This window comes from Flavobacterium sp. (genome assembly GCF_044339515.1).
GTDB lineage: Bacteria > Bacteroidota > Bacteroidia > Flavobacteriales > Flavobacteriaceae > Flavobacterium.
In genome coordinates this window covers 1-57113 of the sequence record NZ_JBIIVK010000002.1, presented here as the reverse complement: position 1 = coordinate 57113, position 57113 = coordinate 1, and the positions used below count along the sequence as shown (strand labels likewise).

The 57113-nt window shown below is 34.1% G+C and carries 64 protein-coding genes and 1 tRNA gene; 33 read left to right on the top strand and 32 right to left on the bottom strand.

The window, feature by feature from the left end; genetic code table 11:
• The first annotated feature begins 213 nt into the window (after window positions 1–213).
• The 6 genes from ACIQ0M_RS00930 to ACIQ0M_RS00905 are packed head-to-tail and all read left to right on the top strand — an operon-like array spanning window position 214 to window position 6480.
• Window positions 214–534 carry a DapH/DapD/GlmU-related protein gene (locus ACIQ0M_RS00930; RefSeq protein ID WP_396148788.1) on the top strand — a complete coding sequence of 107 codons (321 nt, stop codon included), beginning with the start codon at window positions 214–216 and terminating at the stop codon, window positions 532–534.
• A gap of 6 nt (window positions 535–540) precedes the next feature.
• Window positions 541–1572 (top strand): glycosyltransferase, encoded by a 1032-nt coding sequence (locus tag ACIQ0M_RS00925; RefSeq protein WP_396148786.1) that lies wholly within the window; start codon window positions 541–543, stop codon window positions 1570–1572.
• Window positions 1551–2690 (top strand): glycosyltransferase family 4 protein, encoded by a 1140-nt coding sequence (locus tag ACIQ0M_RS00920; protein WP_396148784.1) that lies wholly within the window; start codon window positions 1551–1553, stop codon window positions 2688–2690. The genes ACIQ0M_RS00925 and ACIQ0M_RS00920 overlap by 22 nt, the downstream gene beginning before the upstream one ends.
• A 12-nt stretch (window positions 2691–2702) precedes the next feature.
• Window positions 2703–4043: an O-antigen ligase family protein gene (locus ACIQ0M_RS00915; protein ID WP_396148782.1), complete on the top strand. Its 1341-nt coding sequence runs from the start codon at window positions 2703–2705 to the stop codon at window positions 4041–4043.
• Window positions 4018–5028 (top strand): glycosyltransferase family 4 protein, encoded by a 1011-nt coding sequence (locus ACIQ0M_RS00910; protein ID WP_396148780.1) that lies wholly within the window; start codon window positions 4018–4020, stop codon window positions 5026–5028. Before ACIQ0M_RS00915 ends, ACIQ0M_RS00910 begins: the two co-directional genes overlap by 26 nt.
• A 57-nt stretch (window positions 5029–5085) precedes the next feature.
• Entirely contained in the window at window positions 5086–6480 is a 1395-nt protein-coding gene (locus ACIQ0M_RS00905) for an exopolysaccharide biosynthesis polyprenyl glycosylphosphotransferase (protein ID WP_396148778.1), read from the top strand.
• On the opposite strand, the gene ACIQ0M_RS00900 is transcribed toward ACIQ0M_RS00905, so the two are convergent.
• Window positions 6481–7593: a DUF4105 domain-containing protein gene (locus ACIQ0M_RS00900; RefSeq protein ID WP_396148775.1), complete on the bottom strand. Its 1113-nt coding sequence runs from the start codon at window positions 7591–7593 to the stop codon at window positions 6481–6483.
• Between the two features lie 5 nt (window positions 7594–7598).
• Window positions 7599–8624, bottom strand: coding sequence for a PorV/PorQ family protein (locus ACIQ0M_RS00895; protein WP_396148891.1), 1026 nt, complete (start codon window positions 8622–8624; stop codon window positions 7599–7601).
• Window positions 8625–8847: 223 nt separating this feature from the next.
• Between ACIQ0M_RS00895 and ACIQ0M_RS00890 the strand changes: the two genes are divergently transcribed.
• Together ACIQ0M_RS00890 and ACIQ0M_RS00885 are read left to right on the top strand one after the other, a co-directional pair.
• Window positions 8848–9579, top strand: a complete 732-nt coding sequence (locus ACIQ0M_RS00890; protein ID WP_396148773.1) for a CDP-alcohol phosphatidyltransferase family protein — start codon at window positions 8848–8850, stop codon at window positions 9577–9579.
• 21 nt (window positions 9580–9600) lie between these two features.
• Window positions 9601–10458: a glycoside hydrolase family 25 protein gene (locus ACIQ0M_RS00885; RefSeq protein ID WP_396148771.1), complete on the top strand. Its 858-nt coding sequence runs from the start codon at window positions 9601–9603 to the stop codon at window positions 10456–10458.
• A 3-nt stretch (window positions 10459–10461) separates the two neighbouring features.
• On the opposite strand, the gene lptB is transcribed toward ACIQ0M_RS00885, so the two are convergent.
• The 4 genes from lptB to ACIQ0M_RS00865 form a co-directional block, all read right to left on the bottom strand.
• Window positions 10462–11202, bottom strand: coding sequence for an LPS export ABC transporter ATP-binding protein (gene lptB, locus ACIQ0M_RS00880; protein WP_396148769.1), 741 nt, complete (start codon window positions 11200–11202; stop codon window positions 10462–10464).
• 102 nt (window positions 11203–11304) lie between these two features.
• Window positions 11305–11652, bottom strand: a complete 348-nt coding sequence (locus tag ACIQ0M_RS00875) for a carboxymuconolactone decarboxylase family protein (RefSeq protein WP_396148767.1) — start codon at window positions 11650–11652, stop codon at window positions 11305–11307.
• 5 nt (window positions 11653–11657) lie between these two features.
• Window positions 11658–12482 (bottom strand): twin-arginine translocase subunit TatC, encoded by an 825-nt coding sequence (gene tatC, locus ACIQ0M_RS00870; protein ID WP_396148766.1) that lies wholly within the window; start codon window positions 12480–12482, stop codon window positions 11658–11660.
• The gene (locus tag ACIQ0M_RS00865; RefSeq protein WP_396148764.1) at window positions 12482–13447 is read right to left on the bottom strand and encodes an SIS domain-containing protein; all 966 of its coding nucleotides are present in this window, start codon (window positions 13445–13447) and stop codon (window positions 12482–12484) included. The genes tatC and ACIQ0M_RS00865 overlap by 1 nt, the downstream gene beginning before the upstream one ends.
• Window positions 13448–13533: 86 nt before the next feature.
• Between ACIQ0M_RS00865 and recQ the strand changes: the two genes are divergently transcribed.
• Window positions 13534–15729 (top strand): DNA helicase RecQ, encoded by a 2196-nt coding sequence (recQ, locus tag ACIQ0M_RS00860; RefSeq protein ID WP_396148762.1) that lies wholly within the window; start codon window positions 13534–13536, stop codon window positions 15727–15729.
• A 49-nt stretch (window positions 15730–15778) separates the two neighbouring features.
• Here recQ and ACIQ0M_RS00855 read toward each other — a convergent pair whose 3' ends face one another.
• The gene (locus ACIQ0M_RS00855; protein ID WP_396148760.1) at window positions 15779–16021 is read right to left on the bottom strand and encodes a hypothetical protein; all 243 of its coding nucleotides are present in this window, start codon (window positions 16019–16021) and stop codon (window positions 15779–15781) included.
• Between the two features lie 28 nt (window positions 16022–16049).
• Between ACIQ0M_RS00855 and ACIQ0M_RS00850 the strand changes: the two genes are divergently transcribed.
• The 10 genes from ACIQ0M_RS00850 to ACIQ0M_RS00805 all read left to right on the top strand — a co-directional run bounded on the left by ACIQ0M_RS00850 (window position 16050) and on the right by ACIQ0M_RS00805 (window position 23421).
• Entirely contained in the window at window positions 16050–17114 is a 1065-nt protein-coding gene (locus ACIQ0M_RS00850; protein ID WP_396148758.1) for a DUF2891 domain-containing protein, read from the top strand.
• A 25-nt stretch (window positions 17115–17139) separates the two neighbouring features.
• Window positions 17140–17703: a hypothetical protein gene (locus ACIQ0M_RS00845; RefSeq protein WP_396148756.1), complete on the top strand. Its 564-nt coding sequence runs from the start codon at window positions 17140–17142 to the stop codon at window positions 17701–17703.
• Window positions 17667–18677 (top strand): T9SS type A sorting domain-containing protein, encoded by a 1011-nt coding sequence (locus ACIQ0M_RS00840; RefSeq protein ID WP_396148754.1) that lies wholly within the window; start codon window positions 17667–17669, stop codon window positions 18675–18677. The genes ACIQ0M_RS00845 and ACIQ0M_RS00840 overlap by 37 nt, the downstream gene beginning before the upstream one ends.
• A gap of 96 nt (window positions 18678–18773) precedes the next feature.
• Window positions 18774–20336: an NAD(P)/FAD-dependent oxidoreductase gene (locus ACIQ0M_RS00835; protein WP_396148752.1), complete on the top strand. Its 1563-nt coding sequence runs from the start codon at window positions 18774–18776 to the stop codon at window positions 20334–20336.
• Between the two features lie 93 nt (window positions 20337–20429).
• Window positions 20430–20957, top strand: coding sequence for an isopentenyl-diphosphate Delta-isomerase (gene idi, locus ACIQ0M_RS00830; RefSeq protein ID WP_396148889.1), 528 nt, complete (start codon window positions 20430–20432; stop codon window positions 20955–20957).
• A 38-nt stretch (window positions 20958–20995) separates the two neighbouring features.
• Entirely contained in the window at window positions 20996–21406 is a 411-nt protein-coding gene (locus ACIQ0M_RS00825; protein WP_396148750.1) for a 6-pyruvoyl trahydropterin synthase family protein, read from the top strand.
• A gap of 1 nt (window position 21407) precedes the next feature.
• Entirely contained in the window at window positions 21408–21860 is a 453-nt protein-coding gene (locus tag ACIQ0M_RS00820) for a peroxiredoxin (protein ID WP_396148748.1), read from the top strand.
• A 106-nt stretch (window positions 21861–21966) separates the two neighbouring features.
• Window positions 21967–22932: a type I phosphomannose isomerase catalytic subunit gene (locus ACIQ0M_RS00815; RefSeq protein WP_396148887.1), complete on the top strand. Its 966-nt coding sequence runs from the start codon at window positions 21967–21969 to the stop codon at window positions 22930–22932.
• A 69-nt stretch (window positions 22933–23001) separates the two neighbouring features.
• Entirely contained in the window at window positions 23002–23268 is a 267-nt protein-coding gene (locus ACIQ0M_RS00810) for a hypothetical protein (protein WP_396148746.1), read from the top strand.
• A gap of 79 nt (window positions 23269–23347) precedes the next feature.
• Window positions 23348–23421: transfer RNA gene (locus tag ACIQ0M_RS00805), tRNA-Thr, on the top strand.
• Between the two features lie 28 nt (window positions 23422–23449).
• Here ACIQ0M_RS00805 and ACIQ0M_RS00800 read toward each other — a convergent pair.
• Window positions 23450–23659 (bottom strand): hypothetical protein, encoded by a 210-nt coding sequence (locus tag ACIQ0M_RS00800; protein WP_396148744.1) that lies wholly within the window; start codon window positions 23657–23659, stop codon window positions 23450–23452.
• A 73-nt stretch (window positions 23660–23732) separates the two neighbouring features.
• Here ACIQ0M_RS00800 and ACIQ0M_RS00795 point away from each other — a divergent pair, with 73 nt between their 5' ends.
• The 4 genes from ACIQ0M_RS00795 (at window position 23733) to ACIQ0M_RS00780 (ending at window position 27134) form a co-directional block, all read left to right on the top strand.
• Window positions 23733–24068 carry a hypothetical protein gene (locus ACIQ0M_RS00795; RefSeq protein WP_396148886.1) on the top strand — a complete coding sequence of 112 codons (336 nt, stop codon included), beginning with the start codon at window positions 23733–23735 and terminating at the stop codon, window positions 24066–24068.
• 108 nt (window positions 24069–24176) lie between these two features.
• A complete protein-coding gene (locus ACIQ0M_RS00790; protein WP_396148742.1) occupies window positions 24177–25001 on the top strand; it encodes an MbnP family protein in 825 nt (274 codons plus the stop codon).
• Window positions 25002–25110: 109 nt separating this feature from the next.
• Window positions 25111–26178 (top strand): cytochrome-c peroxidase, encoded by a 1068-nt coding sequence (locus ACIQ0M_RS00785; protein ID WP_396148740.1) that lies wholly within the window; start codon window positions 25111–25113, stop codon window positions 26176–26178.
• 5 nt (window positions 26179–26183) lie between these two features.
• A complete protein-coding gene (locus tag ACIQ0M_RS00780; protein ID WP_396148738.1) occupies window positions 26184–27134 on the top strand; it encodes a transporter in 951 nt (316 codons plus the stop codon).
• Window positions 27135–27344: 210 nt separating this feature from the next.
• Here ACIQ0M_RS00780 and ACIQ0M_RS00775 read toward each other — a convergent pair whose 3' ends face one another.
• The 11 genes from ACIQ0M_RS00775 to ACIQ0M_RS00725 all read right to left on the bottom strand — a co-directional run bounded on the left by ACIQ0M_RS00775 (window position 27345) and on the right by ACIQ0M_RS00725 (window position 37294).
• Complete coding sequence (locus tag ACIQ0M_RS00775) at window positions 27345–28064, bottom strand: DUF4369 domain-containing protein (protein WP_396148736.1); 720 nt, start codon at window positions 28062–28064, stop codon at window positions 27345–27347.
• Window positions 28065–28093: 29 nt separating this feature from the next.
• On the bottom strand, window positions 28094–29398 hold the full coding sequence (locus ACIQ0M_RS00770; RefSeq protein WP_396148734.1) for a DUF819 domain-containing protein: 1305 nt from the start codon (window positions 29396–29398) through the stop codon (window positions 28094–28096).
• 137 nt (window positions 29399–29535) lie between these two features.
• Window positions 29536–31395 carry a peptidase M61 gene (locus ACIQ0M_RS00765; RefSeq protein WP_396148732.1) on the bottom strand — a complete coding sequence of 620 codons (1860 nt, stop codon included), beginning with the start codon at window positions 31393–31395 and terminating at the stop codon, window positions 29536–29538.
• 105 nt (window positions 31396–31500) lie between these two features.
• Complete coding sequence (locus ACIQ0M_RS00760) at window positions 31501–32895, bottom strand: alpha/beta hydrolase family protein (protein ID WP_396148730.1); 1395 nt, start codon at window positions 32893–32895, stop codon at window positions 31501–31503.
• 66 nt (window positions 32896–32961) lie between these two features.
• Entirely contained in the window at window positions 32962–33246 is a 285-nt protein-coding gene (locus ACIQ0M_RS00755) for a TIGR03643 family protein (protein ID WP_396148728.1), read from the bottom strand.
• A gap of 74 nt (window positions 33247–33320) precedes the next feature.
• On the bottom strand, window positions 33321–33596 hold the full coding sequence (locus tag ACIQ0M_RS00750) for a TIGR03643 family protein (RefSeq protein WP_396148726.1): 276 nt from the start codon (window positions 33594–33596) through the stop codon (window positions 33321–33323).
• Window positions 33597–33699: 103 nt separating this feature from the next.
• Window positions 33700–34524 (bottom strand): sterol desaturase family protein, encoded by an 825-nt coding sequence (locus tag ACIQ0M_RS00745; protein WP_396148724.1) that lies wholly within the window; start codon window positions 34522–34524, stop codon window positions 33700–33702.
• 38 nt (window positions 34525–34562) lie between these two features.
• Window positions 34563–35165, bottom strand: a complete 603-nt coding sequence (locus tag ACIQ0M_RS00740; protein WP_396148722.1) for an alpha-ketoglutarate-dependent dioxygenase AlkB family protein — start codon at window positions 35163–35165, stop codon at window positions 34563–34565.
• A 66-nt stretch (window positions 35166–35231) separates the two neighbouring features.
• Window positions 35232–35939, bottom strand: a complete 708-nt coding sequence (aqpZ, locus tag ACIQ0M_RS00735) for an aquaporin Z (protein WP_396148720.1) — start codon at window positions 35937–35939, stop codon at window positions 35232–35234.
• Between the two features lie 18 nt (window positions 35940–35957).
• Window positions 35958–36287 carry a DoxX family protein gene (locus tag ACIQ0M_RS00730; protein WP_396148718.1) on the bottom strand — a complete coding sequence of 110 codons (330 nt, stop codon included), beginning with the start codon at window positions 36285–36287 and terminating at the stop codon, window positions 35958–35960.
• A gap of 110 nt (window positions 36288–36397) precedes the next feature.
• Complete coding sequence (locus ACIQ0M_RS00725; RefSeq protein ID WP_396148716.1) at window positions 36398–37294, bottom strand: EamA family transporter; 897 nt, start codon at window positions 37292–37294, stop codon at window positions 36398–36400.
• A 250-nt stretch (window positions 37295–37544) separates the two neighbouring features.
• Here ACIQ0M_RS00725 and ACIQ0M_RS00720 point away from each other — a divergent pair, with 250 nt between their 5' ends.
• A complete protein-coding gene (locus tag ACIQ0M_RS00720) occupies window positions 37545–38138 on the top strand; it encodes a murein L,D-transpeptidase catalytic domain-containing protein (protein ID WP_396148714.1) in 594 nt (197 codons plus the stop codon).
• Between the two features lie 2 nt (window positions 38139–38140).
• Here the strand turns inward: ACIQ0M_RS00720 and ACIQ0M_RS00715 are convergent, their stop codons facing one another.
• Window positions 38141–39055 carry a LysR family transcriptional regulator gene (locus ACIQ0M_RS00715; protein ID WP_396148712.1) on the bottom strand — a complete coding sequence of 305 codons (915 nt, stop codon included), beginning with the start codon at window positions 39053–39055 and terminating at the stop codon, window positions 38141–38143.
• A gap of 289 nt (window positions 39056–39344) precedes the next feature.
• Here ACIQ0M_RS00715 and ACIQ0M_RS00710 point away from each other — a divergent pair, with 289 nt between their 5' ends.
• From ACIQ0M_RS00710 to ACIQ0M_RS00690, 5 genes are all read left to right on the top strand, one after another.
• Window positions 39345–39647: a hypothetical protein gene (locus ACIQ0M_RS00710; RefSeq protein ID WP_396148710.1), complete on the top strand. Its 303-nt coding sequence runs from the start codon at window positions 39345–39347 to the stop codon at window positions 39645–39647.
• The gene (locus ACIQ0M_RS00705) at window positions 39634–40476 is read left to right on the top strand and encodes a DUF6671 family protein (RefSeq protein ID WP_396148709.1); all 843 of its coding nucleotides are present in this window, start codon (window positions 39634–39636) and stop codon (window positions 40474–40476) included. The genes ACIQ0M_RS00710 and ACIQ0M_RS00705 overlap by 14 nt, the downstream gene beginning before the upstream one ends.
• Window positions 40427–41470, top strand: coding sequence for an L-threonylcarbamoyladenylate synthase (locus ACIQ0M_RS00700; RefSeq protein WP_396148707.1), 1044 nt, complete (start codon window positions 40427–40429; stop codon window positions 41468–41470). Before ACIQ0M_RS00705 ends, ACIQ0M_RS00700 begins: the two co-directional genes overlap by 50 nt.
• Window positions 41470–42432 carry a sodium-dependent bicarbonate transport family permease gene (locus ACIQ0M_RS00695; RefSeq protein ID WP_396148705.1) on the top strand — a complete coding sequence of 321 codons (963 nt, stop codon included), beginning with the start codon at window positions 41470–41472 and terminating at the stop codon, window positions 42430–42432. The genes ACIQ0M_RS00700 and ACIQ0M_RS00695 overlap by 1 nt, the downstream gene beginning before the upstream one ends.
• An 88-nt stretch (window positions 42433–42520) precedes the next feature.
• Entirely contained in the window at window positions 42521–43183 is a 663-nt protein-coding gene (locus ACIQ0M_RS00690; RefSeq protein ID WP_396148703.1) for a hypothetical protein, read from the top strand.
• 139 nt (window positions 43184–43322) lie between these two features.
• Here ACIQ0M_RS00690 and ACIQ0M_RS00685 read toward each other — a convergent pair whose 3' ends face one another.
• The 4 genes from ACIQ0M_RS00685 to htpG all read right to left on the bottom strand — a co-directional run bounded on the left by ACIQ0M_RS00685 (window position 43323) and on the right by htpG (window position 46996).
• Complete coding sequence (locus ACIQ0M_RS00685) at window positions 43323–43718, bottom strand: DUF2721 domain-containing protein (RefSeq protein WP_396148701.1); 396 nt, start codon at window positions 43716–43718, stop codon at window positions 43323–43325.
• Between the two features lie 121 nt (window positions 43719–43839).
• Complete coding sequence (locus tag ACIQ0M_RS00680; RefSeq protein ID WP_396148699.1) at window positions 43840–44286, bottom strand: hypothetical protein; 447 nt, start codon at window positions 44284–44286, stop codon at window positions 43840–43842.
• 90 nt (window positions 44287–44376) lie between these two features.
• Entirely contained in the window at window positions 44377–44958 is a 582-nt protein-coding gene (locus tag ACIQ0M_RS00675) for a hypothetical protein (RefSeq protein WP_396148697.1), read from the bottom strand.
• Between the two features lie 151 nt (window positions 44959–45109).
• Window positions 45110–46996 carry a molecular chaperone HtpG gene (gene htpG / locus ACIQ0M_RS00670; RefSeq protein ID WP_396148695.1) on the bottom strand — a complete coding sequence of 629 codons (1887 nt, stop codon included), beginning with the start codon at window positions 46994–46996 and terminating at the stop codon, window positions 45110–45112.
• A gap of 173 nt (window positions 46997–47169) precedes the next feature.
• On the opposite strand from htpG, the gene ACIQ0M_RS00665 reads away from it, so the two are divergent.
• From ACIQ0M_RS00665 to ACIQ0M_RS00650, 4 genes are all read left to right on the top strand, one after another.
• Entirely contained in the window at window positions 47170–47640 is a 471-nt protein-coding gene (locus tag ACIQ0M_RS00665) for a hypothetical protein (RefSeq protein WP_396148693.1), read from the top strand.
• Between the two features lie 18 nt (window positions 47641–47658).
• Entirely contained in the window at window positions 47659–48354 is a 696-nt protein-coding gene (locus ACIQ0M_RS00660) for an OmpA family protein (RefSeq protein ID WP_396148691.1), read from the top strand.
• Window positions 48355–48491: 137 nt separating this feature from the next.
• Window positions 48492–49163 carry a TetR family transcriptional regulator C-terminal domain-containing protein gene (locus tag ACIQ0M_RS00655; RefSeq protein WP_396148689.1) on the top strand — a complete coding sequence of 224 codons (672 nt, stop codon included), beginning with the start codon at window positions 48492–48494 and terminating at the stop codon, window positions 49161–49163.
• A gap of 109 nt (window positions 49164–49272) precedes the next feature.
• Window positions 49273–50586 carry an ABC1 kinase family protein gene (locus tag ACIQ0M_RS00650; RefSeq protein ID WP_396148687.1) on the top strand — a complete coding sequence of 438 codons (1314 nt, stop codon included), beginning with the start codon at window positions 49273–49275 and terminating at the stop codon, window positions 50584–50586.
• 26 nt (window positions 50587–50612) lie between these two features.
• Here the strand turns inward: ACIQ0M_RS00650 and ACIQ0M_RS00645 are convergent, their stop codons facing one another.
• The 8 genes from ACIQ0M_RS00645 to ACIQ0M_RS00610 all read right to left on the bottom strand — a co-directional run.
• The gene (locus tag ACIQ0M_RS00645; protein ID WP_396148685.1) at window positions 50613–50810 is read right to left on the bottom strand and encodes a hypothetical protein; all 198 of its coding nucleotides are present in this window, start codon (window positions 50808–50810) and stop codon (window positions 50613–50615) included.
• 40 nt (window positions 50811–50850) lie between these two features.
• Window positions 50851–51660 (bottom strand): alpha/beta hydrolase, encoded by an 810-nt coding sequence (locus ACIQ0M_RS00640; protein ID WP_396148683.1) that lies wholly within the window; start codon window positions 51658–51660, stop codon window positions 50851–50853.
• Between the two features lie 33 nt (window positions 51661–51693).
• Window positions 51694–52152, bottom strand: coding sequence for a DUF1569 domain-containing protein (locus tag ACIQ0M_RS00635; protein ID WP_396148681.1), 459 nt, complete (start codon window positions 52150–52152; stop codon window positions 51694–51696).
• A 59-nt stretch (window positions 52153–52211) separates the two neighbouring features.
• Window positions 52212–52583 carry a VOC family protein gene (locus ACIQ0M_RS00630; RefSeq protein ID WP_396148679.1) on the bottom strand — a complete coding sequence of 124 codons (372 nt, stop codon included), beginning with the start codon at window positions 52581–52583 and terminating at the stop codon, window positions 52212–52214.
• Between the two features lie 47 nt (window positions 52584–52630).
• Window positions 52631–53257, bottom strand: a complete 627-nt coding sequence (locus ACIQ0M_RS00625) for a class I SAM-dependent methyltransferase (RefSeq protein ID WP_396148677.1) — start codon at window positions 53255–53257, stop codon at window positions 52631–52633.
• Window positions 53258–53341: 84 nt separating this feature from the next.
• Window positions 53342–53734, bottom strand: coding sequence for a hypothetical protein (locus tag ACIQ0M_RS00620; protein WP_396148675.1), 393 nt, complete (start codon window positions 53732–53734; stop codon window positions 53342–53344).
• Between the two features lie 406 nt (window positions 53735–54140).
• The gene (locus ACIQ0M_RS00615) at window positions 54141–56681 is read right to left on the bottom strand and encodes a beta strand repeat-containing protein (RefSeq protein ID WP_396148673.1); all 2541 of its coding nucleotides are present in this window, start codon (window positions 56679–56681) and stop codon (window positions 54141–54143) included.
• 136 nt (window positions 56682–56817) lie between these two features.
• Window positions 56818–57113: T9SS type A sorting domain-containing protein (locus tag ACIQ0M_RS00610; RefSeq protein WP_396148671.1), on the bottom strand; the 296-nt coding region annotated here is incomplete at its 5' end.

Genomic DNA, 57113 nt, shown 5'->3' with positions numbered 1-57113 from the left:
ATGTTTAATCAATTTAATTTTTTTTTTTCAGACTGTAAAAGAATGCTTGGTAAAAACAAGGCAAGAATCATTATTTTATGGATGTCTAGAACTTTTGTCGGATGTTTCGTCTATAGGTTTGAGAGGGCGTTGTTTTTATTTTTTGGGAATAAATATAAATATATCAGAATAGTATTTTATCCTTTCATTAACTTATTACAAGTGTATACAAATATGGATATACATTATAGAGCTGATATAAAAGGAGGTCTACTAATTCTACATCCTGCAATGGGCATCGTGATTTCAGGAAAAGTAACTATAGGTAAGAATCTTACGCTCGTTGGCGGGAATGTAATAGGTTTTAGCACCGGAATTAATAATCCATTTATAATTGGAAATAATTGTAGTTTAGGAGCAAATGCTGTTATAATTGGGCCAATTATATTGGAAGATGAAATAAAAATAGGTGCCTCGGCATGTGTAATTAAAAACTGCATAAACAAAGGTGTAACCTTAGTTGGTGTTCCGGCAAAAGAAATTAATAAAGCTTAAAAGTAAATGAAAATAATTCAAGTGATAGATCAACTTAATGTTGGGGGGGGAGAAAAGGTTTTTGTTGATATGTGTAATATTTTGAATAAAAATAATATAGAAGTTTCCGCTATGTTTTTACTTGAAGCAGGCGTATTAAGAACTCAATTAGATTCCAACATTCCTTATTTTGAAGTAAAGCGTATTAAAAAATGGAGTTTAAAAAAAATTCAATATTGCAGCTTAATTCTTAATAAATTTGACATTATTCATTGTCATTTCAGACATGTTTACAGATACATTTCTTTGGTAAATTTATTGTTTCCCATAAAAGGGAAGATAATTTTTCATGATCATTATGGTCTAATTGAAAAAGATACAAAAGTTCCTTTTCTTTTTTCAACGTTATTCAAGCCAAACTATTACATTGGCGTAAGTAAGACCCTAACATATTGGGCTGAAAAAAAATTGAAAGTACATAAAGATAGAATTTTTAAGCTTGAAAATATTATTATAAAAACTGAAACTATTGAGTTGTCTGATAAGAAGTTTGATTTCATATTAGTGTCAAACATTAAACCAATTAAAAATAATATTTTTGCTGTAAAATTAGCAAAGAAACTAAACAAGTCTTTATTACTTGTTGGTCAGAATCAAAATGATAACTATTTTAATGAACTCAGTAATTTAGCTAACGAAAGTAACGTTGTTGTTGAAACTAATATTACAAATGCTCAAATTATTCTACAAACTGCCCATTTTGGGCTTCATACCTCTCTGTCGGAGACTGGACCATTAGTGTTAATTGAATACATTGCACACAAACTTCCATTTTTAGCATTTGAAACCGGTGAGGTTTCTATTACTTTAAAAAAATATTTTCCAGATTTTTTTATAAATTCATTTGAAATAGATGAGTGGGAGGAAAGAATAAGTCTAATACAAAGTAAACAATATCAAGATGATCTTTTTGATAAAGTTTTTGAAATGGAATTCGGAGAAAAAAAATATTTTAGTGATTTAATAGAAATTTATTTATGCGTCAACAAAAAAAATTAACAATTGTCTCTGATACTGCAATGTTTAGAAATGATAATGAGTCTTTCGCTTTTGGTCCCGTTGTGCGAGAGTTGGAATACATTGAAGATCTTTTTGATGAGATTACATGGATTGGATTTGATAGAAGTGACAAAGTTGGAGATTTATCGTTACAAAAAATAAAGTCACAAAAAATAAAAATAATAACTTTAAAAAATGTTGGTGGTAGTGGTTTATTAAGTTTATGCAATATAATTCTTCAGTATCCAAAGATGTATTGGATAATTACAAGGCAAATTAGTAAATCAAACATAATACATACTCGAGCACCATCTCATCCGGCTTTAATTGCTATAGTATACTCCTTTTTTAACAAAAAAAATAAAATATGGTGGAATAAATATGCGGGTGATTGGGGGCAAATAAACACATCTATTTCCTATGGGTTTCAAAGGAAAATCTTAAAGTTAGCTAAATTTTCTAGGGTAACAATAAATGGTTTTTGGCCTGACCAACTAAAACATTGTTTTTCATTTGAAAATCCATGTTTAACAGAAACGGACATAAATAATGGAGAAATTATTGCTAATAAAAAAATGTTTTCTCCTCCGTTTGTATTTTCTTTTGTTGGAAGATTTGATAATGTAAAAGGTGTTTCAATTTTATTGGAGGCACTAAAAGATATTCCTTATGAAATGATTGATAAAATTCATTTAATAGGCGACGGACAAAATTTGAATAAAAACAAAAAAGAAGCACGGGAATTAGGGGATAAAGTAATATTTCATGGTTTTTTACCAAAGAAAGAACTTCATAATTTTGTAGCAAGTTCACATTTTTTGTTATTACCAAGTAAAGCGGAAGGATTTCCCAAAGTAGTTGCTGAAGCAGCTTGCTATGGTGTAATACCTATTGTTTCTGATGTAGGAAGTATTTCCCATTACATCAATTCGTCTAATGGATTTATATGGCCTATTAACGGTGATATTTCTTATGAAAAAATTTTATCATTGGCTGTAAATACAAATAGTCTAGAGCTTAAAGAAAAATCAAAAAGTATTCTTAGTGTTGCCAAATTGTTTACTTTTGAAAATTATAAAAATAAACTGGAAAAATTTATTTTTTCTAATTTTTCTTAATCACTAGATAGAATGAAATACGCAGTAAGTAAGTATTTTTTACTGATAGGACTACATATCATTTTGGCTTTTTTGGTATTCAACTTAAAAATTGTTTCTTTAATATATTTTATAGTTGTTTTAGTTTTTGGAGTAGTTTATACAATGATAAATAAAGATAAAAATAATGAAGCTCTTTATTTTGCAGCGTATTTTGTTGGTATTGAAGTGTTTTTACGAATGACCAAAGGAATGGTATTTTATGAAACTGGTAAATATTCGGTGATTTTATTTATGTTACTGGGTATGTTTTACAGAGGAATTAATAAATCTGCGGGATACTATTTTGTATACATATTGCTTCTTTTGCCTGCTATAGTAATAACAGTTCAGGATTTAAGTCATGAATATGATATCAGAAACGCTATCATGTTTAATCTTTCAGGGCCTATTTGCCTCGGAATCAGTGCAATGTATTGTGCGGAAAAGAAAATTTCAATTCAAAGAATTATAAATGTTCTTTTTATTATGGGTTTACCTATTGTTACAACATCAGTATATTTATTCTTATACACCCCTAATATTAAAGAAGTAGTTACAAATACAGGTTCAAATTTTGCTACCTCAGGAGGTTTTGGTCCCAATCAGGTATCAACAATTTTGGGATTGGGTATCTTTGTTTTCTTTGTTCAAATCTTATTTAATTCAAAAAATAGATTGCTTCTAATTATTAATACAATATTGTTAGGCTTAATTACATATAGAGGATTGATTACTTTTTCTAGAGGAGGTATAATAACGGCTCTTATCATTATCATAATTCTTGTTATTGTAATTTCATACATTATAAATAACAATGGAAAAAGAAAGTTAATTTTAACAATGATGACCGGAGTTTTTTTTGGTATCGGAATATGGGTTTACAGTTCATTTCAAACGGGCGGGTTAATAGAAAACAGATACAAAAATGAAGATTCTTTGGGAAGAAAAAAGGAATCATCTTTTACTGGTAGAGAAAATCTTATTAATTCCGAATTGCAAATGTTTTATAAAAATCCTGCGTTTGGAGTTGGAGTTGGGAGAAATAGAGAGATAAGAGAGGATGAATTAGGAATATCGGCAGCATCACACAATGAATTGTCCAGAATTTTAGCAGAACATGGCACTTTTGGCATTTTTGGTCTGTTTATCTTGATTATCATTCCTTTAACCCTGTTTAACGTAACTAAAGAAAATATTTTTGTACTATCTTTTTTTGTTTTTTGGGCACTGACTATTAATCATGCTGCTATGCGTACTGCCGCACCCGCGTTTATATATGCTCTTTCGCTAATAAAAGTATCTTTTGATGAAAAAACTACTTTATATAGGTAATAAACTTTCTTCACACGGTAGTAATATTTCAACTATTGAAACACTTTCTCCTTTACTGGAAAATGAAGGATTTATTGTTATAACTTCTTCATCGCAAAAAAATAAGTTAATTAGATTTTTATGTATGTTAAAAGCCACATTACTAAGTGCCTATAAAGTAGATTATGTAATTATTGATACTTACAGTACATTAAATTTTTGGTATGCTTTAGTTATTAGTCAATTATGTAGACTATTGAATTTAAAATATATTCCCATTCTTCATGGGGGAAAATTACCAGAAAAAATCGATAATTATCCATTTTTAACCTCTTTGATTTTTAAAAATGCTTATTACAATAGCGTTCCATCAAAGTTTCTATTTTCTAAATTAGAAACAAAATCATGGAAAAATTGTATTTATATTCCTAATCAAATTGAAATTGAAAAGTATTCATTTATAGAAAGAAAAAGTTTTATGCCCAAACTATTATGGGTTCGCTCATTAGGATCAATTTATAATCCGACTATGGCGATTGATGTTGTGGAAAAATTAAAAATTTATTTTCCGGATATTCAATTATGTATGGTTGGCCCTGAAAATGGCATAACAATTGAAAACTTAAAAAAATATGCACAAAATAAATCGTTAGAGATTGTTTTCACCGGAAAATTATCAAAAACAGATTGGATTAAACTTTCTGAAAGCTACGATATTTTCATTAACACTACTCATTTTGACAATACCCCGGTAAGCCTAATCGAAGCTTTAGCTCTCGGATTACCTGTTGTTTCCACAAATGTTGGAGGTATTCCTTATTTGGTCAGAGATAAAGAAACGGCTTTATTAGTAAATGATTCTGACAGTCAAGCTATGGCAGATGCTATCAATGAGTTAATTAAATCTCCCGAATTAGCAAAAGAATTAGCAGCTAATGGAAGAAAATTAGCAGAACAATTCGATTGGCAAATTGTTAAAAACCATTGGAAAGAAATTTTAAAATAGCCGAGAAAATCTTCTTAAAATTGTTAAATTGCACCTTCAATTCAACAGCCATAAAGAATGAAAGGAAAGAAGAAAATTCATTTTGAAGTTTCAGAGAGAAAAATTCTTCTCAGGGTTTTCGACGTGCTGTTTGTCCTATTAATGCTTTACATTGTTGGTATAATTTTTAATTTCGATTATTTTTATATCACTCCTTCAAATTTTTATTGGACTATTGTATTAGGTGGTTATGTATTATTGGTTGGATCAGTATTTGAAATGTATAACCTACAAGTTGCCAGTAATCAATTTCAAGTCATTAGAAGCATTGTTTTGACTTCGTCAACAACAGTTTTGTTTTATCTGTTGACACCAATTTTTACACCTGTTCTTCCTTCTAACCGTATTCAGATTTTGTATTTTTTTCTTGCTATTTTTTTGGCTTTACTTCTTTGGAGAATGTTTTATCAAAAATATTTAGCATCACATCGCTTCGAAAAAAAAGTAATATTAATTTCTGAAAAAGAATTAGCTGATGAATTAATTTCTGGTTTAAAGAGTATAGACCCACATTATAATATCATTGCTTTTGTAAATACGGATGAAAGTTCTGATTTTAAAATTCTAAATAAGTCTGTCTCAATTCTTTCAGTGGACAATTTGCAAAAGTTTGTTTCAAAAAATTCGATATCAGAAATCGTTATTGCCACACAACGAACTGAAGAAATTACGGTTGAATTATATAATAAGTTATTATTGTTATTAGAAAACGGTTTTATAATAAAAGAATATACTCAAGTTTATGAGAATCTGACACAAAGAATACCGGTGCAATTTGTGGCAAGGGATTTTTATAAATATTTTCCATTTAGTAGAAGTAACCAAAATCAACTGTATTTACTCTTTGTTCGCTTTTTTGAAGTTATTATTGCCTTATTAGGAATTAGTTTGGGGTTAGTACTCCTTCCATTAATTCTAATTGGCAATGCAATTGGTAATAAAGGGAAATTATTTTACACGCAAATTCGAATCGGTAAAAATGGTGAAGAATTTCGAATTCTAAAGTTTCGTACAATGGTCAAAAATGCCGAGGCAGCCGGAGCAGTTTTTGCAACAACTAATGATGCAAGAATAACACCATTCGGAAAGTTTCTTCGAAAAAGTAGAATTGATGAATTTCCTCAGTTTATTAATATTCTTCTTGGAGAAATGGCCGTAATTGGTCCAAGACCGGAACGACCGGTGTTTGTTAATGAAATAGCAGAATTAATGCCGTTTTACCAAACCAGACACGTTGTCAAACCAGGTCTAACCGGCTGGGCTCAAGTCAATTATTCCTATGGCGATTCAATTGATGATAGTTTGATTAAACTTCAATATGATTTATATTACATTAAACATAGAAGTATCTTTTTGGATATTAATATCATGATTAAAACCATCAGTACAATTCTGTTTTATCGCGGACAATAATTACTTTTTCAAAATCCGAATTCTTAATCGAAAGAAAATTAATACTACCAAAATCAGTATCGGTAACATTAAAAATAAATGAGCTTTATTTAAAATGAAAAGAAGGTAAGCCGCAAAACAAAATAATATAAAGTAGAAAAAGCGATTAAACCAAACTACATTTTTCTTTACAAATGAAATAACTAATCCAATTAAAAATGGATTAAATAATAATACATTATAATTTTGTGAAATTTCTCTGTGTAGCGAAAAGAATCCTACCGTAGAAAGAAAAATTCCTAATAAGCCCAGAATTGTTAAAAAACTTAAATAAACTTTGTTTTGATTTGAAATTAATATCAAAACCAAAAATAGTATAAAAGTATAAATCGAATTCCACCACGATTTAGTTTGAATTGAATCGTTTTTTTCAAACAAAACCTCAGTTTTTAAAGCAATTTTTTCGTCATTAATTTTTGCAAGCTCTAAACTTTTCAGTAATTCAATCGGAAGAAAGAGTTGCTCCGCAGGTTGATCTGTTCGATAGCCAAACATAATATTAATACCCAACTTTTGATAAAATAGATTATCCATAAACGGATTCAAAACATGCCTATAACTTTCAGTTGTATTATCAATTTTAGTGAGAATTGGTTCTTTTATTTGATTGTGGATTTGATCTACGACCATCGTAGTACAATTTTTATCAATAAATTTATAGATATAAAACCGCTCCTCCGAATAAAGCATCTTTTCTAAGCTATCATACAATTCTTGCTTTTGAGATGGCGAGAGGTTCAACTCTTGCTCATAGACGCTTCTGTTTTCCATTCGATAGGAATATAAAAAAACTTCAAATGAGCCTTTGGCAACATGATATTCCAAATCACCTTTAACAAATTTTAAATAAAAATTGGGTGTGTCAAAGTCAAACATACCAAAATTATATACCGCATCCAGACTTTGTTTGTTATCCTGAATTCGAATGGCAGTATGACCAAAAATAGAATGTAATTCTTCACCACTTCCACAAGTCAAAATACTAATTTTTGCTCCGGAAGACAATGGATAATTTTGTCCGAAACTCAAAAAACTGCAAAATAATAAAAGAAGAAATTGTAATTTTATTTTCATACAATTTATCTAAAAATTCCTAAATCCACTTTTACGGAAAAAATATTGGAATACAAAGCAGCACTTTGGTCGCCAATATCTGTTAAGGCATAATCCACTTGAATGCCTTTATATTTAAATCCTAAACCGATATTAGGTTGAAATCCAATTTTTTCAGTATTGTCAATTTGTGTTACATTCTGAAAATTACCGACACCAGCACGTAGAAAAACTAAATCAGTATAACCAAATTCAAATCCTAGAGCGGGATCAATACTTACAAAGTCTGTAGCAATGATATCGTTAGTTTTAAAAAATTGCATATTCAAATTAAATGCAGCTAAAATCGAATAATCATAGCGGTATTCAAATTTTCTGGAAATTCCCAACTGAGCTTTAGGCAATGTAATTTCTGTACTCTCCGGTAAATCTTGATTTTCACCCGGAATGGCGTTAGCTATTTTTTCAAATTCTTCTTCGTCAATGTTCCAAATATTGTAAGTGGTAGTGATGTCTCGAACCATTAATCCAACTTTCCAATTGTCGCGTTCAAATTGAATTCCAATATCCAATCCAAATCCCCAAGAATTGGCAAATTCGCCTATAATTCTTCGAATCACTTTGGCATTTACACCATATTGCCAACCCGGAACTTGTAAACTTCTTGCGTACGAAAAAGTTGCTCCATAATCTGCAGTAGAAAATTTACTGATTCGGTTGTAGTCAATATTTCCTTCGCTGTCAATTAATTGGGTTGTGTTTAAAATGTCGTCTACTCCAAAACGAATTAAAGAAATTCCCCATGCACTGCGGTCGTCGATTGGCATAGCAAAAGCAGCATAATCATATTGGGCAATGTTGGCAAAATAACTAGCGTGCATCAATGCACCTTGACTGTCTTCCAAAAAAACCAATCCTGCCGGGTTCCAATAGCCGGAATTAACATCTGCTGTGCTAGCCGTAACGGCATTAGACATGCCCAATGCAGCGGCATCCACCCCAATACTCATAAATTCATTCGAGTATTTTCGCACAGCCTGACTGTTCGCCAAAAACGGAATCAGAATTAAAACAAAAAAAAGATTTTTTTTCAAAGCAAAATTTTATTTTCAAACAGCAAACGTCAATTTTTTTTCAAAAATAGGAATTTTTAGCTTGTATCATTCTATGATTTTACGAAATAAAAAATAATCAAAATAGATGACTAAAAATATCAATTAAAAAACGCACTTGTTTCTCACTTATTGTATTAAATTTGTTTTCAAACCTCAAAAGATGAATATAAAAGCAAAAATTCCTAATTTGATTACGTTACTCAACTTGTTATCAGGTTGCATAGCTCTGGTATTTGTAGCAAAAAACAACTTTGATTTGGCTTTTTTCTTTGTTTGTTTGGGTATATTTTTTGACTTTTTTGATGGTTTTTTTGCAAGAATTTTTAAAGTTCAAAGTCCGCTTGGTGTTCAACTTGATTCATTGGCCGACATGGTAACAAGTGGCGTGGTGCCTGGCTTTACTATGTTTCAATTAATATTTAAATACCAAAATGAAGGAATTTCAGTTCTGGATGCTTATTTTCCGGCGAACCATATTTTACCATTAGCCGGATTTATCATCACCCTAGGTTCCTGCTACCGTTTAGCAAAATTTAATATCGATACGCGTCAAACCGATTCTTTCATTGGATTACCTACACCGGCCAATGCTTTACTAATAATGAGTATTCCCGTAATCATGAATCACACGCAATTTGAAGATTTATATAGCATCCTAAGCAATCCTTATCTTTTAATTGGTATCGCTATTTTTAGTGCCTATATTTTAAATGCTGAAATACCGCTTTTCTCTCTGAAAATGAAGAGCTTTTCATGGCAAAACAGTAAATTCCAAATAATATTCTTGATTTTATCAGTCGTTTTGTTGGCAGTATTGCAAATAGTTGCTTTACCCTTAATTATACTACTTTATGTTTTGTTGTCGATTATTCAAAATAAAATGACCTCTTAAACGTTTTGTCTTTCTTTATTTATGGCAAAGCAAATCAAACGAAAACCGGCGACAAAAAGGCGTTCAACAAAGAAAAAAACTTTTTTTTCGGGTTGGATTATCAGTTTTATCATTACCTTTTTCATTCTACTAATCATAGGAATTACAGCTTATCATTACCGTGATGCTCTAGCTTACTATTTTAGTTTTCGTTCTAAACATGCGATTGAAAATAGCAATGCCACCAAAGTGGAAGAAGCCAGAATTTATCAGGTCTTAAAGCGTCATGATAAAAAAGTTTTTGGTTTTGATGTTTCCGAATACCAAGGAAAAATTAATTGGGAAGAAATTACAACCATTGAAGACACGTTTCAATTGAAGTTTGTTTTCGTCAGAGCTACCGCCGGAAAAGACAAAGTAGATCGCCGTTTTAAACAAAATTGGATAAAGGCTAAAGAAAATGGTTTTGTACGTGGAGCTTATCATTACTATCGTCCAAACGAAAATTCTATTGAACAAGCCACTAATTTTATAAAAACAGTTAAACTTAAAAAAGGCGATTTCCCTCCGGTTTTAGATATCGAAAATTTACCAAAAACCCAATCCATTGATAGTTTGAAAGTAGGGTTGAAGCGTTGGTTGAAGAAAGTGGAAAATCATTATAACGTGAAACCCATCATTTATTCCGGTGAAAGCTATTACAAAGATTTTTTAGCGGATGAATTCGACGGATACACCTTCTGGATTGCCAATTATAATTTTTTTGTAGAAGATATAAAAGACCATTGGACAATTTGGCAATTCACGGAAAAAGGAACGGTACCCGGTATTGAAGGACCGGTAGATATCAATATCTATAATGGAACGCCAAAAATGCTGAATTATATGCTGTTGCAGTAGAAATTAAAACTCTAATTTCTTTTTTCGCAATTCGAAATTTTGTCCTAAATAAACTTTTCTCACCATTTCATCGGCAGCCAAATCTTCCGGAATTCCGGCTTTCAAGATGCCGCCTTCAAACATTAAGTAGGTTTTGTCGGTAATGGCTAATGTTTCTTGCACATTGTGATCAGTAATCAGAATACCAATATTTTTATTTTTTAATTGAGCCACAATACGTTGAATGTCTTCAACAGCAACCGGATCAACTCCGGCAAAAGGTTCATCTAAAAGAATAAATTTAGGGTCAGTTGCCAAAGCACGAGCAATTTCAGTTCGACGGCGTTCACCACCAGATAATAAATCACCCCGATTGGTTCGAATGTGTTGCAAACTGAACTCATCAATCAAGCTTTCCATTTTTGCTTCTTGTTCCGCTTTGGAAAGTTTAGTGAGCTGCAAAACACTCAGAATATTATCTTCTATACTCAATTTTCTAAAAACAGAGGCTTCCTGAGCCAAATAACCAATACCGTTTTGAGCACGTTTATACATCGGAAAATCAGTAATTTCCATATTATCCAAGAATATTTTACCACTGTTAGGTTTTACTAATCCTACAATCATGTAAAAAGAAGTGGTTTTTCCGGCTCCATTAGGACCCAATAAACCCACAATTTCCCCTTGGTTTACTTCAACAGAAACACCTTTTACAACACTTCTGCCTTTGTAGGTTTTAACGATATTTTCGGCTCTTAATTTCATTTTTAGATGCTGAGTAGCTAAGTTACTGAGGTTCTGAGTTAAATTTTAATGCAAATAAACAAATTTAGCCCATTTAAACTTTAATATTAACAATAGATTATCTTATTTGCTATTTTCAAGAGCTTCCCAAAATTCATACGCTCTTCGTAAATGCGGAATTACAATGGTGCCACCAACTAATGTGGCAATTCCCATTGCTTCCATCATTTCTTCTTTGGTAATGCCGTGTTTATAGCTTGTCTCTAAATGGTATTTGACACAATCATCACATCGCAAAACAGCAGAAGCAACCAAACCTAATAACTCTTTAGTTTTTACGTCCAATGCACCTTCTGCATAAGCATTAGTGTCTAAATTGAAAATTCGTTTGATGACTAAATTATTGTCAGCCAACAGTTTTTCATTCATTTTTGAACGATAATCATTAAATTCCTTAACTAAATCTGACATTTTTTCTATTTTAAAGTGGATTGTTTTACTTCTTTTCTAACAACAACAGCACTAATTAAAATGCTAATTTCATATAAAATCATAATTGGTATTGCTACAATTACCTGGCTTATAACGTCAGGTGGAGTAATAATAGCAGATAAAATCAATACAATGATAAGTGCATATTTTCTATATTTTCTTAAAAAATTAGGAGTCACTAGTCCTAATTTGGTTAGAAAATAAATGAATATCGGTAATTCAAATAATAATCCACAAGCAATGGAAGATGTTTTAATCATGCTTGTATACGATTCTAAATTGAATTCATTCACAATTTCTGCACTGGCACTAAAAGAACCAAAAAAGAATACAGATAATGGTGTGATGATATAATAGCCAAACAAAACGCCAAGAAAAAATAGTAAAGAAGAAACAATGATAAAAGCTTTGGCATATTTTTTTTCTTTTTCATACAAAGCGGGACTTATGAACTTCCAAATTTCCCATAATATAAAAGGAAATCCGGCTACAAATCCAACTGTGATACAAGTCCAAATCAAAAAAGAAACCTGACCACCCATATTCGTGTTTTGAATAATAAACGGCATTTTTACGTTGCAAATATCGACACTTTCAACACCAAAAAACTGAGTAATCTTGCAGAAAAATTGATAGGTAATAAAGTTTGGATCTTTTGGGGCAAATAAAATTTGTTCAAAAATAAAATCGCTCACAAAAAAAGCCGCACAAGCAAGAATTAATATGGCAGAGGTGCTTCTTATTAAAAGCCACCTTAATTCTTCCAGATGGTCTAAAAATGACATTTCTTTCGGACTATTATCTGCCATTACACTATACCTTCTTTTAAAATGTCATGCAAATGAATCACACCTTTGTAAGTGTCATCTTCTGCTACAATTAATTGTGTAATCGAGAAATCTTCCATAGTATTTAATGCTTCAACAACCATATCGTTGGGTTGAATCATTTTTGGATTTTTGGTCATAATATCGCGAGCCTTAATACCGGTTATGGTTTCTGTCTTGCTCAACATTCTTCGGATATCTCCATCGGTAATGATTCCAATAATTTTGTCATTTTCAACTACAGCCGTAACACCCAATCTTTTTTCAGAAATCTCAAAAATAACAGTCTGAACATTAGAATCAGGAGCTACAGTTGGTTTTTTTGATTCATCCAACATGTCTTTCACACGAAGCAAAAGTTTTTTCCCTAAGGCTCCACCCGGATGATATTTGGCAAAATCTTCTCCTTTAAAATTTCGCATTTCCATTAAACAAACGGCTAAACAATCACCCATTACCAATTGTGCAGTAGTGCTGTTAGTGGGAGCCAAATTGTTCGGACAAGCTTCTTTTTCTACTGTAGTGTCTAAAACAAATTGTGAGTTTTTGGCTAAAAAAGAAGTCAAATTCCCAGTCATTGCAATTAAAGTATTACCAAATCGATTCAAAATCGGAACCAAAATTTTTATTTCCGGACTATTTCCGCTTTTCGAGATACAAATCACAACATCATCAGGTTGAACCATTCCTAAATCACCATGCACAGCTTCAGAAGCATGTAAAAACATCGACGGAGTTCCGGTGGAATTTAAAGTTGCTACAATTTTTTGAGCGATAATGGCACTTTTCCCAATTCCGGTAACAATTAAGCGGCCTTTTGATTGATAAATTAACTGAACACTTTCAACAAAATCATTTGTAAGTAAATCTGCCAATTTTGAAATGGCTTGACTTTCAATTAAAATGGTTTCTCTGGCAGTCGCTAAAATTTTTTCTTTTGTAATCAAAACGGATTATATATAAAATTTGTATGAATAAAAGAAAGTTGTATCTTTATGGATGCAAATTTAAAATAAAATACCCATACATAAGAATGAATCCCAACGAAATTGACATTCATAAGGAATTAAAAAAGTATTTTGGTTTTGATCACTTCAAAGGTCTTCAGGAACAAGTCATCAAAAGTATCCTGAATAAAACAAATACTTTCGTGATTATGCCTACCGGGGGAGGTAAATCATTGTGCTACCAACTTCCCGCATTATTTCAAAACGGAACAGCCATTGTTGTTTCTCCGCTGATTGCTTTAATGAAAAACCAAGTGGATGCTATACGAAGTGTTTCTTCGGAAGACGGTATAGCTCACGTTCTAAATTCATCTTTAACAAAGACAGAAATCAATCAAGTTAAAAAAGATATTGTTTCCGGCATTACAAAGTTGTTATACGTTGCACCAGAATCACTGGCAAAAGAAGAGTATGTAGAGTTTCTCAAGTCAGTTCCCATCTCATTTATTGCGATTGACGAGGCTCACTGTATTTCTGAATGGGGGCATGATTTTCGTCCGGAATACAGAAACTTAAAAAACATAATTAAACATTTAGGAAATGTTCCGGTGATTGGTCTAACCGCCACTGCTACACCCAAGGTGCAGGAAGATATACTTAAAAATTTGGACATGTCCGATGCCAAAACATTCAAAGCATCTTTCAATCGCCCGAATTTATTTTATGAAGTACGTCCGAAAACAAAAAATGTAGAATCGGATATTATTAAATTTATCAAACAAAATAAAGGTAAGTCAGGAATTATCTATTGCCTTAGCCGAAAAAAGGTAGAGGAAATCGCTCAAGTATTACAGGTGAACGGTATCAGTGCCGTTCCTTATCATGCCGGTTTAGATGCCAAAACCAGAGCGAAACACCAAGATATGTTTTTGATGGAGGATGTTGAAGTGGTAGTTGCTACAATTGCTTTTGGAATGGGAATTGATAAACCAGACGTTCGTTTTGTTATTCACCACGATATCCCTAAATCACTCGAAAGTTATTACCAAGAAACCGGTCGTGCCGGTCGAGATGGTGGCGAAGGCCATTGTTTAGCCTATTATTCGTATAAAGATGTAGAAAAACTTGAAAAATTCATGTCAGGCAAACCGGTTGCAGAACAAGAAATTGGATTTGCTTTGCTTCAAGAAGTGGTTGCTTATGCCGAAACTTCTATGTCAAGAAGAAAATTTCTGCTGCACTATTTCGGGGAAGAATTTGATAATGAAACCGGTGAAGGAGGCGATATGGATGATAATGTGCGTAATCCGAAACCAAAATCTGAAGCCAAAGATAATGTGGTCAAAGTGCTTCAAGTGGTTAGAGATACTAAACATTTATATAAGTCAAAAGAAATTGTTTTTACCTTAATGGGTAAGATTAATGCCGTAATTAAAGCTCATCGAACCGATTCTCAAGACTTTTTTGGTTGCGGGAGCGATAAAGACGAACGTTATTGGATGGCTCTTATTCGTCAGGTTTTAGTGGCCGGATTACTGAAAAAAGACATTGAAACGTATGGTATTTTAAAATTATCAGAAGAAGGTGCGGCTTATTTGAAAAACCCAACTTCATTCATGATGACAGAAGATCATGAGTACAGTGAGGAAGAAGACGATGCTATTGTTGCGGCTTCAAAATCCACCGGAACTGCTGATGAGGCTTTGATGGCGATGCTGAAAGATTTACGTAAAAAAGAAGCTAAAAAATTGGGTGTGCCTCCATTTGTGGTTTTTCAAGATCCATCGTTAGAAGACATGGCTCTAAAATACCCGATTTCGATTGAAGAACTTAGTAATGTGCATGGAGTTGGCGAAGGAAAAGCCAAAAAATACGGCAAACCATTTGTAGATTTAATCGCCCGTTATGTGGATGAAAATGATATTATTCGTCCTGATGATTTAGTTGTGAAGTCAACCGGAGCAAATTCTGCCAATAAATTATACATTATTCAAAATATTGATAGAAAGTTATCACTCGAAGATATTGCCAAAGCAAAAGGGCTTACGATGGATAATTTATTAAAAGAAATGGAACAAATTGTGTACTCAGGAACTAAATTAAACATCAAATATTGGATTGATGAGATTTTAGACGAAGACCAACAAGATGAAATTCATGACTATTTTATGGATTCCCAAACAGACAAAATTGAAGACGCTTTAAAAGAATTTGACGGCGATTATGATATTGAAGAATTGCGTCTGATGCGAATTAAATTCATTAGTGAAGTAGCAAATTAGTGTTCAGTAAGCAGTTTTTAGTACGCAGTTATTGAACACTAACAACTGCTTATTGCTCACTAAAAATCTCCCCTCGATGAGGTTTCAAAGCATCCCGAACCGCTATCATATTTTCGTCGGTAACCACCATAAATGCTATAGCGTGCATTTCGTTATACACCTCAAAACCCGTGATGTTCAGAAGAAGTTTTTCAGCAACAATGAATTCTTTTAAATGAATTTCATGATGCTCTGCTGTTTTTGCAGAAGTTGGACCTCTAAAATCCCAAATTAATTTTATCTTTCTGGACATTTTTTTAGTGCAAAAATAAATTCATTTTATGAAAAACTACTTCTTTGGTTTACTTTTATTTTCTTTTGGGATGAATGCACAAAAGCTTTCATTGGACCAAGCTAATCATTTGGCTTCATTACCTATCAAATGTTTGCAACAAGAATATCCCAATAAGTTGAATCAGTTATTGTTGGATTCTACAGAGATGCTTTCGCCCAAGCAATTGCATCCGGCTTTTTACGGTTGCTTCGATTGGCATTCGTCTGTGCACGGTCATTGGAGTTTGGTCTATTTATTAAATCATTTTCCTGATTTAGCTAATAAAAATGAAATTATTGACAAACTAAGAACTAATCTTTCAAAAGAAAATATTCAAGTTGAAATTAATTATTTTTCTAAAAATCATGAAAAATCATTTGAGCGAACCTATGGTTGGAATTGGTTACTAAAACTTCAATTGGAATTAGAAATTAGCAAAGAACCTTATGCGAAAGAATTAGCCAAAAATTTAAAACCGCTATCTGATTTAATTATTCTTCGTTATACCGAGTTTTTACCAAAATTACTCTATCCGGTTCGGGCAGGAACACACAATAACACTGCATTCGGACTAACATTTGCGTGGGATTATGCGGTTTATTCAAATAATTTATCTTTTCAAAATTTGATAATTGAAAATGCCAAACGATTATTTTTATCCGATGAAAATTGTCCTATCAATTGGGAACCTAGTGGCACCGATTTTCTCTCGCCTTGTATGGAAGAAATCGGAATCATGAGCCGCATATTATCGGAAAAAGAGTTTTTATTGTGGTTGAAAAAGTTCAATAAATCCATTTTTAAGAACGATTTTGACTGGGAAGTAGCTCGTGTATCTGATAGAACTGATGGTCATTTGGTTCATCTAGACGGACTAAATTTCAGCCGAGCTTGGAATTTTTATCATTTGATCAAGTTGTATCCAAAACAATTTTCTCACTTAAAGACATTAGCCGATAAACACCTTAATTTTTCACTTCCTTCTGTGGTGGATGGAAATTATGAAGTAGAACATTGGTTGGCTTCGTTTGCGTTGAGAGCTTTTGAAGAATTTGATTCTACAAATAAATAAATTACATTTGCTAAAAAATAACTATATGAAAAATAACTACTTAATTCTAAAATTGTGTTTTTTATTTTTAATAAACTCATCTTTGTTTGCTCAAAATGATTATACAGTTTCGCCAATACCACATCAAACCTATACTTTTAATGCAATTCCTATATCCTCATTAGACGATATATATTCTCCAACTATCGATATTGGATTTACTTTTAATTTTTTTGGGATTGATTACGATCAATTAGTTGTTAGCACAAACGGTTTCATTGACTTTCGTTCAAATCTTGCCGGTACAGTTTGTCCTTGGACATTAAATCAAAGTATTCCTAGCACTAATTTCCCTGTAAAAAATTCTATTTTGGGCTGTTATCATGATTTGTATAATCAAAACCAAGTTGGTTCTATAACTTATGCTTTGACTGGAATTGCACCCTATCGAAAGTTTATTGTAAGTTTTTATAATCAACCTCATTTTCAATGTGCTACAACAGAAAGTTCATTTCAAATGATCATTTATGAAACGTTTAATTATGTTGATGTTCAGATTATAAACAGAGAAGTGTGTTCAATTCAACTTGGAATCAAGGTAACGCAGTAACTGGAATTATTAATCTAGAAGGAAATATAGCTTTTACTCCTCCCGGCAGAAATACCGGTGCTTGGGTTGCAGCACAAGAAGGATGGCGTTTTTCAAGGCCGTTTGAAAACACCAATTATAATTATACAATTTGCGATGATAATTTGGATGGATACGGTTCCTTCAACTTAGATTTAATAAAAGAAGCGATAAATAGCGAATCACCGGAAAATGTAACTATCCATGAAACACTTATGGATGCAGAATTAGGAGTAAACTCGATTCCGGGTACAAATTATGTTAATATTAATCCCTATACTCAAACAATCTACGCAGCCTTTAATAGTGTTGTTACTCCCGTTATTTTAACGCTGATAGATTGTGCAAATGATTATGATCTTGATTCTGTATCTACAGATTTAGAAGACGAAAATGGTGATGGGAATTTAGCTAATGATGATACAGACAATGATGGAATTCCTGATTATTTGGATAATGATGATGACGGAGATATGGTTTTAACCGAATTTGAATATGTTTTTGATGCAGGAAGAAGTTTAGATGAAATAACGAATGTTGATACCGACTTAGACGGAATTCCGAATTATCTCGATAATGATGATGATGGAGATGGTGTTCTTACTATCGATGAGGATTATAATGGAAATAATAATCCAATGGATGACGATACTAATTCAAATGAAATTCCGGATTATTTAGATAATCAAGTGGCATTAAGTTTGACGGAAAATCAATTAATAAAATTAATTCAAATCTATCCAAATCCGGCAGAAAATTTTATTTCAATTGCCAACCAATCGGAGTGGAATATTGATAAAGTTTCGATTTATGCTATCAATGGCTCAAAAGTAAAAGAATTGAATAATTTAAATGAAAATGATACAATTGATGTTTCAACGCTTCAATCTGGATTGTATTTGATAAGTATTCAAACAAACAATCAAACGTTGAACTATAAATTTTTGAAAAAATAATAAAAAAGTAAATTTGAATGAATTAAGGTTTGGCATTTGCTGAACCTTTTTTTATTCCATAAAATTAAAAAAATTACTTTTGCAAAAAAGAATACAATGCCAAAAGAACTGCTCATTCAAGTATCACCCGAAGTAGCTGCCAATGATTTTTTACTCAAAGATCATGTGGCCAAAATGATTCGGGTTTCAATGAATGAAGTGCAGCATATTTCTATTCTTAAACGTTCGATTGATGCTCGTCAAAAAGCCATCAAAATCAATTTAAAATTGGTGATTTTTTTTCAGGGCGAATCTTTCACTGAACAAAAGATAGAATTACCCAACTACCCGAATGTTTCCAATCAAAAAGAAGTAATTGTCATTGGAGCAGGTCCAGCCGGACTTTTTGCCGCTCTTCAACTCATCGAACTAGGTTTGAAGCCCATCGTTATCGAACGTGGTAAAGATGTTCGCGGTCGTCGTCGTGATTTAAAAGCCATCAACGTTGACCACATCGTTAATGAAGATTCTAACTATTGTTTTGGCGAAGGTGGTGCCGGAACCTATTCTGATGGAAAACTCTACACGCGTTCCAAAAAACGAGGTGATGTAGACAGAATTTTGCAATTGTTAGTGGGTTTTGGTGCTTCTCCCGATATTTTAGTAGAAGCTCACCCACATATCGGAACCAATAAATTACCACAAATTATTCAAGACATTCGGGAGAAAATCATCGAATGTGGCGGACAAGTTTTGTTTGAAACCCGTGTGACCGATTTTATTGTTAAAAATAATGAAATGCAAGGCATCGTTACCCAAAAAGGAGAAACGATTTCGGCGAATAAAGTCATTTTGGCCACCGGACATTCCGCTCGTGATATTTTTGAATTATTAGATAGAAAAAAAATCCTTATCGAAGCCAAACCTTTTGCGTTAGGCGTTCGGGCTGAACATCCTCAAGAATTAATTGATTCGATACAATACAGTTGCGACTTCAGAGGCGAATATTTGCCACCTGCACCATATTCCATTGTGAAACAAGTAAATGGTCGAGGTATGTATTCCTTTTGTATGTGTCCTGGTGGCGTAATTGCTCCCTGTGCAACAAGTCCGGGTGAAGTGGTAACCAACGGTTGGTCGCCTTCCAAAAGAGATCAAGCCACCGCCAATTCCGGTATTGTAGTAGAATTGAAACTGGAAGATTTTAAACCCTTTGCCAAATTCGGACCCTTATCCGGAATGGAATTTCAAAAAGCCATTGAGCAAAAAGCGTGGCATTTGGCTGGACAAACACAAAAAGTGCCGGCACAACGCATGATTGATTTTACGCAAAATAAAGTTTCCGCTTCCATTCCAAAAACATCGTATGTACCAGGAACTACATCGGTGGAATTGGGTCAGGTTTTTCCCGGATTTTTAACGCAAATCATGCGAGAAGGATTTTTGCAATTCGGAAAATCAATGAAAGGTTATTTAACCAACGAAGCTATTTTACATGCTCCGGAAAGTAGAACGTCTTCTCCGGTTCGCATTCCGAGAGATGCTCAAACATTAGAACATCTTCAAATCAAAGGCTTGTATCCTTGTGGAGAAGGAGCAGGGTTTGCAGGCGGAATTGTTTCTGCTGCCATTGATGGAGAGAAATGTGCTTTGAAAATTAAGGAGAGTTTGAATTACTAAAATTGATTCAACACCCGTTAAACTTTTCACAATTCCATATAAAACTAAATAAAAACGAACTTTTTCTTACCTTTGATGAGCTATAAATCAGCTATGACAGAAGAAAAAGTAATTTTAGTAAACGAAAACGACGAGCCAATTGGGTTGATGGAAAAACTCGAAGCTCATGAAAAAGCAGTGCTTCATCGTGCTTTTTCTGTTTTTGTATTGAATGATAAAAATGAAGTGATGTTGCAACAACGAGCTCATCACAAATACCATTCACCTTTGTTATGGACCAATACGTGTTGCAGTCATCAACGGGAGGGTGAAACCAATATTCAGGCTGGAACACGAAGATTATTTGAAGAAATGGGTTTTACTACAGAATTAAAAGAGTTGTTTCACTTTATCTATAAAGCTCCGTTTGATAACGGTTTAACTGAACATGAACTCGATCACGTGATGATAGGGTATTATAATGAAGCACCAAAAATAAATCCCAATGAGGTAGAAAGTTGGAAGTGGATGAGTATAGAAGCCATCAGAGATGATATTCAAACGCAATCTGAAAATTATACTGTTTGGTTTAAAATCATTTTTGATGAGTTTTACCATTATCTAGAAGATCATAAACTGTAAAATATCAATAACAAAATTCAATTTCAAATTTCAATAAAATGAGAGTTACAGTTTCCCGAAAAGCACACTTTAATGCCGCTCACCGATTGTATAGAAAGGACTGGTCCATGGAAAAAAACGATTTAGTTTTTGGGAAATGTAACAATCCCAACTATCACGGACACAATTATGAATTGATAGTAAGTGTTACCGGAGAAATAGATCAAGAAACCGGTTTTGTGATGGATGTAAAAATTCTTTCCGACTTAATCAAAGAGCACATTGAAAATGCATTTGACCATAAAAACCTGAATTTGGATGTGCCTGATTTTGCAGATTTGAATCCTACCGCGGAAAATATTGCGGTAGTAATATGGAATAAATTGCGAATTCACATCAAAGATTCTTTTGATTTAGAAATTGTTTTATATGAAACTCCGCGAAATTTTGTAACATTTAAAGGAAATTAAAATGGCATTGAAAGTAGGGGATAAAGTACCAAATTTCATTTCCGTTGATACAAACGGCAACGAGTTTAAAAGTCAAGATTACCTTGGTAAACAGTGGATAGTACTGTATTTTTATCCAAAAGATGACACACCCGGATGTACCGCACAAGCATGTGGTTTTAGGGATAGTTATCAAGATTTTAAAGAACTTGGGGCAGAAGTTATAGGTGTAAGCTCTGACAGCACTGCGTCTCACTTGAGTTTTAAAAAGAAATTTAATTTGCCTTTTATTTTGCTTTCTGATACGAATAAAAAAATTAGAAATCTTTTTGGAGTTCCAAATGATTTTTTTGGGTTATTACCCGGAAGATCAACTTATGTTATCAATGAGCAAGGAATTATAAAAATGATATTTGATAGTGTGACGGCCAAAGCACATATTACAAAAGCTTTAGAAATGCTGAAAAAAAGATAGTCTTTCAATTTATCCAAAGATTTAGGTACTTTACCGACTTAAATTTGCAATTCATAAAATAAAAAAGCAATTACAACACAATTAAATTTATTTTTGCCTCAAAATAATACAAATGAATTTATATCCTTTTCAATTTGAACCCATTCTAAAAGAACGCATTTGGGGCGGAACCAAATTAAAAAATTATTTAAACAAACCAATCACTTCTGAAATTACAGGAGAAAGTTGGGAACTGTCAACTGTTCCATCTGATGTTAGTGTTGTAAAAAATGGTCTTTTCAAAGGTAAAAATCTCAATGAATTGATTGATTTGTATCCGGAAGAAATGCTTGGCAAAACGGTTTTTGCTCGTTTTGGTAAACAGTTTCCTTTACTTTTTAAATATTTGGATGCTCGAGAGGATTTGTCGATTCAGTTGCATCCGAATGATGAATTGGCTAAAGCACGTCATAATTCGTTTGGTAAAACTGAAATGTGGTATGTCATGCAAGCGGATGAAAATGCCCGTTTGATTGTTGGTTTTAAAGAAGATTCTTCTCGAGAGGAATATTTACATCATATTGAAAATAAAAAGCTCATTTCACTATTGAATGAAGTTCCTGTCAAAAAAGGGGATGTTTTCTTTTTAGAAACCGGAACCATTCATGCCATTGGTGCCGGAATCGTGATTGCTGAAATTCAACAAACCAGCGATGTTACGTATCGAATTTATGATTGGGATAGGGTAGATGCTAATGGAAACGAACGCGAATTGCACACTGAATTGGCTTTGGATGCAATCAATTATAAAACAACTTTTGCTAAAAAAGAATACAAGACAACAGAAAACAAAAGCACTTCACTAGTAGATTGCCCGTATTTTAAAACCAATATTTTTCCGCTTAACGGGGAATTGTTGATAGAAAAAACCAGCGATTCTTTTATGGTATTCATGTGTACCGAAGGAAGTTTTGAGTTGTTTTTGAATAATGAAAAATATGCTTATCAAACCGGTGATACGGTTTTAATTCCGGCAATATATACATCATTTTTATTGAGAGGAAAGGCAAATTTATTAGAAATTACAATTTAGGTTTTTCAAACTAATTCATTTAATTCTAAATTTTTACGTACTTTTGCACCGCAATTAAAATTAAATAAAATGGCAAGTATTAGAAATTTAAAGAAGGACATCAATTTTGTAATGGGCGATATCATCGAGGCGGTTTATTACCATGAAATGACAACTACGGGAAAACCAACTGAACAATCAAGTGCGTTAATTGATGAGGCAATTGCTACATTCGATACGTTAATTACAAAAGTAAACGATAAAAAAGTAGAGAGCCGTAAAGCTCATTTAAAGCAAGTAGAAAAAGAATTGGAAGCGGCTGCGATTCAATTAGTTGAAAAAGTTAATGCACTTTAATCCAATTTTTTGATAAAAAAAGTGCTTTTTTGTTTTGGAATATTCATTTTCAAAATTATATTTGCACTCACATTGAGACGCCGGTGTAGCTCAGCTGGCTAGAGCAGCTGATTTGTAATCAGCAGGTCGTGGGTTCGAGTCCCTCTATCGGCTCAATTTTTTTGAAAGGATAACTTTAGGGTTATCCTTTTTTTATTGAATATGGGACGAGAAGTTTATCCCGATTTTTATCGGGAAGTCCCTCTATCGGCTCAATTTTTAAGGACAACTTTTCGGTTGTCCTTTTTTTATAGTATAAGAAGAAGTATGTTCGTTTCACTTTTTTCTTGTATAAGTGAGCTTCTATTGTGTCTTCAACTTTAACTTCAAGGCCAAAAAATAAATTCTCCATTTTGTTTGGTAACATTCAAAAAACTCGTGAACTTTGCACTGTGAAAAAAATTACGGTCATACTTGCCCTTTTTATGCTCTTTAAGCCGGTTCTTCCCGTACTGGAGTATGTGGTTTTTTATGACTATATTAAAAATGAGTTATGTGTAAACCGTGATAAACCGGAGATGGAATGTAACGGTAAATGTCACCTCGCCAAAGAAATGGCCAATGCCAACGATTCCGAGTCTAATAATGGCAACAAGAAGTTTTTTTCCGTTGAAGTTGGACCTGTTTTTTGCCAACTATTAACTGATGATTTTTTCAACATAATAACTGAACAAATTTACAAAGCCAAAATAGGTTCTGGTGAGGACTTTATGGCTAAACAATTGTATTTACATTCTATTTTCAGGCCTCCCATTTTTTAATTCATTCATAGTATTTACAGTAAAGCATCTTTTGCTTAACACTTTTTTTGTCAAGAAGTTACCTTGACAAAACAATTTTCGTATACCTATAAATTAATTAAAATAAAAATGAAAACAAACTTTAAATATTTCGCATTATTCTTAACTTTTTCTATCCTTTTTTCCGCTTGTAGTAGCGACGATGATACTGCTGAAAATCTTGACGGCACCTTTGGCGATGTTGAATTATTCTTTGACAACGGTGTAAATGGTGATGCTTTGATTTTAGGCAATTCATACACGAACTCTAATGGTGAAACATTAACCATCAACCGATTCAATTATATCGTGAGTAACTTTATATTGGTAAAGGAAGATGGTACAGAATATACATATCCAAAAAATGACAGTTACTTCGTAATCAGTGAAGAAACCGATAAAGTTACCGTAGTTTTAGAAAATATTCCTGCTGGCGATTATAAACAAATTAAATTTGGAATTGGGGTAGACCAACAACGTTACCTCGAAGGAGAAACTGCTCAACAAGATTTCTGGAACCACGCCTCTGCTAACAATATGGTTTGGACATGGAGTACAGGATACCGTTTTATCAATTTTGAAGGAACATTTACTTCTTCACACAATGCTGATCCGTTGAATTTCCAAATTCACCAAGGAAGTAATTCGTCTACTGACAATTATAGAGTGGTAACGTTGAATTTACCAACGAATGCAAGAGTAAGACAAAATGAAATGCCAAATATTCATTTCATTGCCGATGCTAATGAAATTATTGACGGAACAACTAAAATTGTTTTGCATGACAACTTAAACCCAGCCGGAACAAACGCCAGCATAATGGGTGGTCCAAATTTGATTACGGTGGCAGGGAATACATTAAATATGTTTACTGTTGATCATGTACACAATGGTTCGGGTGATCACCACAACTAAATTTATGACAGCTATTTGATGAAAAGTGAGCCGGCTTTGTATTTTCTAAAGCCGGTCTTTTCTCATTTACTTCTATTAGTAAAATTGATTAACCATAAAGACAAACAACATGAATTTATTTTTCAGACGAATTAGCCATTTGGTTATAAGTTTTTTTTTAGTAGTTTTCGTTTCGTGTAGTGAGGAAGATGAATATAAAAGCATCGATCAAGATAGTCCTTATGATTTTGTTATTCCGTCAAATTTTCCGGAGATGGCACAGGATATTTCTTTGAATTATCCCACCAAAAACGGAGTGGCTTTGGGGAGAAAATTATTTTATGAACCAAAACTATCACGAGATAATACTATTTCCTGTGCTTTTTGTCACGAGCAATCATCTGCTTTCACACATCACGGTCACGATTTTAGTCACGGCATTAACAATTTAATTGGTAACCGAAATGCTCCATCTGTTCAAAACATGGCTTTTCAGAGTGAATTTTTTTATGATGGTGCTTCCAACAGCATTCAAATGCTTTCCATAGTTCCGATTCATAATCCGGTAGAAATGGATGAGTCGTTACCGGGAATTGTTGAAAAACTGAAACAAGATCCACAGTATGTAAGTATGTTTGAAGCTGCTTTTGAAAACGGTCAAGTTTCTTCATCCAACATTTTAAATGCATTAGCTCAGTTTATGACAGTCATGATTTCTGCCGATTCAAAGTATGATAAATACGTTCGCAACGAACCGGGTGGAAATTTATCCACGCAAGAATTGCAAGGGTTGAGTTTGTTTCAAACCAACTGTGCCAGTTGCCATGCTACCGATGTTTTTACGGATAGTTCTTTTCGAAATAATGGTTTACCCATAAATCCAAGTCTGAATGATTTCGGAAGAGAAACAGTGACCGGTTTTGATTATGATCGCTACAAATTTAAAGTGCCGAGTTTGCGAAATGTTGAACTAACAGGACCTTATATGCACGACGGACGTTTTGGTTCGTTGCAATCTGTTTTGAATTTTTATTCAACAGGTGTCCAAAATACTCAAAATTTAGATCCATTACTACAACAACACGGAACGTTAGGGATTCCACTCACACAAGAACAAAAAGAAGCAATCATCGCCTTCTTAAAAACTTTAACAGACGAAAAATTCATTACTAACCCTGAGTTTTATCATCAAACATAATGACAATGAATAGAATATTATTTGGTTTAGTCGTGCTTTTTTCGAGCTCGGTTTTTTCGGGCAATGATCCAAAAACCAATCCGTTTAGCACAAAACAGTATTTTTCACTCTTGGAGGAATGTGACGCTTGCGGATGCTCAGCCAATGGCGGAAGTATGGGTTTTAGTTCCATGTTAAGCGATAATTTTATTGGGATTCGTTATTTTCATCAAAGTTATCAGAGTCGTGATGGGGTTTTTAATAATTCGCCTTGGATAGATGAAAACTTCAATACGGCACAAATTTGGGGTCGAATTCCCGTAACAAATAAACTGGAAGTCACGGTTTTGGTTCCCTATCATTTTCACAGACGAGTGAAATCTTCGGGTACACAAAATGTTGATGGTTTGGGCGATATTACGCTGATGGCTTTGTACCGTATTTTTCAAACCAAAGATACACTTTCAGGTTTTAAACATCGGATATTAGTGGGAGGAGGGATAAAAGCTCCAACAGGAAAGTTTGACAGTGCTAACAACGGCAGTGTAAACCCGAGTTTTCAGGTAGGAACCGGAGGTTGGGATTATTCATTGACAACTGAATACATTATTCGAAAAGGAAATTGGGGACTCAATAACGCTTTGAATTATATTATAAAAACAGAAAATGACAAAAACTATAAATTTGGCAACCAATTTAATTATGGTAGTACATTGTTTTACAGTACAATGATTAAAAAAGTGATTGTCGTTCCGCAAGTTGGCGTTGCCGGAGAAACATTTCAAGCAAATCAAGAATTTGATCAAGACGTACCATTTACTAAAGGAGATATTTTTTTTAGTAAAATTGGTGTCGAAGTAGGTTATCGCAAGTTTTCAACCGGAATTAATGCGATGCTACCAATTAATCAAAACCTAACAGGAGGTAGGGTTGAAGCAAATTATCGTTTAGGAATTCATTTGAATTATTCCTTGTAAATCGGATTGATACACAAAATTGCGTGAGGGATAGCAACGGAAAGCCCACAGAGAGGAGGCACGACGAACGAGGACTTGCAGCGGATAGCCCGACCCGTAGCTTGCGGAGGGGCACGCCCAATAAATTAGTTTAAAGGTTTCAAGTTTCAAGTTTTGGGAATAAAGAAAGAGAAAGCAGAAATGTTTTCTCTTTCTTTAAATATGTATTTTTTATTGTTCTATTTTTCGTCTTTCTGCGATGAACTGGGTGAGCATTTTGCCGTATTTGGATTTAGCTACTTTGGGCGACATCGAATTATGAATGGTATCTAAATATTTCAATTGGGCATCGTGCACTTCGGATAAGGCAATATAAGGACTTACTTCGTATTCTTTTTGGTTTAATGCAAAGTTGATTGAATACAAGTACATTCTTTTAATTAGTTTTTCATTTGCTACTTGAATACTATCTAAACTGGCTTGGTTGTTTTCTTGTTTAGCTTTGATTTCTTTTTCCAATAACAACAATTGTTCATTGTTAAATCGGGAATTGATTTTTAGAAAATCTTGAAAAAGTTCGTGGTTTTTTGAACCTTTTATTTGGGCATTGGCATAGAAAGTTTCTAACGAAGTTTCGATAGAAAGGTTTCCCGGTTCAGCAAAAACCACTAAGTTATTGTCTAACGAATTTGACTGTCCACGGTCTAAAAACAAGTAAAGCATTTCGGGTGAATCGATTTTTAAATGACTTTCAAATGTTGACTTTCCGTCAAAAATGATGGAATCCATTACCACCAAAGTGGAATCTTGAAGCGTTTGAATATATAATTTACCTTGTTTAATTCCCTTTACATTACCTGTGATGTGAAGGTTTGAGTCACTTTTGGTTTCTTCTTTTTTACAAGCGACAAACAGACTGAATGCTACTAAAAGCAATAAGGTTTTTTTCATTTTTTATTGAATCGATTTTTGTTAATTTGTTAAATTGGAGCTACAATCTCCATTAAAATGGCAGAGAGTATGGCTCCGTATGTTCCTATGATATAACCAAAAACAGCCAAAAGCACTCCTACACTCGCTAGCGATGGATGAAAAGCTGAGGCGACAATTGGTGCAGAGGCCGCTCCTCCAATATTGGCTTTGCTTCCCACGGCTAAAAAGAAAAACGGTGCTCTAATTATTTTTCCGACAATGACTAATAATAGTACGTGGATGCTCATCCAAATCAACCCCACAACTAAAAGTCCCGGGTTGCTTAGAACGGAACTTAAATCCATTTTCATTCCGATGGAAGCGACTAGAATGTAAATGAAAACACTGCCCATCTTGCTGGCACCGGCACCTTCGTATTCTTTGAGTTTTGTAAACGAGATGACAATTCCTAATATTGTGGCAATCGTAACCATCCAAAAGAATCGGTCGCCAAAGGTTGATACAAAACTCGTTAGGTCGTTGACGGATTCAAAATTTGCTTTCAGGAAATCTGAAATAGTGTTACTTCCCCAATGCGAAAGTCCAACTGCTGTAAATGCAATACCTAAAATAATCATTAAATCAGTTAAACTAGGGTTTCTGGTCACACTTGCGGCATAGGTGGAGACTTTGCTTTTTAATTCTTCAATTGAGCTATTGTCGGCTTTGAACCAGTTGTCAATTTTTTCTTTTCTTCCGATTCCAAAAAGCAAAACAGCCATCCAAATGTTAGCGACTACAATATCTACCAAAACCATGGCTCCATATTTGTTTGGATTGTATTTATAGACTTCGAGCATGGCTGCTTGGTTTGCACCACCGCCAATCCAGCTTCCGGCTAGTGTGGATAATCCTCGCCATACAGCATCAAAACCTGCACCGCCTACTGTTTCCGGAGAAAAGATTGACACGATTAATATTGCAATTGGTCCACCTAAGATGACACCAATTGTTCCGGTGAAAAACATGATCAACGCTTTTGGTCCAAGCTTAAACATGGCTTTTAAGTCGATGCTCAGTGTCATTAGAACTAGAGCTGCCGGCAATAAATAACGACTGGCTACAAAATAGATGGATGATTTTTTGGTAACCATCTCACCATTCTCACCCATTTCTGTCCATTCCGGCGAAATAATGTTCAATGAACTAAAAACGGAAGGAAGTAAATAACACATTAATAAAGACGGGAATATAACATAGAATTTTTTCCAAAAACCTTCTTTTATGGAAGAAGTATAGAATACAAATGCCAATAAAAATAGTAATAGGCCAAATACGATGGTATCATCTGTAATGTAAGGTGCGTTTTTCATTCCTTTTAATTTGGTTGCAAAATAGGGATTTTTTGAAAATTCTTGGGTGTTTTTTTTGAGTAAGTTGTAAAAGTGATTACGCAAAAAAAAAATCCCTGAAACTTTCGATTCAGGGATTCATATAGAATTTTTTATTTTTATCCTTTTAACCAAGCTTCGCGAAGTGCTTTTTTTGCTTCGTCTGTGGCTTGATAGCCATCAATCTCGTCCATTGTAACTTTAACGTTTCCTTTCAGGGTAAGTTCTTTATCTTCTCTTTTAATTACAAAAGTTATTGGGTCGTTTTCCTGCCACGACATACTTCCGATTATCATATCGTAAATATTGTCAAGGTTGTATTTAGTGTCATTAATTGATACAATAATGTCGCCACCTTGTAAGCCCATCGATTTCATAAAATCATTCAATTCGATGCCGGGGAGAATGATAATTTCTTTGGTAGTTGGGTTAACTGTAATGTAGGGCACTTGTCCTTTTAAGAAAATATTACCGCGAATTTGCACTTTGGTTTTGGTTACACCTACTTTTCCAAAATATTCTTCATAATTCAAAGGCGTGCTTCCCGAAACATAGGTTTCTAAAAAAGTTTTGATTTCAGGGAAAGTTACCGAAACAATTTTGTCGAATAATTCGTTGTCTTCAAATGGTTTTTCGTTTCCGTATTCTTTGGAAAGCTTTTGCATTAAATCTAAAATTCCACGTTGTCCATTGCTTAGTTCACGTAATTCAATATCTAAGCACATGGCAATCAAAGCACCTTTTTCATACACATTTAAATAAGCATCTTTATATTCTTTTTTCAAGACTTCGGCACTCATTTTAGTAAATGGCATAGTGTCGCTGAATCGTTGTGAATTGGTAATTTTCCCCGCCATTCTTTCATAGAACTCGCTTTCGTCAATCAAACCTTGATTCACTTGAAATAAGTTGGCGAAGTACTCAGTAATTCCTTCGTACATCCACAAATGTTGAGACATTTTAGGGGTGTTAAAATCAAAATAATGAATTTCTTTAGAATGTACACTCAACGGAGTAACAATATGAAAAAATTCATGTGAAACTACATCTACCATGCTTTGGTTCAGTTGATCTGCCGGCATTGCCTCCGGAAAAACAACTACGGTTGAAGTGTTGTGTTCCAAAGCTCCAAAACCTTTAGCATCCTCTTTTTCATAGTCTGATAAATAAAGAAGAATGGCGTATTTTTTTGTGTTGTTGATTGGACCTAAAAATTTCTTTTGAGCCTTCATCATGGTTTCCATAGCAGGTTTAAAATCTTCGGCAGTATACATTCCGTTTGGCGAATGAACACTGATTATGATTTCCATATTATCCACCATAAAGGAAGCACTTTTACCTTTGGTATACATAATAGGATGGTCGGCCAATTCAGCGTAACGAGAAGTTTTGAAAACATCTACAGCATCACTTTTATCTAAATCAACCATTGCAGAAGCACCATTTAAATGCGAAGGCTTGCTTACTGTTAATTGATAAGGAAGTTCATTTAAATCTTTGAAGTAGCCAATAAAAGCATGCGTGTTAATCACAAAATTTTCACCTTCTAAAATATTAGTTCCAGCCGGTGAAAAAATATCACCTTGACCGAATTGGGTACCGGATTCAGAATCGTACGTATCGTTAATTAAATAAGAAACGTAGGCCAACTTTTTAGCATTTTTGATAACCCATGAATTTTCATCCATTTTTGCAATCGCAAGTTCATTTCCTTTAGCATCATAGGCTTTGAAATTTTCAGCATAACGACCGTAATCGTCCTCAGAATAGGTGCCGGGAACAATTTTAGGAAGAAAAAAAGTTGTTTCGTCGGTCTTAATTTTTGGTGGCGTAATTTTTACAGACACTCGGTCGTTGTTGATTTTCACTAAATCAAGCTCAACCAATATTTCATTGTTTTTGTTTTGTGCAAAAGTAATTACACCGGTTAACAATAAAAAGCTGCTTGTGAGTACAAGCGATAAAAAAGATTTTCTCATGAAAGTTTAAATTTTATCATAAGTAGCGTGACTGCTAATTATGTTACAAATAACAGTAAAAAACCGTTATATTAAAAATATTTTGATGTTAAGGCTTTGGTAAATTTACTTGGCTTGAAGGAGTATCCAATCCTTCATGTCTGATAAAACTTGAGGAGAAAAGGTTTGCTCGATTTCGCCATATTCTTCTGTTGAACCGGTTTTGCATTCTTGAAAAAGGTGGTTTAAATTGGGGTATTCTTTGATTGTTATTTTTTTGTTTCCACCTTTTATAAATGCTTTTTTGATGCCCTCTAAATTAGATTGAGGAGGGACTTGCAGGTCTTTTTCACCATTCAAAATCAATACCGGACATTTTACTTTTTTAAGGTATTCTTCGGGTTTAAATCCTAAAAAACTTCTAATCCAGGGATAAGTAACACTCTGAATTTGTTGATTAATCATTTGATTTTTATCGTTTTCACTTAAATTCGCAAACGAAGGGTCGTTGTTAAATTGCGTTTTGAAAACATTGGCTAAATCGGATTTAATTTCGTCATTACTTTTGTCGCTTTTTACCAAATCATAGATCATTCTATTGGTTTTTTGTGATTTTGAAATTTCAGCATCTGAGGCTCCACTCACTTTAGCAATTAAAAAAGTTTGTTCCATGAGCAATTCATCACACGGAATACCGGGAGCAGCCAGCAATACAATAAAACTAATGTTTTTATTTTTAGAAGCAACAATCGGTGCAATCATACCTCCTTCGCTATGACCAATTAAACCGATTTTTTTCGGATTGACGCCTTTTTTTGTTTTTATATATTGGACGGCAGCTTCAATGTCGGTTGCAAAATCATACGTGGTTGAATTGGTCGGATTTCCTCCTGATTTTCCAACCCCACGATCATCGATTCGTAAAACACCAATTCCATTTTTGGTCAAATAATCAGCGATTACCCAAAAAGGTTTGTGTCCAAAAATTTCAGAATTTCGGTCTTGTTGACCACTTCCTGAGATTAAAATTGCAATGGGGAAATTTTCAGATTTTGGTGCTGTAAAAGTGCCGCCTAGTGTTATGTTGTCTTTTTCATTGATAAAAGTCACCTCTTCAATGTTATAATCATAAGGTGGTTTTGGTTCTTGCGGACGGTTAGTCTTTTTTAAAGTTGTTTCTGTACGAGTTAAATTAAGAGGAAAATTTTGACCGTTTTGTGAAAAAACACCTTCAAATTCATTGGAAGCATTTAGTTTACCGGTATAAGAAAATTTGGCTTGGTCAAATTTAAAAACTAGTATATTATCTTCAAAAGTAACAGAGGAAAGCGGAATTCCCTTTGCATTTTGTTGTGGAATGTCCATTTTTCCGGAGTAGGAAGTGTCATTTTTGCTGAAATCGAAACCAAATAACAGTTCCGAACCCATGACACTCAACTTGCTATACCATTTTCCGGTAATGTCTTGAGCAAAAATGAGAAAAGGACAAAATAAAAGAGCGAGTACAACTACTTTTTTCATAAGAATTGATTGGGTATATTATGTTATAAAAATACAAAATCAATCTTAAAAAGGGCGTTTAAATTTTTATCTTTTTGAAATTTTATTACCCGTAATTTGTCTCTGGAGTTTGCATTTAAAACGGTCAATTCCGTTTTCGCGTAATTTGGCATGCTTTGTTGTTCTTCCCTGTACACGTTCACGCCACATTTTAAAACTCGAAGGTTTCATCTCTCTACGCATGAGTTCGATGGTTTCTTGCTCAGAAATCCCAAATTGAAAAGTAATAGCTTCAAATGGCGTTCTATCTTCCCATGCCATTTCAATGATGCGATCGATTTGAATATCGTTAAATACTTTGGTGTTTGGCATAACTTTATTTTAAAGGCAGGGCAAAGTAACGTTTAAAATAAAAAAACTCTTGCTGAACAAGAGTTAAATTTGTATTAATCAAATTTATTTTTGATGTAATATTTACTGTCTAAGTCATCATCAAAATCATCGATGACAGGTTTTGGCTTGGGTTTGCTGGCCGTAACTTTCTTTTTCCAAAGTTCAAAATTGTCTTTAGAAAGTCGTTTTCTCATTAGCTCGGTTACTTCATTTTCTGAAATTCCGAATTCAACTTTAAGCACTTCAAAAGGTTTTTTCTCCTCTTGAGCCATACTGATCACGCGTTCAATTTCTTCGTGAGTCAGTTCCACTCTTTTACTTTTTTTCATTAGTCCAAAAGCACATTAATATTTATTACTTTTTTTATTTAAAATATAAATCAATATTAAGAAAAAAATAAATTACTTTTTCACTCCACAGCATTTTTTTTAGTTAAACTTCGGGAGCACGGTATTTTTGAAAAGGTATCTTCAGTAAATTACTTAATTTATTATGTTCATTTGGGTTCATATGTGTATCAACACCATAAATGATTTTGTCACGGTCTAAGTAGGAGTAAGTGCCAAAAATTCTATCCCATACAGAAAAAATATTTCCATAATTACTATCTGTATAAGGTAACTTATAATGATGGTGAATTTTGTGCATATCCGGAGAAATAATAATATAACTCAAAACTTTATCCAGTTTTTTGGGAAGTGGAATATTGGCATGATTGAATTGAGAAAAAACTACCGAAAGCGATTGATAAAGAAATACCATCCACATCGGACTACCAACGATAATAACACCAAGCACAGTAAATGCAAATCGAATCACGCTTTCTCCGGGATGATGACGGTTGGCGGAAGTGGTGTCAATCCATGTATCAGTGTGATGAATAAGGTGATATCGCCATAAAAATTTTACTTTGTGTTCAATTAAATGTACAAGGTATGCACCGATTAAATCCAACAACAATAATCCAACTATTGTATAAAACCATATGTTCATGGTTGGTAACCATTGAAGAATGCCAAAATTTTGCTGAGTGGCTAAGTCAGCTGCAAAAAGCAGAATAAATGCCATCGCAAAGTTTACAATGATGGTGGTTGAGGTAAAAAAGATATTAATTCCGGCATGATTGAATTTGTTGTATTTAAATTTAAAGAGCGGAAAAGCATTTTCAATCAACCAAAAAACAGTAATACCACCTACCAAAATTAAACCCCTGTGTAGTGAAGGGATGGTTTCAAAATAATCGATAAGCTGATTCATAGCAATGATTTTTTTACTAAAGTACTAAAAATATAAAACTATTTGATAATTCTAAAAGTGAGATTAATTCGTGGACCAATAGGTTTTGCTGTCTTTGGAATTTGATGTTTCCAGAAATGCTGTGTTGTTCCTTTCATGAGTAACAAGCTGCCGTGTTCAAGATTTATTTTTAATTTGGCTTCTTTTATTGAATTGTGTTGGAGGTGAAAACTTCTTTCGACACCAAAACTAACAGAAGCTATGACTGGATTTCGACCTAATTCTTTTTCGTTATCAGCATGCCAGCCGTTGCTGTCTTTTCCATCTCGGTATAAATTTAAAAGTACGGTGGTGAAGTTTTCCTGACAAACCTCCTCAATTTTATTTTTAATAAACATTAGCAAAGGATTCCATTTATGAGGATGCATAATGATATTGGAGTAAGAGTAGGTTTTCCCATCATTACCAAACAAAGCAGTAAGGCGAGGTTGTAAATGAGTTTGACCGAAGACGGTAATGTTGTCTTGTTGCCAAGGGATTTCGGTTTTTAATTTCTCGAATAACTCATTGGCTTTTTCTATAGTAAAAAAGTTAGCATAATATTCTATTTCAGCATCGGGTAATTCAAATGCTATTTTTTCTTTTGGAAAGAGTAAGTTCATTTTGTAAAAATAAAAAAAGCGATGGAAATAACCATCGCTTTTGAGAAAACTTAAGATTGAAATTTGTTAGTTTTCGTGGTTTTGTAATACGTTTTTATAAATGACTCCGGCAACTATAGCTCCTAAAATAGGAGCAAGCCAAAACAACCAAAGTTGCATCAAAGGCTCACCACCAGTAAAAATCGCTTGTGATGTTGAACGGGCAGGGTTTACTGATGTGTTTGTAATCGGAATACTTATTAAATGAATTAAAGTCAGAGCCAAACCAATTGCGATTCCGGCAAATTTTCCATTGGCAAATTTATCGGTTGCTCCCAGAATAACCAATAGGAAGAACATGGTTAAAACAAATTCGGCAACAAACGCAGCGGTCATTGAATAACCGAAAGGTGAAAAAGCCCCATAACCATTGGAAGCAAAAGCTCCAGCTTTTGTATTGTCGATTCCCAAGAAACTGTCTTGACCGTTCATGATGAAATAAAGTGTTCCTGCGGCTGCTAATGCACCTACGCATTGTGAAACAATATAAGGTGCTAATTCTTTAGCATCAAAGCGACCACTTGCCCATAGACCAAATGAAACAGCCGGATTGAAATGACCACCTGAAATATGACCCACTGCATATGCCATAGTTAAAACGGTTAAACCGAAAGCGAGTGAAACTCCGGCAAAACCTATGCCCAGTTCGGGAATACCTGCCGCAAAAAGGGCACTACCACAACCGCCGAAAACCAACCAATAGGTTCCAAAAAATTCTGCAAATAGTTTTTTCATGATTTGTTTGTTTAGTTATTATTTAGTGTATTGATATGCCCAAAAAATGAATACGAGTTGTAAAGGCAATCGGATAAAAAGTATCCATTTTGGCAATCCTAAACTTGCTTTGTCATTTTGAAACATATATAAGTTTGCTGGAAAAACTGCAATTAATAAAAGTATAATCCCCCAAGCAGCCATTATGGAAGTTTGTGGAATGCACAAAAGAATTGCCAAAATAATTTCAGCTAATCCGGAAACTGAATTAAGTAATTTTGGTTTAGGAAAAAAAGGAGGTATTATTTTTAAATATAATCTAGGATTGCGAAAATGATTGCAACCGGCTATGAAATAGATAGCTGCCATACAATAGAGATGCCAAGATAAATTCATAAATAATCGCTATGATTACAACGAATTTATAAAAAAAATGTTAATTAATTGCATAAGTAGAATAAATTCTACAAAAATGTTAATTATTTTTTCTTAGCGAAGTTAAGATTCATAATAATAATTGCCAAGATAATCAACACAATTCCGCACCATTGTGTGGCATTTACGTTTTCATTCAGAAGAAAATAGGCCATTAAAACGGATACCGGAAGTTCCAATGACGAAACAATACTGCCCAATCCGATTCCGGTTTGAGGAAAACCGGCATTCAAAAGCATAGGGGGTATAATAGTGCCAAACAGAGCTAATATAATTCCCCATTTTAAGAAAATTTCAAAATTAAATGGGGTGTTTTGAGTTAATAATGCGAATGCAAAAACGATGACTGCTCCACCTAAAAGCATATATAAACTCCGTTGTGCTGATGAAATTCCTAATGCTATCCGATTTGCTGTAAACATAGTGGTTGTGAAAGAAGCGGCTGCTAAAATTCCCCAAAATAAACCTCTCCAGTCTAATTCAATTTCATTTTTTAACAAGTTGGTTGCTAATATAGTACCAATTAAAACGATTATGACCGCGACTATTTTTTGAAGAGATGGAAGTTTTTTATCTAAAATCATTTCCAACAGAACGCCCATCCAAACCGTTTGCATTAACAAAACAATCGCTATTGAGACATCAATGTATCTCACACATAAATAATAGAAAACACTGGTCATTCCCAACGAAGTTCCTGCTAGCATTAACTGTAATATGTTCTTTTTTGTAGCTTTTATAGCGGTGTTGTCATTTTTAATTCGTTGAAAAGAGTTGATAATCAAAACACCTATTATACCCAAAATAAATTGAGCAGTAGTTACTTCCGCAGTGGTGAAATTTTCTTTGTAGGCAAGTTTAACAAAAGTGGCTAACATGCCGTAACTTGTAGCACCCAATCCAACTAAAAAAACTCCTTTTAATACACTATTTGTCGACATAATTAAATTTTTCAAAAGCCGGCAAAGATATGGAAAAGTTGCGAGTTTCGGGAGGAAGATTTAAGGTTTCAAGTTTAGAAGTGTTCTGAATAAATCCGACCGATTGTTGCGGAATCCGTATAGCATTAAAGCGAAGCGTCTTTGTGATCTTCGCGATATCCTTTGCGTTCTTTGTGGTTAAATTAAGTTTCAAGTTTTTTGTTTAGATAATACTTTTTCGAATGATTTTTAGTTAGAATAAAAAAAGTCTATGAAAAAATTGCTTTTACTTTTCGTTTTAAGTTTTGTTTGTTGCAACAACACGCCAGCAACTGAAGAGGTGAAAGATTACACTTCCATTCATAATGAAGCAATGATTTTTTGTAAAGAAAACCAATTCAATCAAGATTTTTATTTTTTGATAGACATGAGTATTCATTCCGGTAAGAATCGCTTTTTTGTGCATGATTTTAAAACGAAGAAAGTCAGCCATCAAAATTTGGTTACTCACGGAACCTGCGATGTTTTTCAAACTAATCCCGAAAAATATAAAAAAGCCAGATTCAGCAATAAGCGAGATAGTCATTGTTCGATGAAAGGTAAATTTAAGATTGGTATACGCGATTACAGTTCGTGGGGTATTAATGTGAAATATTGGCTACACGGTTTGGAATCAACCAACGATAATGCGGTTGAACGTGTGGTGGTTTTACACTCATGGAGTGCAGTTTCTAACGATGAAATTTATCCTAGATATTCACCATTAAGCTGGGGATGTCCAGCAGTTTCCGATGAATTCATGCAAATTTTGGATGAAAAATTAAAGGCTGTTGAAAAACCGGTTTTGTTGTGGATTGTAGAGTAAATTTATATCCAAGAAAATTTCTCTTTCATTATTTTGGTTTTATTACTCAATAAATACTCCGTGAAAGCTTTTGCAACGGGAGACGGATTTTTTTGCTTGAGCCAAATTAAACTCCAAGTCGATTTTAAAGGTAATCCTTTGATTGGAATAATATGTAAATCGCCATTGTTTAACTCATTTTTAATACCAATCAACGGCATGATGGAACAACCTAAACCGGCAATAACAGCTTGTTTTACCGCTTCATTTGAAGTTAATTCCATTTTTTTGACCAATTGAAGTTTGTTCGATTCTAAAAATCGCTCCATCACCTGTCTTGTACCCGAACCTTTTTCTCTGTAAATGATGGGGATATTTTCAATGATGGATTTGTCATTCATTTTTTCTGAAAAAATATACTCTTTATTTCCCACAAAATAGAGCCTGTTCTCCATCAAATCAATTTTCTCAATATCCATATTTTCCGGTAAAATGGAAACAAGAGAAAAGTCTACTTCATTGTATTGCAAACTTTCAATAACTTTTAATTTGTTTGTCACATCAAGCTCTAATTCTACAGCTGAGTTTTCTTTTAGAAAATCGGTAATAAAATAGGGAATTACATATTTTCCGGTAGAAACCACCGATATTTTTAGACGACCGGATAATTGTCCCTTAAACGAGGAAGTTTTATAATTTATCGCCTGAATTTCGTAAACAATTTTTTGGGCGGCAAGGGCAATTTCCTTACCAAAATCAGTTACATACAATTGTCTGCCAATTACTTCTGTAAGCGGAATGTCAAACTGATCCTGAAATTTTTTTAATTGAATTGAAACAGCCGGTTGGGTTAAATGTAACGCCTCAGAAGCCTTAGTAATGCTTTTGGTTTCTGTAATCTTTAAAAAGATGATCAATTGATGTAAAGTATAATGCATAACTATTGTTTATGTATTTCATTACAAATATAAATAAAAATATATAAAATGTTTTAGAGAAATTTGCAGTATTAAATTTTATCTAATGAAAAAAATAATTAGTAAATACGGTTTAATTTATGCTTTAGTCTGGCTTTTTACAGGTTTAATAGCAACATTATTGCAACCTAACAATGTTATTTCAAATTTTTATTTAGGACTCGGAATCTTGTTTACACTCTATTTCTTCAAGTCCAAGAAACTAAAAATAGAATAATTTAAAAATTAAACAATTTAAAAACACATCACAATGAAAACAAATTTAACCTTCGATCTCATCAACGGAACATTCCAACCCACAGAAGCCAAAAATGTTTTGTTTACATTAATTAAAGATAAAATTAATTTTCATGAATTGGAAATGTTTAGTGCCTATGAACGGTATGGAATAGAATTACCTCATTCTAAAAAAAGGGTAGCTGAGCTAAAGAATGCATTGCTCAAAATTGAAGAAACCATCAAAGAATTTGAAAAGTCAAATACTGATATTCAAATTATTGGAGCAATTGAAATAATAGCTGTAGAAAAGAAAGAGAAACATGAAGTTTTTTAATGGAAGAAAACTTATAATTGCCACAAAGCACCAAAAAGAAAGAGTGATTTTACCATTAGTCAAAGCGAATATGCATGTTGATGTTTTTGTACCATCGGATTATGATACAGACAAGTTTGGGACTTTCTCAGGCGAGATTGCCAGAACAACCAATGCGTTGGAAGCTGTGCGAAAAAAATGTCTTGATGCGATGAATGAATATGGTTATGATTTAGGAATTGCTTCTGAAGGTTCATTTGGTCCACATCCCAGTTTGTTTTTTGCTCACGCAGATGATGAAATATTAATTCTGATTGATCAAAAAAATAATCTTGAAATTATTGCTCGAGAGGTGAGTTTAGAAACTAATTTTTCCGGTGAGAAAATACAAACTTACGAACAATTGATTGAGTTTGCCAAACGGGTTCAATTTCCATCACATGGTTTACTTTTAAAAAATGGCGAAAACCATTTTTCAAAAATTCAAAAAGACATTTCGGATTGGGAGCAGTTAAAAAGCATTTATGATTCTTTTGTGCAACATTCGAAAGAGATTTGGGTTGAGACAGACATGCGAGCCCACCAAAATCCAACTCGAATGAAAATAATTGAACAAGCAACTCAAAAGTTGATAAAGAAAGTCGCTTCACTTTGCCCAAATTGTCAAACACCAGGCTATGATGTCAAGGAAGTTGTTAAAGGTCTTCCCTGCAATTGGTGTAAATCACCCACTTTATCAACTTTAGCTTTTCGCTATGCATGTCAAAAATGTAGTCACACAACGCTTGAAAAATATCCAAATGGAAAACACTATGAATCACCCGAATTCTGCTCCTACTGTAATCCCTAACAAAAGAACGAGTATTACAAAATCTGTAAAAAAAGCAGCTTTTTACTTAAACAAAGGCGAGGTAGTTGCCATACCCACCGAGACGGTTTATGGGTTAGCTGCGTCAATATATAATGAAAATGCTCTAAAAAAAATATTTGAAATAAAGGATCGCCCTTATTTTAATCCGCTTATTGTACACATTGATTCGTTACAGTCTTTAAATAAAATCGCAATCAATGTCCCGGAAGTTGCCTACCGATTAGCCGATAAGTTTTGGCCGGGTCCGCTAACCATGATTTTTGATAAAAATAAATCTATTTCAAATTTGATCTCCGGAGGAAAGAATACCATTGCTGTACGAATGCCTAATCATCCCCTAGCATTAGAATTGATAAAAAAAGTCGATGTTCCTTTAGCCGCACCAAGTGCTAATCCTTTTGGGTCAATAAGTCCAACTTCAGCCAAACACGTTGAAAAATACTTCAAAAATCAACTCGATGTTATTTTGGATGGTGGCTCTTGTGCAAAAGGAATTGAATCAACCATCATCGGTTTTAAAAACGATGAAGTAGTCATTTATCGGCTTGGATCACTTTCATTAGAAATGTTAGAGTCGGTAGTTGGACAAGTTAGCGTTAGAAAACATACCCAAAAGAACCCTATTGCACCGGGAATGTTGGACAAACATTATGCTCCAAAAACTCCGATGATTTTATGTGACAACCCTATCAAAACGGCATCTAATTTAATTGGGAAAAACATTGGCATAATTGTTTTTGATATAAAATCACTTTGTACCGATTATCAAATTGAAGTTTTATCACCAAGTGGTGATTTAGAAGAAGCAGCAAAAAATCTATATGCAGCCATGCATAAGTTTGATGACAAAGGCTTTGACTTACTCATTGCACAAAAGTTTCCGGATGTTAGCATAGGAAAAGCCATCAATGACCGGCTGATAAGAGCCTGTAAAAAAGACACCAATTTTACTCCCAATAATATATTTATTTAATGAATCTAGATCTTTTACTACAAAACTTAACCAATCCGGCCTTACTTTTTTTTGTACTGGGAATTTTAGCGGTACGATTTAAAAGTGATTTGGAAATTCCGAATAACTCTTCAAAGTTCATTTCATTGTATCTTTTGTTTTCAATCGGATTCAAAGGCGGTCAGGAATTAGTTCATAGTGAACTAAATCTTTCCATATTATGGGCTTTACTTTTTGGAATAATTGTAGCCATCGCTATTCCGCTTTATACTTTCTTTATTTTAAAAAGAAAATTATCAATTGAAAATTCTGGAGCGATAGCAGCTGCATATGGTTCAGTCAGTGCTGTTACGTTTGTAACTGCAGTTTCTTTTTTAGAAATTCAAAATATTTCCTTTAATGGTCACATGGTTGCTGTCATGGCCTTGATGGAAGCCCCTGCAATCATAGTTGGAGTAATTTTGATTCGATTGTTTGGGCAAAAAAATTCTTATAATGGAAAAATGGGATCTATTATTAAACATTCTTTTACAAATGGAAGTGTTTTTTTAATCTTAGGAAGTTTGATGATTGGGTTTTTAGCCAGTGACAAAGAGGCCATGGGAATTAAACCTTTTACAACAGATATTTTCAAAGGATTTCTAGCCATTTTTCTATTGGATATGGGAATCGTTTGTGGAAAAAAAATAAACGATTTTTTAAAAAGTGGATGGTTCACAGCTCTATTTGCCATTTTGATTCCTTTATTCAATGGCGTTTTGGTGGCATTGCTGAGTCAATTTGTTACAGATAGTATAGGTGATCGATTTATGTTTGCTGTGTTAGCCGCAAGTGCTTCTTACATAGCTGTTCCGGCTGCCATGAAAATGGCGGTTCCAAAAGCTAATCCGGGGTTGTTTGTGCCAATGGCATTAGCAGTTTCTTTTCCATTCAATATTACTATCGGAATGCCCATTTATCTAACAGTAATTACTTGTTTTTAAAAAATATAACACTATAAATTTTAAACTTGAAAAAAAAAGCAAGCGAACAACAAATCAAAAACAATCAAATAATAAATAACTGGAAATCATGAAGAAATTAATTGTAACAACAGTAGCAGCACTTGGATTTTTAATCACGTCGTGTAATCAAATGGCGGAAAAAGTGAAAGAAGAAGCACAAAATACAGTTACACAAACCAATGAACAAGTTCAAAAAGTAATTGACGATTTAGGTTTAGTTTATGTAGAAGAAGGAGCTCAAAACATCATCACGTATGAAGAAGTGAACGCGGCACAACAAGCCTGGTGTGATGCTTTGGTGAAAATTGGTAAGTTAAAAGAAGAAGGCGGCGATTACAAAGCTTATGCAGAACAAGTTTTGACGGAAGCTTATAATTATGATAATGGAAAAGTATTCTTTAAGCCAACCTTAGCTTTTGGTGATCAAACCTTCAGAAACACAAAACAAGGTGCTTTAGCTTATTTTGTAGGAGGTGATTCGGAATTCCCAAACGACAAAGGTTTTGCTTTAAAACCATGGGTAAAGGCTCGTTATGACAATGCCGGAGAAAAAAATGAAGGAATTCAAATTTATGGTTCGGTTGCCATTACAATGGGAAATGTTTGGGTGACAGATAAAGAAGGTAACGAAGTTATGGTAGATAAAACGTGGGTTTTCAGAAAAGGGAAAGATGGTAAATTAAGAATTATTGTGCATAAATCTTCTTTGCCGTTTAGCCCGGGTACTTGATTGTTAGTTATTCTGGAAAAGGCCAAAAGTAAACATTCTTTTGGCCTTTTTATTTTTATATTTTAGGAGTTGAAATACGCAAGCAAACCTTTTTTTTTATAAAAAATTATTGGGTTGACTTATTAGCAACAGCAGTTATTTAGTCTTTATCGACCATATCTTTTAAATGCACTCGCAACGCTTTTACAGAAATACTAATTTCCCAAAACGAAATGCCTAACGAAATCAATAAGGCTAATAAACTTCCGCCAAAAAGAACAATACCGGGCAGGTGGTATTCAAAAAATAAGACCAGCATTGCAAACACCGACAAAAACAAACTCAACACACCGGCCAATTGCATATACCGAATCAACGTTAACCGTAGGTTTAAATTTGAAATTTCAATCAAAATGCTTTTGTTTTCTTTTTCATCATACGTTTTTTTTAAACCCCGTACAATTTGAGCAATGGTTAAAAAACGATTGGTATAAGCCAATAAAATCAACGAAGTTGCGGAAAAGAGTAGGGCGGGAGTTTCGATGGTAAGGGTCATTTTTTTGTTTCAGGTTTTAAGTTTGCTTCGCCAGTCGCCCTTTGGGCTCGTGTCAGGTTCAAAGTTCGTTAATTTTAAGTAAACCTTTGTCAAAGTTTTATACTTTGACAAAGGTTTAGAATTATTTGAGAACTTTAAAAATCTCAACCTCCTTTTTATGTTTTAAGGTTACTATTTCCGCTTCTCTATCCAAAATATAATCAATGTTCAAGTTGGTAATGTCGAAACTAATTTCAGTTATAAATCGGTTGGAAACATTTGAGTAGTTTGATTCTATTTCTTTAGTATCAGAAATAAGTTTTAACTCTTTTTCGGCACCTTGAAAGATTATTTCGCAACCTTCAAATGTTTTCATCTTCCTATTGCCAATAATGATAATGTCAAGAAAACTGTATTCTGAAAGTTCATTGATTTCTGCCCAAATGCCACCATTAATTGAAGATGCAATTTTTTCGCCTTTTACATTTTCAATTTTACTTTCTGTAACTGTATCAATATGATTTCTTTTAATGGCAGCCGGATTTCCCAAGTCTGCTAAAAGAAGATCTAATTTTTTTAGTAGATTCATTTGTTTGAATTCAATTGTTTTCAAATGTAATAATTTTCTAAACCTTTGTCAAAGTTTAAAGTATTTTAAAACAAAGCAATACTTTTAAATCTATTTCACACTCGGCCATATAACTGAGTCAAACTCAAAGTCAGATAATTTTGGTATGCTATTTTTTAAATAAGGATAATTATAGATTAAATTTTCATTTGATTCAGGATCTACTTTATTTATGTAGATTTTTTTATCTCGAAAATCAATCTGTCTAAAGTACCGAAAATAATCATTTTTATCATTTTCAGTGTAATTAAGTAAGTCAAAATCATAATTATCATAAACGAAACTAAAGTAATAGCCAATTTTATTTCGGTGAAAAAATAATTCAATTGAATTATCTTCTTCTTCATGCTTAAAAATTGCAACATAGAATTGCTCTGAATTATTCTCCACACTAGTTGATTCAAAAATTATTTTTTTTGAAGTACATTCATTAATGATTTCATTTTCATCGTAAAAATAAATTGTTATTTGTAAGGAAGTGTATTCTTCACCTTTTTCTAAAGTGCAATATGCTTTATCCAAAGAACTATTTTTATCAAAATCATAACTAAATTCTCTCACTCTTGAAATTCCATCCTGAGAAAAAGCAAATGACGTCGATAAAATGTAACAAAAAGCAAAAATATATTTCATTTCAAAAAGACTTTACATTACAATACGTCAAAAATCTTAAAATATTGTCATAAAAAAACCTGCAAGCTTTCACTCACAGGTTTTACTATTCACTAATCACTAATTACTAATCACTAATTACTAATCACTAATTACTAATCACTAATTACTTTTATTTAATCATCTCAAAACTCCTTTTCACAAAAGCCGTCAATTCTTCACCTTTCAACAAGCCTTGCGAGATTTTGGCTAAGTCCATCGCTTGTTTTACCAAATGCTCTTGAGCCGATTTGTCTTCTGTGGAAAGGATGGTTGTAGCTAAATTAGAATTGGTATTTACAACCAAATTATACATTTCCGGGAAATTACCCATACCAAACATTCCGCCACCTCCGGACTGACTCATTTCTTTCATGCGTCGCATAAATTCCGGTTGCGTAATCATGAATGGTGCGGCATTGCTGTCCATGGCTTCCAACTGAACGGTGTAGGTTGCTTTTGGAACCAATTCTTCTAAAACTGTTTTTAATTTGGTTGATTCTTCTTCCGATAATTTTGAAATTTGCGTGTCATCTTTCTGAATCAATTTGTCAATGTGATCTGAATCGACACGAACAAACGTCAAGTTTTCATTATCAGCTTCCAATTTTTGAATCAAATGCGAAACAATCGGACTGTCTAACAACAACACTTCATAGCCTTTTTCTTTGGCAATGTCGATGTATCCGTGTTGAGCTTCTTTGTTGGATGCATATAAAACCACCAATTTTCCGTTTTTGTCCGTTTGATTGGCGGCAAGTTTTTCTTTTAATTCCGCTAAAGTGAAAAATTTATCATCAACGGTTGGATACAATACAAAATCGCCTGCTTTTTCATAGAATTTAGGTTCAGAAAGCATTCCGTATTCCAACACGATTTTGATGTCATTCCATTTTTGTTCAAAATCTTCACGGTTTTCGTTGAATAATGATTTCAATTTATCGGCAACTTTTCGAGTAATGTAATTGGAAATCTTTTTCACATTACCATCCGATTGTAAATACGAACGCGAAACATTCAACGGAATATCCGGTGAATCAATTACACCGCGAAGCATCACTAAAAATTCAGGAACAATTCCTTCTACATTATCCGTTACATAAACCTGATTTTGGTATAATTGGATTTTATCTTTTTGAATTTGTAAATCCGCCGACATTTTCGGGAAATATAAAATCCCGGTCAAATTAAACGGATAATCCACGTTCAAGTGAATGCTGAACAACGGATCTTCAAATTGCATTGGGTACAATTCACGGTAAAATTCCTTGTAATCTTCATCTTTTAATTCTGTTGGAGCTTTTGTCCAAGCCGGAGTGGGGTTGTTGATGATGTTATCAACTTCAATTTCTTCCGATTTATAATCTTCAGGAGCATCTTCCGGTTTTGGAAGCGTTTCTTTTTTAGTTCCGAATTTAATTGGCACCGGCATGAATTTATTGTATTTTTTCAACAATTCACGGATTTTATAATCTTCTAAAAATTCTAAAGAATCTTCAGCAATGTGAAGGATTATTTCTGTACCCCGATCAGTTTTATCACTTGGAACTAAAGTGAATTCAGGACTCCCATCACAGGTCCAATGAGCAGCCGATTCGTCTTTATATGATTTGGTAATGATTTCCACTTTGGAAGCCACCATAAAAGCCGAATAAAAACCAAGGCCAAAATGTCCGATGATGCCTGAATCTTTGGCAGAATCTTTATATTTTTCTAAAAATTCTTCGGCACCGGAAAAGGCCACTTGGTTGATGTATTTTTCCACTTCCTCAGCAGTCATTCCCAAACCTTGATCGATGATGTGTAGTTTTTTATTCTCTTTGTCAATTTTAACTTCAATTTTTGGGTTGCCATATTCTACTTTGGCTTCACCGATTGAAGTTAAATGTTTTAGTTTTAAAGTAGCATCGGTTGCATTAGAAACCAATTCACGAAGAAAAATTTCGTGATCACTGTATAAAAACTTTTTAATTAAAGGAAAGATGTTTTCTACAGAAACATTAATTTTTCCGGTTGTCATATTTTGAATTTTAAGTTAAACATTATTGCTAAATCACTATGCAAAAGCAATACCATTTCTTAAAATATGACAAAATGACGTAGAACAAGTTTGACAAAAAAAGAAGTTAATTCCGCCTCATCACAAATCAATAGGTTTTATCTTTGCAGAGCTAACTTTTAAATTAGTGTAATATGAAAAAAATAATTTTTATTAGTCTTTTATCAGTGCTGATTTTGTCCTGTAAAACAAATACGGCAACAAAATTAGACAACAAAGCCGAAGTGGCTATGAAGGGAAATTGGATAATTGCGTCGGTTTCCTATCCCGGCTCAGAGTATATCAAAGTGAGTTCATTTGATATTGCTGATTCACAGTGTTTTGTAGGTAGCACATGGAAATTTGTTTCCAACAATAACAAAGGTGAAATGGCTCTAACCAAAGCAAGTTGCCCGGTTTTTAGTTCACCTATAACTTGGTTTGTAAACAAAGACGGGAATTTTGTTATGAAAGTATTGAATGCCGGAGAAAAAGCAAAGAAAGTCAAAGAAGGTTATGTCTTGAAAGTAGCGAATCAAACTGAAAATTCTTTTCAATTAGTGGATAGAATTACTGTTGGAGGTTCTATGGCAGATGTGGTTTATCAATTTCAAAAAGCAAATTAATTTTAAAAATAACAGATGATGAAAAAAATTATATCCATAAGTATTGTTGCTGTTTTTGCATTAGGTACACTTTTTACAAGTTGTGAAGCTGCAAAAAACACCAATAACACACAAAGAGGTGCCGGAATTGGTGTGGCTGCCGGAGCTGTAATAGGTGGAATCCTTGGTAATAATATCGGAAAAGGTGGAAATACAGCTCTTGGTGCTGTAATTGGAGGAGTTGTAGGAGGCACTGTTGGCGGTGTAATTGGAAACAAAATGGACAAACAAGCCAGAGAAATAGAACAAGCTTTACCAGGTGCAGAAGTAAATAGGGTGGAGGAAGGAATCGTAATGATTTTGGGTGAAAACTCGGTGAATTTTGAAATTTCTAAATCAGTGCTTACGCCAACAGCAAAAGCGAACTTAGATAAGTTGATTCCTGTTTTTCAAAGCTATGCAGACACTGATATCGTAATTTACGGTTATACCGACAGCACCGGACGTTTAGAATTTAATCAAAAACTATCCGAAGACCGAGCCGCTTCTGTGAGAAGTTATTTAGTTAGTAAAGGTTTAAATGCTTCAAGGTTTAAAACCAAAGGAATGGGGCCTAACGATCCCATCGACAGCAATGAAACCGTAGAAGGAAGAAGCAGAAATCGCAGGGTTGAGTTTACCATCACTGCCAACCAAAAAATGATTAAAGAAGCTGAACAAGAAGTGAAAAACTAATCATTTTCTCGAATGAATTAAGGCCATCATTACTGATGGTCTTTTTTTTTGAAAAAACTTTAACAAATATTTTGTTTAAATAATTTTGACAAAAGTTAAACAAAGTAGTATCTTTACATCAATAAATTATACCAATAATGACAACAACTAAAAAAGCAACCACAAAGAAAAAACCAATTACCGACGATCAAATTATAAGCATTTATATGGATCAGGTGTTGCAAAACAATGCCGAACCGAAGAATGTATACTTGTTTTGCCAAGAGAATAAAATTACCGAAGGTGATTTTTATGCTCATTATGGTTCGTTGGAAGCTTTGAAACAAGACATTTGGTTGAAATTTTTTGAAAATGTAAAAAATACGGTGGAGTCGGATGAGAACTATGACACTTATTCCAACAAAAATAAATTGCTCACGTTGTATTTTTCATTGATTGAAATATTGACATTAAATAGAAGCTATGTGGTCTTTGCTTTGAAAGAGGAAAAGAATATGTTGAAAAATTTGCAACAATTGAAGACTTTTCGAAACCACTTTAAAAGTTTTATCGTAGATATGATGAACACGCAAACTTCTGAAGAGGATTTTAAAGTCAATAAGATTGCAAAACCGCTCTATGTAGAAGGTGCTTGGGTAGAGTTCTTATTTATTCTGAAATTTTGGTTGGATGATACTTCCAGAGGATTTGAAAAAACCGATGTGATGATTGAAAAAGCAGTGAAAGCTACTTTTGATGTGTTAGACACCACTCCATTAGATAGTTTATTGGATTTGGGAAAATTTGTTTGGAAAGAAAAATTTAATTAACAGCACTCATTTGCGTGAGGGATAGCAGCGGAAAGCCCGGAAAGAGGAGGAACGACGATTGAGGACTTGCAGCGGATAGCCCGGCCCTTGTGGACACGCCCAAAAAAATATGAAAACATTAGACAAAATACCAACCAACAAAATTGAACGTGCGGGACAATTGGTGAAAACCGGCTTGAAAGTAGGAGGAAACTACATTGCCTATTACGGTGAAAAAGTGGTGAATCCGAGTTTGACTAAAGATAAATTGAACGAGAATAACGCAGAGGATATCTATGACGGACTTAAAAACCTGAAAGGGAGTGCATTGAAAGTGGCACAAATGCTGAGTATGGAGAAAAACATTATGCCGAGAGCGTATGTAGAAAAGTTTTCGCTGGCACAATTTTCGGTGCCGCCGTTGAGTGCTCCGTTGGTGAGAAAGACATTTAAAAATTATTTGGGAAAATATCCTGAACAACTATATGATTCGTTTACGCCTGATTCAATTAATGCGGCGAGCATCGGTCAGGTGCACAAAGCCGCAAAGGATGGGAAAAATCTTGCTGTGAAAATTCAATATCCGGGCGTGGCGGAAAGTATTAGTTCAGACCTGGCAATAGTGAAACCTTTTGCTATTAAGATGTTCAACCTCCAAGGAAAAGATTCGGAGAAATATTTCAAGGAGGTTGAGCATAAATTACTCGAGGAAACGGATTATGATTTAGAGCTAAAGCAAGGAAAATTTATAGCTGAAGCATGTGCGATGATTCCGAATTTGCGTTTTCCGAAATATTATGAAGAACTTTCTTCGAAGAGAATTTTAACGATGGATTGGATGGAAGGTGAGCATTTGTCTGAGTTTACTGCTCACAATGCAAACCGTGAAAAAGGTGATAAGTTGGGTCAAGCATTATGGGATTTTTATATGTTCCAAATGCACAGCTTGAAACAAGTGCATGCCGATCCGCATCCTGGAAATTTTTTGATTGATGAGAATGCGAATTTAATTGCGATTGATTTTGGTTGTATCAAACAAGTTCCGGAAGAGTTTTATGTACCGTATTTTGAATTGGCACGACCTGAAATCATTGGAAACCCAAAATTATTTAACGAAAAGTTATTTGAATTAGAAATATTGCGAACCGATGACTCACCCAAAGAAATTGAGTATTTCACCAAACTTTTTCATCAATTGTTGAGTTTGTTTACGCAACCGTTTCATGGCGATTTCTTTGATTTTTCTGATGAAGAATTTTTTGGAAGCATTGCCAAAATGGGTGAGGAGTTCTCGAAAGACACGCAATTGCGAAAAATGAATGGAAACAGAGGTTCAAAACATTTTTTATACATTAACAGAACGTTCTTTGGTTTATATAATCTTTTGCACGATTTAAAAGCAAGAGTAAACACCAAAGACTACGAAAAATACATTGCCAACTAATTTTTAGTTGTTTATATAAAGTTTGTTTATTTATTGGTTAGGTTGACAAGAGCGACACTCCACGTTTGAGTTTGTCGCTCTTGTTCTTTTTTTAGAAATTCATAAATAACGTAATTTTGAATGGAACGCGTATTGAACGGATGAAATTGATTCAATCGGGTTTTGATAGTTTTGATATAATAGATGAAAATGGATTTACTTAGTATTTTTTTTCTTTGAAACACTAATTTACCAAAAATCTCCTCCGATTGACTAATTGCCCGATTAATTACCCAACGCCCAAACCAACGCTTTCTCTTTTGTAGCCCGATAAATCGTATGATGCTTTTCCTTTGGTTCGTTAGAAAACGTCCATTTTAAGTTAGCAGGATTTAACTCAGTCAGGATTTTCGCTAATTCTTTTGTGTGTTTTGCAATGTCTTTCGCATTGGAACCGGCAAACCAAAACTGTTTCGGTGAGGCAGGAAATTGAGCTAAGTTGGTTTTTGCAGTTTTTACCAACTGTTGATTATTCCACCATAACGAAGGATCCATCGCAATATAAAAATCAAACATCTCAGGATGGTTAAATAGTGTTTCCACAATAAAAAGTCCAGCAAGTGATTCGCCAATGATTCCTTTTTCAGCTTTGGTGCGGTAACGTTTGTCAATTTCTTTAAAAAGTTCTACTGTAATAAATTCTCTAAACTTTTCGGCACCGCCAATCACAGGTGCAATTTTCTTGTCTTCTTCCACTTCGGTTGGACAGGAAAGGTCTCTGCGACGCACTGTGTTTTCAATGCCAACCAAAATAACCGGTTTGATGCGTTTGCTTGCGATAAGTTCTGCCAACGTATTGGCGATATGCGGAAAATCTTCTTTGATGCCACCATCCGGCATATATAAAACGGTGAGTGAGTCACTACTTGTTTTATAATTTGGTGGTGTCCACACATTAATTGTACGGGTTTCATTCAGGATTTTGGATTCTATCGTAAACGAATCGTGTGTTGGAATCGGATCCTGCGGTTGAGCATTGTTTTGACAAGCGAGTAGTAAAAAATAAGCTATTAGTAAGGCATAAAGGTTTTTCATGGTTTATAATTTTATACAGGAAAAAAGTATTTTTTAAACCCCAAACTGCATTAAATGATGATCCAAATGTTTGTAGAATAAAACATTCCACTCCTTGGAAGTCATTTTTCCAAACGAGTGGTTTTCCTTTCCTTCAAAATACGATTCGCCCAATTCTTGACATTTGCGAACATAATTGATGAGTTTTACTTTTTCTGCTTCAAAATCTTTTGAACCAACCACAACAAACTCAGGAGAAGTTCGACTGTTTTTGGGATAAGGTTTTTCTCCCGTGACCATTTTTTTTACGAAAGTCTTCAACATAAATCCCATTAAAAAACCGGGTTTTTTAAACTTTTCGGGTTCAAAAGTATAAGAATAAGCCACGTTGCAGTGAGCTAACATTTGGTCGGCACTCATTTTTCCCCACAATGGTTGCTGGGTTGGAGTGAGTTGATTAATGCGGTTAATGAATTGTTGGGTTACTTCTTGACTAAAAATATTTTTTATCATGATATTATAGTTTTATTTTTTTCTAAATCATTCAATAGAAACAACGATGATTAGCTAAACTATCGGTGTTGGTCAATCAAGATATTATTCCCGTCTGGGTCGGTTAATGTAATATGAGCAGGACCGTTTGTATTTGGTTCTGTTTCAGAGGTTAAGGTTATGCCGTGACTTTTTAAATGTTGCTGAATGGCTCTAACATCATCAAATGATTCAAGGTTTTGAGCATTTTCATCCCAACCCGGATTAAAAGTAATAATATTGTTTTCAAACATTCCTTCAAATAAACCAATAATGGCGTTCCCGTTTTTTAGGATTAACCATTTTTGGTTAATATCTCCGCCTAAGCTGGAAAATCCTAAACTTTCGTAAAATTCTTTAGATTTTTGAATGTCTTTCACCGCAAGACTTATTGAAAAAGCTCCTAGTTTCATAATTGTTTATATTTTGGTTTGTTATTCAAATATAACAATTTTAGTTTTTACTTTTTCGCTATTACAATGGTATGAATATCAAATTTTGTTTCCGAAATTTTATACTTCACCTTAAACGTTTTTATTTCTCCAAATTGAAAACGATTCAATTGTTCTAAAATGTCGTCTAATTTGTGGTAATAAAAATAAACGCGTCCGCCGCTACCCACTTTAAAATCAGATTTTTCAGGATCGCCTTCTACAAAACTTAAATAAATCAAGCCATTTTCGTTTAATAAGTTATATGTGTCAGCAATTAGTTCGTTGCACTCCTTTTGCGACAAATAGGGAATACAAAACCCACCAATAATGCCGTCATAGTTTGTGTCAAGTGTGTGAATGTCTCGGCTATCCATTACCGCAAAATCTGCTGTTGGGTTGTTTTGCTTTGCTAGTTCTATCATATTGGGTGCAATATCAATTCCAAATATGTCAAAGTCCGGTCTTTTTGACAGAATATATTTCGTGATGTTGCCTGGTCCGCAACCAATTTCCAACAGTTTGGCTTTGGGTTTGTCAATTGTTTTACAAATATAATCGTAAGTATCATTATACAAGTCTAATTCCATAAACTTGTCTTGGTATAGTGAAGCAATGTTGTTCCAAGTGTGAAATGTTTCCTTGTATTTGTCCATTGTTTGGTGTTTTACTTTCTTTTTAAAGATAGAAAATGGTTGAATAGTTTGGAGGGCAGGAGCTAAAGTTTGCACTAGCGTTGGTTATTCTAGCTTTGAAAAGGCATCATAGCTTAAAAAGTCCTTTCTGCTTATGGTAAATAATGGTGCTCCGTTTTCATCCAAAATGATGCCTATAGTTTCGTCATTTTTTGGAAAATAAATTTGGTATTTCGCACCATTGTTTAGTAAGATAGTATAGTTGTCAATTGTTCTTTCAGTTGATCCCTGATGACCCATACCGGTTTGAATAAAAGTATGTTGAACTGTATTTCCTGAAATCTCTTTTATAGTAATTTTTTTTTGCAAAAAAGTAATTTCATATTTGTCTCCATCTAAGTTAACTGCTTTCCATTTGCCTTGATAATCTTCAGAGCTTCCGCAAGAGTATAGTAAGAGAAGTAAACAGTTCACTAAAACTAATTTTATTTTTTCCATGGTATAATTTAAAAATTATGTATAATATAAAGTACACTTTTCTGGTTTGAGTGTCACACTCATAAACAATTTGTTTATTAAATACTTTCAAAGATAGAAAATAGTTGCATAAGTTGGGTTGGTTTATTGCGAGGTATGGAGACATCTTTGAGCGGGGAGACTTACCTAAATACCAAAGCCCTATCAAAAGTATAGATAGTGTATGACTAATGTATGAATTGCAGTAAATTAAACAGAGTTTATCGTCTTTTTTAAAAACAATAGGTAGAGGATAAAATATAAACCCGATGACCATGCATACACATGGTCATACAGTTTCGGGTTTACTAAATTGGAAGTAAGTTACTTTAAAGGGCTTCCAAAAAATGAACTTTTGCTACACTATTCTCAGGTAAAACAGTTGTAGTTATCTAATTTGTTGTACTTCAAAGAAAGTTTTAGTCGCAAACGAGTCGATGGCTACAGTAGGTTGGTAGTTTTGTACATAAATTTCCACAGTACCGCCAGCGGCTAAGTTCACCATACAATTAATGTTTCTGTGTACAGGACCATTGCCGTAATGGTTTCCGGTAGTTTCTTGATATAATGTACCGTTAACATACACACCAATAGAATAGAATTGGCCATTACTTTGGTTATCTGTATGAAATCCGGCATTTACTTGATAGATTCCGGCAGTAGCAGCCGTAAATGTACCGCCTGCAAATTCTGATTTTGTATCAATAACCGTTGTATCAAAATTTATTTTTTCCCATCCTGTTGTTCCCAACGCCTGATTGGCACTCAATCTAATCCGCATAGCAGAAAGTGTTGTCAATGGATAAGGAACCCAAGAAGCATTTCCGGCAGCATCACTTTGCAAAATATAATTTGCTGTAGCTCCGTTCGTCATTTGTAGAGTGGTGGTAGTGGTGTTTCCGGCAACGGTTACACTGGTGCCATTGTCGGTGATAATTCCATCTACTAAGCTAGTACCATTCCATTTCGGAACAGCATTTGCCGTTACAGAAGATACTTGTGGATCGGCTTCAGTAATTGCCAATGTTGCAGGATCTACCCAAGTAGCATTACCGATTGCATTACTTTGCAAAATATAATTAGCTGTAGCTCCGTTTGTCATTTGTAATGTAGTAGTAGTGGTATTTCCGGCAACGGTTACACTGGTGCCATTGTCGGTGATAATTCCATCTACTAAGCTAGTACCATTCCATTTCGGTACTGCATTTGCCGTAACAGAGGATACTTGTGGATCGGTTTCGGTAACGGTCAATGCACTTGGGTTTACCCAAGATAATACCCCCGTTGCATTGGTTTGCAAGATTTGAGTATCAGCTCCTCGAGCCACCGGAAATTGATAACCTGTTCCGGCAGGATCGCCAATTTGAAAAGTACTGTTTGTTCGCAGAATTCTGGAAGGAGCAAACTCACCATAAATCAACGATGTAGCGGGGGTTGTATTTGAATTGGAAATGTATAATTTATTTGAACCAGCTTCTGCCAAACCTGCTTGATAGCCAATGCCCACATTTCCTGATCCGGCCGCCACGTTTTGCAAAGCACTATGTCCAACAGCGGTATTATTTGTTCCGGTAGTGTTTGTGAGTGCGTTGTATCCAATAGCAACGCTTCTTGCAGTAGCTGAATTAGCATCCAAAGCATTTGCACCAACGGCTGTATTTTGAGTTCCTGTTGAAAAGGCACCAGCATTAAATCCAACAAATGTACCATCAGAAGAAGTGGCGGCAAAACCGGCATCTCTTCCGATTGCCGTGTTTCTGGATCCGGTGCTGTTATCATTCAAAGCTCCTGCACCAACGGCTGTATTATTTGTAGCACCGGCATTGCCTTGTGAGGCATTCCAACCGATTGCTGTATTACTTGAACCGGAATTATTAAATAACGCATGCCATCCAACAGCGGTAGAGTTACTTGCAGCAGAAGTAGTTCCAAACATAGCTTCCCAACCAATTACGGTGTTTTGATTTCCGTTGTTTCTTCCAAGTGAACGTTCTCCGATAGCTACATTTTGTGCTCCTGTTGTAGCAGCTTGATGGGCTTGATAACCCATCGAAGTATTTGAAGCTCCGGTTGTAAGAGCGGTTGATGCTTGTGTTCCTACTGCGGTATTAAAACTTGCTCTATTATTATTTAAGGCTTGAAATCCTAACGCGGTGTTGTCTGATCCTACTAAATTGTTTCGTAAGGCTTGAAAACCAACTCCGGTATTGTTACTTGCTGTGGTGTTTCCCCGCATGGCTTCAAAACCAACGCCGGTGTTGTTGTTTCCGCTAGAGTTTGTTCGTAATGCTTCAAATCCAAGAGCCGAGTTGGCACTTCCTGTGTTTAATGTTAATGCACTGTTTCCAACTCCTGTGTTTTGAATTCCTGTAGTGTTTGTAGCTAATGACGCGTTTCCAACAGCAACATTATTAGCTCCTGTATTAAGTAATAAAGCATTATTACCAAAAGCAGTGCTATTGGAGGCTGTTCCGGCAGTTAATGCTCCCACACCAAATGAGGTGCTAGTTGTGGCTATTTTTCCGGCAGCAACATTATTTCTTCTGAATGCTACATCTACATTGTTTCCTGCAGCTGTTCCCATAAAGTTAACATTGTCAACAATGTCGGTATTTCCTGTAATTTGCCAGCCTGAACCTCCTGTGGCTAATCTTATCCAAGGGCCTGTAGCCGAGCTTAGATAATAAAATCCCGGGGTTACATCGCCGGTTGTGGCGGTGTTATAAACCAATTCAGAAGCCGTTCCTGTTAAAACGGTTACCGTTGTTGTATTTACCAATGCTACTCGGGGAATCAATAAACCTTCGTTGGTAGAAGTGATGTCTAAAGCAGCATCGGGAGCGGTTGTACCGATTCCAACTTGTGCCTTAAGACAGTTTACAGATGAGATAATAAAAAATGTAGCGAGTAAGATTTTAATGTTTTTCATAACTGTTTTTGTTTTCACTTTTCGTGACATGCTCTCTTTTGCTTTTGATGATAAAGGAATAATTCGTAAAATATACAAATTAAAAAATACCTCTCAGTAAAGAGAGGCATTTTTAATTTGCTTTATTTTTTAGAACTTATTGTTTCACTACACGTACGGTTCTCGTTTCTTCACCTTGTGTTACAATCACGTTGTAAACACCTGATGGGTAACGATCACCGAATTGGTAGTTACTTGCATCTTGAGCTTTCACTTCTTTCACTTCTAAAAGTCTTCCTGTCATGTCATACACAGTCAAGCTAACAGTTTCAGTATTTGAAGTTCTCACATCAATGGCAAAACTTGAAGTAAATGGGTTTGGATAAGCAATGGCTTTGAACTCATTTGAAGCACCCTCATCCATTCTTGTAACTTCATCTGTTCGTCCAACTC

Coding starts and splice junctions, on each gene's coding strand:
- ACIQ0M_RS00875 (WP_396148767.1), bottom strand. CDS start 11,652: ATGTCAGATTTAGTTAAGGAATTTAATGATTATCGTTCAAAAATGAAT.
- ACIQ0M_RS00795 (WP_396148886.1), top strand. CDS start 23,733: ATGCTCTTTAAGCCGGTTCTTCCCGTACTGGAGTATGTGGTTTTTTAT.
- ACIQ0M_RS00780 (WP_396148738.1), top strand. CDS start 26,184: ATGAATAGAATATTATTTGGTTTAGTCGTGCTTTTTTCGAGCTCGGTT.
- ACIQ0M_RS00720 (WP_396148714.1), top strand. CDS start 37,545: ATGAAAAAATTGCTTTTACTTTTCGTTTTAAGTTTTGTTTGTTGCAAC.
- ACIQ0M_RS00690 (WP_396148703.1), top strand. CDS start 42,521: ATGAAGAAATTAATTGTAACAACAGTAGCAGCACTTGGATTTTTAATC.
- ACIQ0M_RS00770 (WP_396148734.1), bottom strand. CDS start 29,398: ATGAAAAACGCACCTTACATTACAGATGATACCATCGTATTTGGCCTA.
- ACIQ0M_RS00640 (WP_396148683.1), bottom strand. CDS start 51,660: ATGAAAAACCTTTATGCCTTACTAATAGCTTATTTTTTACTACTCGCT.
- ACIQ0M_RS00850 (WP_396148758.1), top strand. CDS start 16,050: ATGAAAAACTACTTCTTTGGTTTACTTTTATTTTCTTTTGGGATGAAT.
- ACIQ0M_RS00890 (WP_396148773.1), top strand. CDS start 8,848: ATGAATATAAAAGCAAAAATTCCTAATTTGATTACGTTACTCAACTTG.
- ACIQ0M_RS00725 (WP_396148716.1), bottom strand. CDS start 37,294: ATGTCGACAAATAGTGTATTAAAAGGAGTTTTTTTAGTTGGATTGGGT.
- idi (WP_396148889.1), top strand. CDS start 20,430: ATGACAGAAGAAAAAGTAATTTTAGTAAACGAAAACGACGAGCCAATT.
- ACIQ0M_RS00760 (WP_396148730.1), bottom strand. CDS start 32,895: ATGAAAAAAGTAGTTGTACTCGCTCTTTTATTTTGTCCTTTTCTCATT.
- recQ (WP_396148762.1), top strand. CDS start 13,534: ATGAATCCCAACGAAATTGACATTCATAAGGAATTAAAAAAGTATTTT.
- ACIQ0M_RS00785 (WP_396148740.1), top strand. CDS start 25,111: ATGAATTTATTTTTCAGACGAATTAGCCATTTGGTTATAAGTTTTTTT.
- ACIQ0M_RS00910 (WP_396148780.1), top strand. CDS start 4,018: ATGAAAAAACTACTTTATATAGGTAATAAACTTTCTTCACACGGTAGT.
- htpG (WP_396148695.1), bottom strand. CDS start 46,996: ATGACAACCGGAAAAATTAATGTTTCTGTAGAAAACATCTTTCCTTTA.
- ACIQ0M_RS00660 (WP_396148691.1), top strand. CDS start 47,659: ATGAAAAAAATTATATCCATAAGTATTGTTGCTGTTTTTGCATTAGGT.
- ACIQ0M_RS00930 (WP_396148788.1), top strand. CDS start 214: ATGGATATACATTATAGAGCTGATATAAAAGGAGGTCTACTAATTCTA.
- ACIQ0M_RS00680 (WP_396148699.1), bottom strand. CDS start 44,286: ATGAATCTACTAAAAAAATTAGATCTTCTTTTAGCAGACTTGGGAAAT.
- ACIQ0M_RS00650 (WP_396148687.1), top strand. CDS start 49,273: ATGAAAACATTAGACAAAATACCAACCAACAAAATTGAACGTGCGGGA.
- ACIQ0M_RS00665 (WP_396148693.1), top strand. CDS start 47,170: ATGAAAAAAATAATTTTTATTAGTCTTTTATCAGTGCTGATTTTGTCC.
- ACIQ0M_RS00835 (WP_396148752.1), top strand. CDS start 18,774: ATGCCAAAAGAACTGCTCATTCAAGTATCACCCGAAGTAGCTGCCAAT.
- ACIQ0M_RS00655 (WP_396148689.1), top strand. CDS start 48,492: ATGACAACAACTAAAAAAGCAACCACAAAGAAAAAACCAATTACCGAC.
- ACIQ0M_RS00775 (WP_396148736.1), bottom strand. CDS start 28,064: ATGAAAAAAACCTTATTGCTTTTAGTAGCATTCAGTCTGTTTGTCGCT.
- lptB (WP_396148769.1), bottom strand. CDS start 11,202: ATGAAATTAAGAGCCGAAAATATCGTTAAAACCTACAAAGGCAGAAGT.
- ACIQ0M_RS00845 (WP_396148756.1), top strand. CDS start 17,140: ATGAAAAATAACTACTTAATTCTAAAATTGTGTTTTTTATTTTTAATA.
- tatC (WP_396148766.1), bottom strand. CDS start 12,482: ATGGCAGATAATAGTCCGAAAGAAATGTCATTTTTAGACCATCTGGAA.
- ACIQ0M_RS00800 (WP_396148744.1), bottom strand. CDS start 23,659: ATGGAGAATTTATTTTTTGGCCTTGAAGTTAAAGTTGAAGACACAATA.
- ACIQ0M_RS00695 (WP_396148705.1), top strand. CDS start 41,470: ATGAATCTAGATCTTTTACTACAAAACTTAACCAATCCGGCCTTACTT.
- ACIQ0M_RS00905 (WP_396148778.1), top strand. CDS start 5,086: ATGAAAGGAAAGAAGAAAATTCATTTTGAAGTTTCAGAGAGAAAAATT.
- ACIQ0M_RS00755 (WP_396148728.1), bottom strand. CDS start 33,246: ATGCCAAACACCAAAGTATTTAACGATATTCAAATCGATCGCATCATT.
- ACIQ0M_RS00825 (WP_396148750.1), top strand. CDS start 20,996: ATGAGAGTTACAGTTTCCCGAAAAGCACACTTTAATGCCGCTCACCGA.
- ACIQ0M_RS00885 (WP_396148771.1), top strand. CDS start 9,601: ATGGCAAAGCAAATCAAACGAAAACCGGCGACAAAAAGGCGTTCAACA.
- ACIQ0M_RS00750 (WP_396148726.1), bottom strand. CDS start 33,596: ATGAAAAAAAGTAAAAGAGTGGAACTGACTCACGAAGAAATTGAACGC.
- ACIQ0M_RS00765 (WP_396148732.1), bottom strand. CDS start 31,395: ATGAGAAAATCTTTTTTATCGCTTGTACTCACAAGCAGCTTTTTATTG.
- ACIQ0M_RS00625 (WP_396148677.1), bottom strand. CDS start 53,257: ATGGACAAATACAAGGAAACATTTCACACTTGGAACAACATTGCTTCA.
- ACIQ0M_RS00790 (WP_396148742.1), top strand. CDS start 24,177: ATGAAAACAAACTTTAAATATTTCGCATTATTCTTAACTTTTTCTATC.
- ACIQ0M_RS00810 (WP_396148746.1), top strand. CDS start 23,002: ATGGCAAGTATTAGAAATTTAAAGAAGGACATCAATTTTGTAATGGGC.
- ACIQ0M_RS00925 (WP_396148786.1), top strand. CDS start 541: ATGAAAATAATTCAAGTGATAGATCAACTTAATGTTGGGGGGGGAGAA.
- ACIQ0M_RS00710 (WP_396148710.1), top strand. CDS start 39,345: ATGAAAACAAATTTAACCTTCGATCTCATCAACGGAACATTCCAACCC.
- ACIQ0M_RS00920 (WP_396148784.1), top strand. CDS start 1,551: ATGCGTCAACAAAAAAAATTAACAATTGTCTCTGATACTGCAATGTTT.
- ACIQ0M_RS00635 (WP_396148681.1), bottom strand. CDS start 52,152: ATGATAAAAAATATTTTTAGTCAAGAAGTAACCCAACAATTCATTAAC.
- ACIQ0M_RS00915 (WP_396148782.1), top strand. CDS start 2,703: ATGAAATACGCAGTAAGTAAGTATTTTTTACTGATAGGACTACATATC.
- ACIQ0M_RS00700 (WP_396148707.1), top strand. CDS start 40,427: ATGGAAAACACTATGAATCACCCGAATTCTGCTCCTACTGTAATCCCT.
- ACIQ0M_RS00615 (WP_396148673.1), bottom strand. CDS start 56,681: ATGAAAAACATTAAAATCTTACTCGCTACATTTTTTATTATCTCATCT.
- ACIQ0M_RS00685 (WP_396148701.1), bottom strand. CDS start 43,718: ATGACCCTTACCATCGAAACTCCCGCCCTACTCTTTTCCGCAACTTCG.
- ACIQ0M_RS00675 (WP_396148697.1), bottom strand. CDS start 44,958: ATGAAATATATTTTTGCTTTTTGTTACATTTTATCGACGTCATTTGCT.
- ACIQ0M_RS00730 (WP_396148718.1), bottom strand. CDS start 36,287: ATGGCAGCTATCTATTTCATAGCCGGTTGCAATCATTTTCGCAATCCT.
- ACIQ0M_RS00855 (WP_396148760.1), bottom strand. CDS start 16,021: ATGTCCAGAAAGATAAAATTAATTTGGGATTTTAGAGGTCCAACTTCT.
- ACIQ0M_RS00630 (WP_396148679.1), bottom strand. CDS start 52,583: ATGAAACTAGGAGCTTTTTCAATAAGTCTTGCGGTGAAAGACATTCAA.
- ACIQ0M_RS00900 (WP_396148775.1), bottom strand. CDS start 7,593: ATGAAAATAAAATTACAATTTCTTCTTTTATTATTTTGCAGTTTTTTG.
- ACIQ0M_RS00740 (WP_396148722.1), bottom strand. CDS start 35,165: ATGAACTTACTCTTTCCAAAAGAAAAAATAGCATTTGAATTACCCGAT.
- ACIQ0M_RS00715 (WP_396148712.1), bottom strand. CDS start 39,055: ATGCATTATACTTTACATCAATTGATCATCTTTTTAAAGATTACAGAA.
- ACIQ0M_RS00705 (WP_396148709.1), top strand. CDS start 39,634: ATGAAGTTTTTTAATGGAAGAAAACTTATAATTGCCACAAAGCACCAA.
- ACIQ0M_RS00745 (WP_396148724.1), bottom strand. CDS start 34,524: ATGAATCAGCTTATCGATTATTTTGAAACCATCCCTTCACTACACAGG.
- ACIQ0M_RS00620 (WP_396148675.1), bottom strand. CDS start 53,734: ATGGAAAAAATAAAATTAGTTTTAGTGAACTGTTTACTTCTCTTACTA.
- aqpZ (WP_396148720.1), bottom strand. CDS start 35,939: ATGAAAAAACTATTTGCAGAATTTTTTGGAACCTATTGGTTGGTTTTC.
- ACIQ0M_RS00820 (WP_396148748.1), top strand. CDS start 21,408: ATGGCATTGAAAGTAGGGGATAAAGTACCAAATTTCATTTCCGTTGAT.